The organism is Microvirga sp. RSM25, from assembly GCF_044784385.1.
Lineage (GTDB): Bacteria > Pseudomonadota > Alphaproteobacteria > Rhizobiales > Beijerinckiaceae > Microvirga > Microvirga tunisiensis.
Map to the genome: position 1 here is coordinate 2,850,967 of NZ_CP173039.1, position 57,299 is coordinate 2,908,265.

The window sequence follows — 57,299 nt, forward strand, 5'->3', positions numbered from 1 at the left end:
CATGGTGGTTGCCGCACCGGAACCCGGTGCGGCAACGATATCAACCCTATAGGGAGCCGCAATGCCATTCCTCTCCAGCCTCACGCGTCGGCACGTGCTCGGCGTTGCCTTGAGTGCTTCGGCCTGCCTGGTATCCGGAGCCGTGCTCTCCCAGCAGGCCACCTATCCCTCCCGGCCGGTGCGTCTCATCGTGCCGTTCACGCCAGGCGGCACCACCGACATCTTTGCCCGCCTTGTCGGCGAGAAGCTGTCGCAATCCCTCGGGCAGCAATTCGTCATCGAGAACCGCGGCGGAGCGGGCGGCAATATCGGGACCGATGCGGTCGCCAAGGCCGATCCGGATGGCTACACCCTCGTGATGGGCACCGTGGGCACCCATGCCATCAATCCGAGCCTCTATACCAAGATGCCGTATGATGCGCTCACCGATTTCGCCCCGGTCGCCTACGTGGCCGGAGTGCCGAACCTGATGGTGGTGAGTCCCAAAAAAGTGAAGGCCACCACGGTTCAGGAGTTCATCGCCGAGGCGAAGGCGACGCCCGGCAAGATGACGATGGCGTCCTCCGGCAACGGCACCTCCATCCACCTGTCAGGCGAGCTCTTCAAGCAGATGACCGGCATCGAGATGCCCCACGTTCCCTACCGTGGCAGCGGACCGGCGGTAAACGATCTGATCGGCGGCCAGGTGGACGTGATGTTCGACAACCTGCCCTCCTCCATCGAGCAGGTCCGCAGCGGCAATCTGCGCGCGCTCGCGGTCACGTCATCCAAGCGCTCACCCGCCATCCCGGATAAGCCGACCCTCGCCGAGGCAGGCCTGCCCGGCTTCGAGGCATCGAGCTGGTTTGCCCTGTTCGCCCCGAAGGGCACGCCGCCTGAAATCACCTCCAAGCTGAACCAGGAAGTCCGCAAGGCCCTGGAGACGCCGGAACTGCAGAAGCGTTTTGCAGACCTTGGTGGTGAGATCCAATCGATGCGCCCGGACGAACTCATGGCTTATGTGAAGTCCGAGTATGAGAAATGGGCGAAGGTCGTGAAAGCCTCGGGCGCCAAAGTCGATTAATCCTGACCAGGAGGGGCGCCCTGAAACCGCCCCTCACATTTCGCTTAATACTCCAACTCGAACCCAAGCCCGACGGAACTGCCGCCTTCGGCATTGATCTCGCCCTGGGCCTTGAGCCGCCGTGTCAGATCGACATCGACCGTCACGCCGCTCTCCTCGGGCAGAGCGCCGGCTTTCACGCCAACCCGCACATTGTCGCTGATATAGCGCGAGACGCCCACGCCAGGCCCGCCGCCAGCCCCGACGGTGATGTCGAGGCTGTCGACACCGAGCGAACGGCGCAGTTGCTCGAACGCGTCGTTGCCGGACCCGCCGGAGAGCTGCGCCACGGCCTGCGCGAGCTGCAGGGCCTGCCCCGCGGACAGCCCGCCCGACGGCCTCTGGAACAGGATGCGGGAGAGGACCTCGTCCTGAGGCAGGTACGGTTCGGAGCTGAACGTGAATTCCGGGCTGGAGGCCGGACCCGTGACACCGATGCGGGCAGTGACGTCTCCCGCCTGCGTCTCCGCCAGGAAGTCGAGGGATGGCGTGAGATCGCCGGTGAAGTCCAGTCGTCCACGCACGAACTCGAGCCTCTGGCCCAGAAGATCGAAGCGGCCGCGCCGGAGTTCGAAGGCGCCGATGGCGATGGGGTCCTGGCTCGTGCCCTGGAGCCGCAGATCGCCGCCGAGTTCCGCGTTGATGCCGCGCCCGCGCACGAAGATGCGGTTCTGCGCCGTCAGCGTCAGATCGAGTTCGGCGCGGAAAGGTGTGCCTCTCGCAGAAGCGGATTGCCGCCGCTGCGCGAGAGCGAGCCGCGCGGCAGCGGTCGGCGTCGGCCGCACATGCCTGGTTCCCGGGAGCGGTCTCAAGGTGGTGGGCAGCCGGTCAGGCACGGAAACGTTCATCGAGATGATGTTGATGCGGCCCGCAGCCCGCGGCCTGCTCAGAAGCGGGCCCGAGACGGTCAGATCCAGGTCGGCGCTGGCCTCGACGGTCTCGTTGGAGACGAGCTGTGCGCGGTTGCCCGTGATGCGGATCTCGCCGGGCAGCCCCGCCGCAGGATCGATCGTCACCTGGCCTCGGGCGGCCAGTGAGCCACCGCTCGGTGTCTGCGCCGTCAAGTTCTCGATGGAAAGCACCTGCCCGCGCGCCACGAAGCGCCCGGCAATGCCGTTCAGCTGGACGCCCTGGAGCGAGTCGACGAAGCTGCCGTTGGCAAGGGTCACGGAACCCTCGATGCGCGGGTTCGAGAATGTTCCGGCAATTGACACATCGAGATTGGCAGCACCTGTCAGACGTTGACCAGATGCGGACAGGAAGGAATTGGCGACGGCAAGATCGGTGCGCCCCGCCACCCTGAGCGCCAGTTCCTCGGCCGGATCGAGGGGAACACTTCCCGAAACCTGCACAGTTCCGCCACGCCCGATGGCAATCCTCGCATCGATGCTGGCCCGCTGATCGGCAAGACGCCCCTGCGCCTCGATGTTGAGCGCCGGCAGGCCGGCCCGACGGGTCTCTGCCGTGGCAAGGCTTGATACGTTGACGCGGTAGTTTCCGGTAGGAGCTTCCATTGTTCCGCCAATGGAAGCATTTCCGTTGACCGTGCCGGCCAGACCGAGATTGGGCACCACGATGTCGGCGACCTGAAGCGGCAGGCTGCGCACGTCGACGGAGAGATCGAGTCTGTCGGAAACCGTGCCGGAAATCGCGATACGGCCCTGATCCGCCGCGATCACAAGATCGGACAGGGTGACGGCACCGTTCTGAAGGATGATGGCTGCGGGTTGGGCCAGAGCCAGACGCCTGCCGCCGCGGCGTGCGGTGAAGCTCGCAAGCTCGATCCGTGTTGCATCGCCAGGGACGAGGCGTCCCTGTGCGTCGAGGTTGAACCCCTGCCCGACGGCAGACGCCGTAAAGCGCGAGGCATCCGGCGTTCCATCGGCCACGAACCGCACGGTTCTGTAGGTCTGGCCACCAGCCGTTAGCGCCTCGGCAGAGACGTTACCGTCGATCATGGGACGGCGATAAAGATCCTGAACGGTGAGTTTCGCATCGAAATTCCTCACCGACGCATCCGCCACGGCAAAGCGTGCGCCTCGTGCCGTAATCGTGGCATTCTGACCGCCACCACTCGCATCGAGCGAAACAACCGCATCAAGCGCGCCATCGAGCTTCGTCAGCACGAGCGGAGAGAGATCGTCGAAGTTGCTGCCGGACAGGGAGATCTCGCCCTGGGCCAGATTGTCGGCACCCAGACGGAGATTTCCATTCAATCCGACGGATCCGATATCGATGTCGAGCCGGTCCAGGAGCCACCCGCCCTCTGGAGGCTTTGCGAGATGAAGGGAGCCCGTTGCGGGCTTCCCGTCCACCTGCCCATCGAGCATCAAAGCGGCATCGAGCGCACCCGTGACGTCCTTGGCGTCGAGACTGATCGCAAGGCGCGGGATGGATCGATTGAGGGCTCGCACGTCGGTGAGCGTTGCAACACCCCGCACGTCCGGCCGTTCGAGCGAACCTGCAAGACGAGCCATGACACTCGCCCGGCCGGCGGTCACTCGCTGATCCACTTGCCTCAACTCGTCGATGGTGATGTCGAGGCCCAGATCAGCCGCGGATTGCGTGGCACGCCCATCGACACGGGCAGCGAGATGTGCCCCATCAACCTGGAAATTCTCAAAAGCGAAACCATTGGGGATGCGGCGCATCGTGCCCGTAGCTGTGACCGAGCGCCCCAGGAGACCGTCGACGCCCGGCGTTCCCGTCGAAAGTTCCCGCAACCGGGCGTCGACGACAGCCGCCATGTCGTACCGACGAGGATTGCCTGACAATCGCGCCGTCAGAGTTGCAGAACCCTGCAGCGGCCGGCCCGCGACGCCTGAGAAGGATGCCAGCGCCGGGATGTTGGCATCGAGCGCGCCATCGAGAATGGTGCTTCCCACCCGTCCCGTGAAGCCTGCCCGCGCCGTGGAGGTCTCGATGCGCGCCGTCTCCACGTTCGCGACACCATCCAGATCGAAGGAACCACGCGCCGTGACCGAAAGGGTCGTTCCAATCGCCCGGGCGAGCGCCCGGTCCGCAGGCCGGATCCCTCCAGCACCTGCATCGACGGCAAAGGAGAATTGGTTGGGAGGCGATGCGCCGTCCACCGGATTCATGGTCACACGGGCCGTCAGCGTGTCCAGGGTGCCCTGCGGGAGCCTGACCTCGGCGGCATCGAGCAAGCCGTTGATGCGCGGCGCCGTCAACGGACCCTGCACGGTTCCGTCGAAATTGAGCCGGGCGATCTCCGCCTCCCCTGCGCGCGTTTTCGCACCATCGGTCGGCAAGGCGCGGGCGTTGAGCGTCAGATCGAGAACCTGGCCGGAGCTGACGGTTCCGGTCATATCGAAGCGTGCGACATTCGATGTGATGCGCACCGGCTGGAAGCGCAGGCTGCTGTCATCGCCGACGGTCACATGGCCGACGAGCTGAGTGGTCCCGCTGAAGACTGGCGCGGCCGGTGCCGGCAGCAATCCCTCGACACGCGCGGCGAGATCCAGATTCACATCATAACCGGCCGTGGCGCGCTTGACGGTCGCCGTCCCCGAAGCACCAATCGTCGGTCCGGCAGTGAAATCGAGCCGCGCTGCGAAGTCATTCATGGGTCCCTGGCCAGCGAGCTTCAGATCGACGGGCGGAAGTCCGGGCAGATTCATCAGCCGAGCGGCAATGCCGCCCGCAGGTTCCTGATGGGTGAGGTCGAGGGCGAGACGGTTCGACTGTGGAACGTAGGTGAGGTCGATCGAAAGCCGCCCGGGCGCATCCAGGCGCTGCGCCTGGAAGTTCAGATCGAGCCCTTCGGACGGATCGCCAAGCTGGGCCGAACCTGCCGCCGAGAGCTGTGCCTGCGTGCCGAGCACCGGCGCACCAAGGGTGAGTTCCTGCAGGGCGAAGCGATCCACGATGACCCGCACCGGCAGTTCGGGCAGGATTGGCTCATCGGAGACAGGCGCATCCTCCTCGGCGGGCAACGGCCTGCGCAGAACCTGAAGGCGGTCGATGGTGAGTTCGTCGACCTGAAGGCGCCCGCGCAGCAGCGCCGTGCGGCTCCAGACGAGGCGGGCTCGATCGAGATTGAGCCACACGCCATCCCGGTCGGCAATGCGGATGTCCCGGATGACGGCATTTGAGGAGAGCGCACCCTCGATGCTGCCGATGGTTACGCGCGTAGTCGGCGTCGACAGGAGGCGCGAAATCAGATTGGCCAGAACGCCTTGGTCACTCTGTGCCTGGCTCGGGCGTCCGGCCATCAGCCAGACGGCTGCAACCGTCAGGGCGATGATGATCGAGATAAGGGCGAGGGAGCGGATTGGCTTGATCATCAGAAGGCCTGCCCGATTCCGACATAAATGGCGTAGGACGGATCGCCGGGTCCCGGATTGACCGGGATCGCGACATCCAAGCGAATGGGGCCGATGGACGTGTAATAGCGTAGGCCGAGACCTGCCGCGACGCGGATGTCCTCGTCGAAATCCGGGAAGCTCGATTCAAAGGCGGTGCCGGCATCGACGAAGGGCACGATACCGATGGTATTGGTGATCTTGATGCGCGCCTCGAGCGACGCTTCGAGCAGGCTCCGGCCCCCGATCGGCTCACCGAGGAAGGTCGGACCAAGCGTCCGGTAGCGGTAGCCGCGCACCGAACCGCCGCCGCCGGCGTAGAAACGCCGATTGGCCGGGATTTCATCCAGTTCTGCGCCGACGATCGACCCCAAGCCGATGCGGCCGGCGAGGATGTAGCGGGCCTCCTCGTCGAGAGAGTAGTACGCGGAGGCCGTTCCCCTCGCGACGGTCATCGGCACGGATGAACCAAGGAATTCCGGGTAAGGGGCCACAGAGGCGATCACCCGCATGCCCTGCGTAGGATTGAGGAGATTGTCGGTCGAGTCGTAGCTGAGGGAGACCGGCAGGCCGACGAGGGTGTAGTCGATCTGACCGAGGACGTCCGTTGCCTGCCCTTTCTCGTACTCGATGCCGCCCTGAATCGAGAACTTGTCGCTGAAGCGGTGGCGGATGCCGGTGGTCGCGTTGACGAGGCGGCTCGTATAGCCTTCCGTCCTGTCGCGTTCGGCGAGGCCGTCGATCAGCCAATCGTTGCGTGTCCCCCAGAGAGCAGGCTTGAGGAAGCTCGCGCGGAACCGACCTCCGAGGTTGTCCCACGTGAAATCCTGATTCCGGTCGGGCTGACCGCCATCCTCGGTGAGATAAAAGATGCTGCCCTCAAACCTCAGCCGCTCGGCGCCGCCGAACAGGTTCCGATGCGCCCAGTATGCCCGCACCGCCGGTCCGTCAGTCGTGGAATATTGGACCGAGGCTCCGACGACCCGCTGCGGGCGTTCTGTCAGCTCCACGAAAAGAGGCAGGTTTCCGTAGGCATCCAGGGCCTCACCTTCGCGGATGCGCACGGATGACAAAGCCTCGATCTGGGAGATCGACTTGCGCATGGAGGCAAGTTCCGCTGGCGAATAGGGATCGCCCGGCTCCGTGTAGATGAAGGAACGCACCACGGCCGGATCGACATTCTCCGCCCCCTGGATCGAAATGGCTCCGATTCCCGCCCGCGGCCCGGGATCGACGGCAAGGCTCACGTCCATCACTTGAGCCGGATGGATCACCACAGGGTCCTGCCGCCGGATCTTGGCGAAGGGGCGCGATTGGGACCGGAAATAATCGACGATCCGCGCTTCGGCGGCAACGATATCGGCGGAACGGGCCGGGTCTCCCGGCTTGATCTGCACGACCCGGGGCGGAAGCTCGCCCGGTGGGAAGGGACGTCCCGTCCTCGCATCCAGAACTGCCACATCCCTCAACGCAAATTGCGGACCTGGATCCGCGATGATCTGAACGGGAACGAGCGCGCGTGCGAGATAGCCCGAGGCTGCCCGGGTAGCAGCATCCGTGCGGGGCGCCTGCAACACCATCGGAACGCCGGCGACGTTGATGGTGATACGAGCATTGTAGTACCCGGCACCCCAGAGCGCATCGATCAAACGAGGCAGGTCAGCCTGTGCCCGACTGATGAGAGCCGCGGCATCGGGCGGCGGATCGGATTGCAGGCTTTGAAGGGTCGACGCGTCCTTCAGGGTTTGCTTCAGGTCGCTGTTGTCCGTGCCCACCACGATTTCGAGGGAATAAGGCAGGGCCTGCGGGCTTGGGGGCGGTGGCGCATCGCTACTCCCACGGAGCCAACCGAAGAGATCGAGAGCGACGGCAGGCGCGATCGGCAATCCACTGAACAGAACGCCAACTAGAACGGGGAATACGATCCGTCGTTTGTTACTCAGCCACCGCAATTGAGGCACGCTCTCCCCGATCAAAACGGACCAATATTCCTTGGCCTCACAGCCGATCTCGCCCAGTCGATGCGCCCGGATCCAGACCAGCTCAGTCTATCGAGAGGCACCTAATCACAGTTTCCCCAACGGCAAAACCCTGACCATTCGATTTTGGGTTGATAGTTGATGAAAGATCACAGGTGGCAGCGAGGAAAATATACATCCAATAGAAGACATCGAAGATCCAAGATAACGGGGACTTCTCAAGCACCACTGCCAGCAAGCCAATAACATTCTATCCTTCTCTGAAATCCCATCGATTGCCAGTTGCTCGAATCTGCCAAATGTGGCGGAAATGAGAACTTGTTATCTCCCCCAAAAGAACGATGTTAATCTATGCCCCTCCGGCGCCCGATAGCCAAGGCTCATTGACCAACCGTTCCGCCGGGTGTAATTTTCGATCCAGCTGTTGGCTTATTTCAAAGTGCTCCGATGTAGAGCGGCCAATATCAAGCCAATAGTGCTTACAAATTTGTTTTGGTTGAATCCTCATGTAGAGTTTCCCGACCAAAAACAATGTAATGGCGTGCAAGAGTTATTGCCTTCTGCTTCATGTCCAAGGCCTCTCATGGCAAGGATTGGGTGAGGAATGGCTGTAGCGTTCATACTCGTTCTGGTGGCCGTTGGCTCGGTCGTATTCCACCTTGTCAGTCCTTGGTGGTGGACACCAATTGCTTCGAACTGGCACTACATCGACAACACGATCATCATCACCTTCTGGATCACTGGAGCGGTCTTCGTCGCCGTCGTGCTCTTCATGGCCTATTGCGTCTATCGGTTCCGCCATCAAGCCGGCCGACAGGCACACTACGAGCCTGAGAACAAGAGGCTCGAATGGTGGCTGACCGTAGTCACAGGCATCGGCGTTGCCGCCATGCTGACGCCCGGACTGTTCGTCTGGCGACAGTTCATCACGGTTCCGGAAGATGCGACCGACATCGAAGTTTTTGGGCAGCAATGGCAATGGAGCTTCCGCTTGCCCGGAGCGGATGGCCAACTCGCCACCTCGGACGCGCACCTGATCAGTCCGGACAACCCACTCGGCATCAACCGGGAGGATCCGAAATCGCAGGACGATGTCGTTATTGAAGGCGGCGAATTGCACCTGCCGATCGGCAAGCCGGTCAAAGCACTCCTGCGCTCGGTCGACGTCCTCCACAATTTCTATGTGCCGGAGTTGCGGGCCAAGATGGATCTGGTGCCGGGCCAGGTTTCCTACATCTGGTTCACGCCGACACGAACGGGAACGTTCGATGTTCTCTGCGCAGAACTCTGCGGCGTCGGTCATCCGCAGATGCGCGGAAAGCTCGTGGTTCAGGAACAAAGTGATTATCAGGCATGGCTGCAGGATCAGGCAGCGCTAAGCTTCGCGCGCCTCACGCCTGCCGCCAACTGAGGAGGCGTTCGCGCCTCATTAGACGGAGAGAAAACGGAATCTACCGAGGAGAGCCTCCTGATGGTCGATGTGCCACTTGGTCCGGCTGGAGCCGTTGCACCGGCCGATGTCGAAGATGTCGAACTCTATCATCCTCATAGCTGGGTAACGAAGTACGTCTTCAGCCAGGATGCGAAAGTCATCGCGATTCAATATTCGTTCGTGGCTCTCTCAGTCGGACTGGTCGCTCTCGTGCTGTCCTGGCTGATGCGGTTGCAGCTCGGCTTTCCGGGCGTCTTCGCCTTCATCGATGCCAATGCCTATTACCAGTTCATCACCATGCACGGCATGATGATGGTGGTCTATGTGCTCACCGCCTTGTTCCTGGGAGGCTTCGGCAACTACCTCATTCCCCTGATGGTCGGCGCGCGCGACATGGTGTTTCCCTATGTCAACATGCTAAGCTTCTGGATCTATTTTCTCGCCGTTCTGGTTCTGGTGGCGAGCTTTTTCGCACCGGGAGGGCCCACGGGTGCCGGATGGACGCTCTATCCACCGCAGGCCATTCTGTCAGGCACGCCCGGGGGACAGGAGTGGGGCATCATTATGATGCTCGCCTCCCTAATGATCTTCATCATCGGCTTCACCATGGGCGGCTTGAACTACGTGGTGACGGTGCTGCAGGCGCGCGCGCGCGGCATGACGCTGATGCGTATGCCTCTCACCGTATGGGGCATCTTCACGGCGAGCTTCATGGCTTTGCTGGCCTTCCCTGCCCTCTTCGTCGGCGCCGTGATGATGCTCTTCGACAGAATTTTCGGAACCAGCTTCTTCATGCCGGCCATCGTCGAGATGGGCCAGCCGCTGGAACGCAACGGCGGTTCTCCCCTCCTCTTCCAGCATCTGTTCTGGTTCTTCGGGCATCCGGAAGTCTACATCGTGGCGCTGCCCGCCTTCGGCATGGTCTCGGACCTGATCAGCACCCATGCGCGACGCAATATCTTTGGCTACCGCATGATGGTCTGGGCCCTGCTTGCCATCGGCGCCCTGAGTTTCGTTGTCTGGGCCCACCACATGTATGTGAGCGGCATGAATCCCTATTTCGGGTTCTTCTTCGCCACGACCACGCTGATCATCGCCATTCCGACGGCGATCAAGGTCTATAACTGGATCCTGACGCTCTGGCGCGGCAACATCCACCTTACCGTTCCCATGCTGTTCGCCCTCGCCTTCATCGTGACCTTCGTGAACGGGGGACTCACGGGCCTATTCCTCGGCAACGTGGTGGTGGACGTGCCCCTCTCGGACACCATGTTCGTGGTCGCCCATTTCCACATGGTCATGGGCGTAGCCCCAATCCTCGTGATCTTCGGAGCGATCTATCACTGGTATCCGAAGGTGACCGGGCGCATGCTGAACGACACGCTCGGCAAGCTCCATTTCTGGGTTACGTTCCTCGGAGCCTACGCGATCTTCTTTCCCATGCATTATCTGGGGCTGATGGGCATCCCGCGGCGGTATCATGACATCGCCGACATGTCCTTCGTTCCGCCGTCGGCCCATACGCTCAATGCCTTCATCACCATCGTGGCCTTGATCGTCGGCGCGACGCAACTGGTCTTCGTCTTCAATCTGTTCTGGAGCCTGCGCCACGGCAGGCCGTCCGGCGGCAATCCTTGGCAGGCGACCACGCTGGAATGGCAGACACCGGAAACGCCGCCCCCGCACGGCAACTGGGGCAAGGATCTGCCGGTCGTCTATCGCTGGGCCTACGATTACAGCGTTCCGGGAGCCGATCAGGATTTCCTGCCGCAGAACCAGCCCGGAATCACGCGCATAGTGCCAGGATCCTCCCATGGGTAGCATCCTCCTGTTCCTGAGTGTGCTGGCCATCATCGGCGCCTGGTGGCTCTCGCGACAGGGGCTGGCGTCCAAGCCCTGGCTGGAACAGGGAACGACAGGCGTCTTGCCGGAAGCAAATGCCACCCCTCCATCCAAGATCGGGCTTGGCATCTTTCTTGCCGTCGTCGGCTCCTTGTTTGCGCTTTTCTTCAGCGCCTACGCGATGCGCATGCAATTGCCCGACTGGCGCACATTGCCCATACCGGCAATCCTCTGGCTCAACACCGCGATGCTCGTCCTGAGCAGCCTTGCTCTGCATGGCGCAAACAGGGCAGTCGGGCGGGGAGAGATGCCTGAACTGAGAATGGGCCTTCTTGCGGCAGGCATTTCGGCCCTGGCCTTTCTCTCAGGTCAACTTTTGGCTTGGCGGCAGTTGACCGGCGAAGGCTACCTGCTGGCTGCCAATCCAGCCAACGCCTTCTTCTATGTCCTGACCGGCGTGCACGGCCTTCATCTCCTCGGCGGTTTGGTGGCGCTGGGCAGGACTACCGAGAAGGCGTGGTGCGAGACGACCACGGAGCCTCTGTGGCTGTCCGTGGAGCTCTGCGCCACATACTGGCATTTCCTGCTGCTCATCTGGCTCGTCTTCCTCAGCGTGCTAACGGGCTGGGCGGGTCAATTCGTGGACATCTGTCGGCAACTGCTGACATAGGAGGAGTTCTGCGCATGGCGGAACAGGCTCTGACGGATTTAAGAACGACCTATACCGAGGCCTCGGGCCTGCGCAGCGTCGCTTCCGACTTCTCCTCGGATCGGCAGGCCTTCAGGAATGTGTCCTGGGGCAAGGCCATGATGTGGATCTTCCTCCTCAGCGACACCTTCGTCTTCAGCTGCTTCCTGATCTCCTACATGACGGCGCGCATGTCCACGACCGTGCCGTGGCCCAATCCGAGCGAGGTCTTTGCCCTCACCATCGGAGGTGTCACGCTTCCCCTGATCCTGATCGCGATCATGACCTTCGTCCTGATCAGCAGCAGCGGAACCATGGCGATGGCCGTGAATTTCGGCTACCGCCGTAATCGCAAGAAAACGGCCATCCTGATGCTGCTGACGGCGCTTCTCGGCGCCACCTTCGTCGGCATGCAGGCCTTCGAATGGACCAAGCTGATCCACGAAGGCGTCCGCCCCTGGGCCAATCCATGGGGCGCGGCTCAGTTCGGTTCATCCTTCTTCATGATCACCGGCTTCCACGGCACCCATGTGAGCTTCGGCGTGCTGTTCCTTCTCATTACCGCGCGAAAGGTCTGGCGAGGCGATTATGATCACGAGAGGCGGGGCTTTTTCACCAGCCGGAAGGGACGGTACGAGGCTGTCGAGATCATGGGTCTCTACTGGCACTTCGTCGATCTGGTCTGGGTTTTCATCTTCGCCTTCTTCTACCTTTGGTAAGAGAGCAGCCATGGCACAGGCATCAGCACATGCACAGGGACAGCAGCACCCGATCAAGCTTTACCTGGTCGTCTGGGCCTGGCTGTTCGTCTTGAGCACCTGCTCGTATTTCGTCGATTACTTCCAGGTTCAGGGTCTTCTCAGATATTCCCTCATCATCCTGTTCATGCTGATGAAGGCGGGTCTCATCGTTGCCATCTTCATGCATATGGCGTGGGAGCGCCTTTCGCTGGTCTATGCCATTCTGGTGCCGATGAGCGCCGTTCTGGTGTTCGTGGCGATCATGGTGCTCGAGGCGGATTACACGCTCCTGTCCAGGGTCGTATTCTTCGGATCTGGCTCCTGAACAGCATGAAGGCGGCCCGATGGACGGGCCGCCTCCAGATTCTCTCCGGAATTTCGGTTACCTCACAGGATGTGCCTCGTCAGGGTGCGGAGGCTCCACGACCCGGCGATAGAGATGCCAAGTTGCGTGCCCAAGCACCGGCATCACGATGGCAAGACCGACGAAGAGCGGAATAGATCCGACAAGAAGCGCTGCCGCTACGATGAGGCCCCAGAGCGCCATGGTGAGCGGGTTCATCGCTACTGCCTTCACCGAGGTATAAACGGCAACGGCCGCGCCGACGTCCCGATCGAGGAGAAGCGGGAACGAAATCACGCTGATGCTCAGGACGGCCACGGCGAAGATGAAGCCGAGGATGTTGCCCAGAACGATCAATCGCATGCCCTCCGACGTCGTGAGAACCTGATTGATGAGCTCCGAATACGATGTGGGCACCGCATAGCCGAAAATTGATTGGTAGAGTAAACGAGCCGTCGTCAGCCAGACCAAAAAGATAGCCAGCAGCAGAACGCCGAGCGCGACGATCGAGGGGATCGAGGGAGATTTCAGAACGTTGAATGCATCCTGCCACGATGTCGACATGCCAAGCTCCCGCCTGCGACTGATCTCATAAAGACCGATGCCTGCGAACGGACCGATCAGCGCGAAACCCGAGGCCAGTGGATAGAGGAGCGGTAGTGCGTTGTTGCTGAAGGTGAGCGCGGCAAGGCAAACGCCGACGACAGGATAGATCAAACCAAGGAAAACCAGGTGTGACGGCATAGCCCAAAAATCATCGAACCCCTTTGCCAGGGCTTCTTTCAAATCAGCGGGCGTAATCTTTCTGACAACCGGATGTGCCGGAGCCTCGCTTGCGCCGGCAACAACATGAAAATTGGCCATAATCGCTCCTCCAGGGCTGAACCTTGGCAGTTGAGATCACGGCGGTGCGTGCGTCATCCAGCGGGTCACGCGTAGCCGCAACCTATGCCTTGAGTATACGCCGGAACGATCTCGCTGTCGCCCCGGATTAGAGCAGGATGCATTCCTGAGACTACCCGGGGACAACAAGCCTACGAAAGGTGCTCAGCGTGCGAATGCTGCCAAGATCCGCGCCCACGAGCGAATACCATGATGGAAGCTTGACAGATCGTATTTCTCATTGGGCGAATGCACGCGATTGTCGAAGCGCGCGAAGCCCACCATGAGCGCATCCATGTTGAGCAGGCGTTTGAAATCTCCGACTATCGGAATGGAACCACCCGTTCCCGCCAGCGCCGCTTCACGACCCCACTCCTGCGTGAGGGCGTCGAGAGTCGGCTTGAGCCAAGGCCCATCCAACGGCAGGCTGAGCGCTGGGCTGCCACCGTGCTCCTTGAACGTCACGGTGCAATCCGCCGGAATGCGGGCCCGCACATGGGACCGGAAGGCCTCTCGAACCTTGGCCGGATCCTGCCCTGTCACAAGGCGGAAAGAAACCTTGGCGGAAGCCTTTGACGGGATGACCGTCTTGAAGCCTTCGCCCGTATAGCCGCCAACAATCCCGTTGATTTCGCAGGTCGGCCGGGCCCAGATCTGCTCCAGCACGCTGCGCCCCTTCTCGCCTGCCGGAATGCTTAGGCCGACCTGCCCGAGAAAGCCGGCCTCGTCGAACGGCAGACGGCTCCATTGCTCCTTTACGGCGGTGGGGAGTTCCTGCACCCCATCGTAGAAACCCGCCAAGGTGATGCGCCCTTCGGCATCGCGCAGCGCCGCGAGGATCTCGGTCAGAACGTGGATCGGGTTGCGCGCCGCGGAACCGAACATGCCGGAATGAAGATCCCTGCTCGCGCAGGTGATTTCGACTTCCTCCCCCACCAGACCACGCAGCATGGTGGTCACGGCTGGCGTGTCGTTGTCCCACATGTCGGTATCGCAGACGAGGGCGACGTCCGCCACCAATTCATCCCGATAGGCTTCCAGGAAAGGCTTGAGACTCGGGCTACCGGATTCCTCTTCACCCTCGAGCAGAATTGACACGCGAATCGGCAACTCGCCGGACACAGCCCGCCAAGCCCGGCAGGCTTCGATGAAAGTCATCAAGGCACCCTTGTCGTCCGACGCGCCCCGCGCGACGATCCAGGTATCGCCGTTGGGTGCCTCTACGAGGGTCGGCTCGAACGGTGGCGTGCTCCACAGCTCGATGGGATCGACAGGCTGCACATCGTAATGGCCGTAGAACAGAACGTGCGGCCCCTTGGCAGGCTGCACCTGATGGCCGACGACCATGGGATGGCCCTCGGTCATGCGGGCTGAAGCATCGAAGCCCAGCTCACGCAGTTCGTCCGCGAGCCATTCCGCCGCCCGACGGCACTCTTCCTTATAGGCCGGGTCTGTCGAGATGCTGGGGATGCGGATGAATTCGAAGAGGCGCTCAAGGCTCTTGTCCAGATCGGCATCGATACGGTCGAGAACGGCAGGAAGATGGTCTGTCACGGAAAGTTCCTCTTTGCTCGCCGCGAAGGAATGGCGATAGAACGGATTTTCAAGGCAGGGCCGTGCCGTTTTACCGCCTCCCTCGCGCAGGCAAAAGGAGAATCATCACGTCCGAGGAAAGCGCATCCTTCCTCTCGAGCGTTTGCCAGAATTCCGCCAGGATGGTGAGATGGGTCGTCAGGGCGAGATAGGTATGAGCGTTATGGATCGGATTGACGAGATCGGGCGCTGGCTGATCGATCGAGCGCCGCATGGAAATGTGAAGGATCTGTTTGCAGGCTTCTGCCGGGAGGCCGTCCGGGCGGGCTGGCCCGTCTGGCGCGCATCCCTCGGCTTGGAAGTGCTGCATCCGGAGGTCAGTGGCTGGCAGCACATCTGGATAAACGAGAGCCTCTCCGTGCGGGAAGCCGATCGCGCCACGGCAGCATCGTCGCCATCGTATCTCAACAGCCCGACCCGCATCGTAGATGAAACGGACAGGCCGTTCCGCCGCAGACTTGACGTGCCCTGCCCCGAGATGCCGCTGCTCGAGGAGCTGAGACTATCCGGCGCGACGGACTACGTCATGTATCCGTTGCCCTTCCTGGATCAGACCCGCACCGCAGCCATCTCCTTTGCCACGAGAAATGCGCAAGGATTCGATGAAACCACGATCGACGGCCTCGCACGCGCCGCGAAGATGCTGAGTCCCTATTTGGAGCGTCATGTCCTGCGACGGATCGCCATCGATCTGCTCGACACCTATGTGGGCCCGCGGACGGGTCAGCGTATCATCGAGGGCCGTGTGGATCGCGGTGCGGTGGAACTCATCGAGGCGGCGATCTGGTTCACGGATCTTCGCGGATTTACCCGATTGTCGGAACATTCACCGATTCCGGACGTGCTGGCCGATCTGAATTCCTGGTTCGGGATCATCGGGGAGGTCGTCGAGGCGCATGGCGGCGAGGTGCTCAAGTTCATCGGCGACTCCGTATTGGCGATCTTTCCAACTTCTCCTGAGCAGAACAGCAGGTTCGCATGCCAGAGCGCCCTCGCAGCCGCCCAGGAGTTTTGTCTGAGAACGAATGCCGGAAACGAACTCCGCAGATCCCTTGGTCGTGCACCCTTGATGCACGGCCTCTCCCTGCATTTTGGGGAGGTTGCCTATGGCAATGTGGGCGCTCCTCACCGACTCGACTTTACGGTCATCGGCCCAGCTGTAAACCGTGCAAGCAGGCTCCTGGATCTCGCAAAGCAGCTTGATCGACAGGTGATTGTATCGCGGGTCTTTGCCCAGGAGCTCGATCAGCCCTTTGTCGATCTCGGTCGCCATCACTTGCGCGGTATCGATCGTCCTCAGCAGGTTTTCTCTCTGCTCGAATAGGATTTTTCTGTACGTGCCACATTCATCCTTTGCAACAATGCGGGACCAAACAAGGAGGGCTTTCCATTGGCGGATTGGAATGCGGGACAATACCTGACGTTCGAGGATGAGCGCACCCGACCATCCATCGACCTGCTCAGCCGTGTGCCTCTGGAAGAAGCAACGAACTGCGTCGACATCGGATGCGGTCCCGGAAACAGCACGGAGCTGATCGCCCAACGCTATCCGACAGCCCGGGTCCTCGGGCTCGACAATTCGCTCGACATGCTTGCCAAGGCACGAGCACGTTTGCCGGATCTGGACTTCGGTGAGACTGATATCGCGAGCTGGCAGACGGAGGAGCGTTTCGATCTGATCTTCGCCAATGCCGTCCTGCAATGGCTTCCCGGGCATCCCGATCTTCTCAAGCGCCTTGTCTCCTTCTTGAATGACGGAGGATGTCTTGCCGTTCAGATGCCGAACAATCTGAACGAACACTCCCATCGACTCATGGGACAGGTTGCACAAGAGGGACCCTGGGCGGAAAAGCTGTCTTCCGCCGCTAAGGCGAGAGAGACGATCGGATCCTTTGAGGATTATTATGCCTGGCTGCTACAGGCCGGATGCTCGGTCGATATCTGGCAAACGATCTATGTTCATCCGCTCGATGGGGCCGAGGCTATCGTCGAGTGGTTCAAGAGCACTGGCCTGAAGCCCTATCTCGATCGTCTCTCGACTGAGGAGCGTTCCGAGTATCTACGTCGATACCAAGCCGCAATCGCGGAAGCATATCCTGTTCAACAAGACGGAAAGGTTCTACTGCGCTTTCCACGCCTTTTCTTCATCGCACAGCGTAAATAGATCGAGGGTCGATGGGAAAGCACGAGGTCTCTCGGGCATCCATGTTTGGTCCGCCGAAAGGTCGGCCTTGGTTCTTCTAGCACTTCGACGGGCTTCATAGTATAACCCTTCAAAATCTTTATGCCCTTCGACAGGACGGCCGGTCCTTTGGCGGCGGAGTTACATCATGGCATGGGATCGGACGGACCGCCCGGCAATCGACCTTGCGGCCATCGGGTACATTCTGCCTGTCCTTCTTGCTTGCTTTCCTTTTCCTGGAGAGGCGGAGGCGCAGAATGTCGGGTGCGAGCTGCAGGCTGCGGCGGTTCCACAAAGGCAGGTTCTGCGCTGTCGTGACGGACTGACCATCGAGGCCGAGGCAGGAGCCGACTACAATCTCGTCGATCGGAATGGGGATAGCCAGCCCGACGCAGTCAGCCTGCGGAACCGCGCCATTTTCATCGATGCACCGGCACGATCCGGCAGGCAAGGCTTCGAGATCCTGACCCCTCAGGCCATCGCAGCCGTGCGCGGCACGCAATGGGCCGTCGATGTCGCTGGAGGCAAGACAGCTGTTTTCGTGGCAACTGGGCGTGTAGCGGTCAGGCGGGTGAGCGGCGGAACCGCCAGCGTCAATCTCGGTCCAGGAGAGGGCGTCGATGTGGAACCGGGGACGGTGCCTCTGGTCGTCAGACGGTGGCCCGCCGCTCGTGCGTCTGCTCTCCTGGCGCGCTTCGGACGATAACGTCAATATGGATCGGCGCTACGCCTTTACCCTGATCGCGGCAGCATTGGCCGGTCTCTGGGGAGCCGGACTCGCGCTGTCGTATCGGGAAGGCCGCGCAGCCTTCCTCGACCGCGTGGAAGCACCCCTGGCCGATTTGCGCTTTCTGATCCAGGGACCACGTCCAGCGCCGGATGCGACCACGATCGTCGCCATCGACGATGAGACGGTGCACGAAACAGGATCCTATCCTCTGTCCAGGGCAACGATGGCCCGTCTTGTTTCAGCACTCGGACACATGAGGCCTAAGGCGATCGCGCTCGATATCCTGTTCATCGATCCGGGCCCGGCGGAAGGCGATCGTGCGCTCACAGAAGCCCTTCGTGGAGCGCCGAGCGTTCTCGCCGCTGCGGGCCTGTTCCGACGCACGACGCAACATGCGCTCGCATCGACCGACGACAACCCTGAGGGCCTTCCTGTCGCCCAAAGCCTGCTTCTGCCGCTTGAATCACTGACTGGTGCCGGAGCTCTTGGAGTCGTCAACATTGCGACGGATGCGTCGGGCGTTCCGCGCCATGTTCCTCTTCTGCTGCGGTCAGACGGCCGGATTATACCGTCTTTTCCGCTGCGGGCCGCCTCCATTGCGATGAACCGCGACCCTGTTCTTCACTCGGACGGCATCGATATAGGCGGCATATCGACCAGCACCGAGAGAGGATACGCCCTACCGCTTCGCTTTTATGGCCCCGGCGGCACCGTTCGCACGATCAGCGCGGGTCAGATCCTGAACGGCAATGTCGAGGAAGATGCGGTTCGCGACAAGGTCATCGTAGTCGGCGCGACGGTGGCAGGCGGTGGCGACACATTTCCGAGCCCCTTTGATCCTGTACTGCCGGGTGTCGAGGTTTTGGCGACCGCCATCGCTCATCTGATGGAAGGCGATGGCCTCGTGCGTGACCGGCATGTTCGTCTCATCGATGCCACCGTGGCTGTCATTCTGCCGGTTCTTTTCGTGCTGCTTCTCTCCTGGCATCGCAGCATCTGGGGCTTGGCACTTATTGCCGGCATCGCCACCCTATGGATCGGCGTCACTGTCGTGGCATTCACGCAGGGTATCTGGCTCAGCGCGGCTCTGCCGCTTTGGGCGGCAACGCCACCCGTCGTTCTCTTTGGAGCAGCGCGGCTCTGGCTCGATCGCAGCCGGGCAGATCGGCTGAGCGCGCAGAGCCGAACCCTGCAGAGCTTTCAGCCTCCCAGCCTGACCGAGCGGCTGACGAAGGATCCGGACTTTCTCATCAAACCGGTACGCCAGCAGGCCGCGCTGATCTTCATCGACCTGTCGGGGTTCACGGGCCTGACCGAAGTCCTTCCCCTCGATAACACCCGCGAGGTTCTTCGAAGCTTCCACACCCTCGTCGATCAGGAAACCGTGCGGAACCATGGAATTGTCGCCAGCTTCATGGGAGATGGCGCGATGATCCTGTTCGGCCTTCCAGATCCCTCTCCTCAGGATGCCGGGCATGCCCTGGCCGCCTGCGTTGCTCTCACCGTGCGCATGGAGAGTTGGCTAGCGACTCTGCCGCAGCCGATCGCATCGCGCATCGGCTTCAAGATCGGCGCCCATTACGGAAGGATCATCGCATCGCGGCTCGGAGGCGACAGCCACCAGCACATCACCGCGACCGGCGATACGGTCAATGTGGCGAGTCGGTTGATGGAAGTGGCGGCGGCCCACCATGTCAGCGTCGCTTTGAGCGATGCCCTCTACCATGCGGCGGGCCCGGCACGCTCGGTCCTAGAATCTGGAGTTATGGATGGGCCACTTGCCACTTCGATCCGCGGTCGAGCGGGTTCGCTGCAAGTCTGGTTCTGGAGGAGACAATCCACAAAGGCCTGAGGAGAAGGCCCCTGATGATATCCACCAGAGGCCTTCCCCATGCCGAAATGCGATCAGGCCGCTTCAGAGTTCGTCGGGTGCAGGCATGCCCGTGCCGAACCAGTTCTTCTGCATCAGGGTCTGCGCTTCCTCGACCGATTTCTGATCGCCACGCGCCTTTGCAGCGAGAAGCAATCCTGCAGCAGCCCACCCATTGTTCGGAGAGCGCTGGAGCGCAGCACGAAACGCTTCCTCGGCCTCTGCGGGTTTTCCCTGGGCCATCAGCGCCGCCCCGAGTGACTGATGCACCGGATAGTACCAGTATGGCGGCTCCATATAGGGCAATCGATCCTGGATGGTGGCGGCCTCCGCGAACAACGTGGCAGCCTTCGCCTGATCTCCCGCAGCCTGTGCGATCCGCGCCTCGATCTCGCGGGCTGCAATGGTCAGCACGTCCGGTCCAGGCACCCCGGCATCGGGCAAGGCCGTTATCTCCGGCCTCTTCGCTAAGGCCTCGATGGCGGTCGCCTCGGCGCGAGCTTCATCGGCGCGCCCGAGACGGGCGAGAGCAACCCCGCGCGCGTAATGCCAGGCGGCTTCGACAAAGGGGAAATCTCCCTGCGGCTGCGGGAGAGCCAGCACGTCCTCGGGCTTCGAGAAAAGAGCATGAGCGTTGTAGGGTGCAGCAGCGATGGGCTGCGTCCAGGGCACCTCACGCTTGGCCCGATCCGAGATGATGCCGGACAGCTTCTGCGCCGCATCCACAGCGGTGCGCCCATCGCCTCCCGTTAAGGCCGAGACCATGACGAAATGGATGTTGTGGGCGTAGTAAGCTTCGGAATAGAGAAGACTTGCACCTCCCCGATTCAGGAATGCCTCATCGGCGGCGGCTGCCCGCACATTGGCATCGAGGCTCTCGCGCCAGCGTCCGAGGCGATACCAGATATGGCTTGGCATATGCACCAGATGCCCTGCCCCCGGGATCAGCTTTTCCAGTCGCTCGGCATGCGGCGCAGCCCGCTCCGGATGATCGGATGCTTCGACGACGTGGATGTAGAGGTGGATGGCGCCCGGATGATTGGGGTTCGCCTCCAGAGGCCCGAGTTGCCGCGTTCCAAGAACGCCTTCGATCAGTGCAACGATCCTCTCCGTCTTTCCTTTCGGTGTCTTTCCGCCATCCGCCCAATAATCCCAGGGCGTAAGATTCATGAGCGCATCGGCTGTAAGCAACGCAATATGGGAGTTCTGCGGGAAGCGGGCCTGCACAGCCTCCATGGCATCCGCATAAGCCTGATCCAGGGCTTTGCGATCGGCATTGGGATCGGGTGAGTGCCGCTTCGAGAGGGCTTCCACCAACGCGACCTGCAGGTCGCCACTGTCCGCAGCGAGGCCTCGCGCCTTCTCGAGCACGACAAGGGCGCGCGCATTCGCGTCGGCATCCATCGGGTAGTTGATATGCGGGCCCAGAACCCAGGCTTCGCCCCACAAGCACATGGCACAGTTCGGATCGAGTTCCTGGGCAACCCGGAAAGCACGCGCCGCCTCCGCGTGGTTGAAGCCCCAACCCAGCCGGTAACCCTGATCGAAGTAGGCTTGAGCCTGCCCGTTCTGATCTTTGGTCACGGCCCAGGAGAGTTGACCGAGATTATCGTAAAGGGGCGGCTTTTCCTCCGAGCGTGGAGCAGCGGCGCCTCGCGGCAGGTCTCGGCTATATGCGCCGAGTTCTGTGCGCTTCGGCTGAACCTCCTGCGGCTGCGATTGAAGTTGCGCGACTGTCATATGATGCCCTGCACCGTGCTGGCTCGGATTCTGCAGGGCATGCAGCATCCGTACCCGCGGACTGTCATGACTTCCAAGCGGGCAGGCATCGACGGAACTTGCCGCAAGAATTGCCAAGACGGCAGTTGCCGAGAGAAGCACGGATCTTGCCGAGAGACGGCAGCGCTGAGCGATGAAGGTCGTCATGAGCACAGATTCCCAGGTTGGCGGAAGGCCGAGCGCCCGCAGGCGCTATCGTCCGATGCCGAACGACGAACGCAGCAGACTCAGCTTGATTGTGCCTGGAAGTTTGCTTGCTCAGGAGAGGCGATCATGACAACGTGAGGAGGCAAAACTGCCAAGGAGACGCACCGATGCTCCACGTGGTCGTTCTGTTCCTGAATGGCGGATGCGCCTCGACGGCCCTTCTCCCGATGGAGATCTTCCGCAATGCCGGCGTCCTATGGAATCTTCTGAAAGGTAAGGCACCGGAACCACGGTTTCGTGTCACCACGGCATCGCTCGGAGGCGGCCCGGCCGTCACGGATCAGCTGGTCTCGCTCCTCCCTTCCTGCGCCGTCGAGGCTGTGGAGCAACCCGATATTGTCTTCGTCCCCGCAGGCGGATTGCCGTTCGATACAATGATGCAGACGGGCTATGTGATCGATGCCGTCATCGATCAGAATGCCGCCATCATCCCTTGGCTGCGGAACTGGGCCAATACGGGAACAAAGATCGCAGGTGTCTGTTCGGGTGTTGCCATGCTGGCCGAGGCAGGATTGCTCGACGGGAAGCGCGCGACGACGCATTGGGGATTGGCTGAAATCTATCGCAAGCGCTTTCCGGATGTGGACTGGCAACCGGATTATCTTATCACGGATGCCGGAGACATTGCCTGCAGCGGCGGCATCAACTCAGCCGCGGATTTGAGCCTTTATCTGGTCGAGAGGTTTGCAGGTCGCGAAATCGCCTTGGAATGCGCCAAGGCCCTGCTGATCGAAATGCCCCGCACATGGCAGGTCGCGTTCGCGGATGTCATGCTGCGCGAGGACCATAACGATGAAAACATTCAGCGCGCTCAGGACTGGGTTCATCGACATTTCCAACGACCCATCGGTGTGGAAGCCATAGCAGCGAGAGTCGGGATGAGTCCTCGCAACTTTATCCGCCGTTTCAAGGACGCGACCGGGCACACTCCCTTGAGCTACATCCATACTATTCGCGTGACCATGGCGAAGAGATTGTTGGAAGACGGACAGCAGAGCATCCAGGAAGTGAGCCAAGCCGTCGGCTATGAGGACGTGATTTTTTTTCGGGACTTGTTCAAACGCCATACGGGGGTGTGTCCCACGGAGTACCGAACCCGCTTCGGAACACCACCCATCACAAATCCTGTCGATCGGCGTGGCTCTCGCATTGAGGTTCCCGCCAGAACCTCCTGGTGAGAAGCGACAAGCCGCGCCATCGGTTCACCACGGGATCGAAATCGCTCGATCAGGCGCTCTGCTCTTCCGTCGAGCGTTCAATCCGGATTGAACGCCTTCTCTCGCGCCGTAAACGCTTCATCAGAGCGATAGAAGCCACCATCGTGCGTTCAAGTTCAGACAGAATACTGTCCGTGTCCAACGCGAGTGTTAGGTTCTTTCGTTCCATTTTCATCAGCACCCTATTTCGCTTTTCCAATATTAGAACCGGGTTGTTCTTCAAGCTAAGCGTCGCAGTGCGGCTGCAATGTGGCAGGCTAACGATGAGAACTGCTCGATGACCATGCGAAAAAGAGTTAGTGGCTGACGAACGATCTAACGATGCAATTGACGTAGGGACTCAGAATCTGGAGACACTTCCCTGTTTCCGTTCTACATCGTCCGCTCGCCTGCAAATGGTCGGAGCACGACTGATCATCTTTTCAAGCGCGGACGAACGCAGATGCTTCGCGGCCATAGCGAGGATCAATAGGAGGCTGTGTTCCGCGCAGCGCATTGCCGATATGGGCGACATGCTGATCGAGTGGTTGAATACTTTGTCACGGCCTCGTGCGCGGGCGAAGCACTCCCGCGCAACGGGATCGGTCGTCAAGATCCGTTTAGCGCCCTACGTGCCGATGCCACTCGGCACAATACTGCTGAAAGCTGCCCGGAAGCTGATGGGAGGACGCTTCTCGCCCTTCCTGAAGTGAGCCTGGAGCTGAGAATCCAATCGCGAGGAGAGCCGCACCAACGCTCGTTCCTGTCGAACTGGAAATTGCAATGACTGAGCGTCCAATTGCCTTCGAGAGAGCCTCGGCGTAGAGGGCATTGCGCGCAAACGGCCCCTCCACGATGATGGGACCTGCCGCACGGGTCAGATCTAGACAAGCCTTCGTCATCAGAGCTGCATAGAGCGAGGCCGCGACATAGGTCTCATCCGCGTTCAGACTGTTTGAGGCATTGACGACGCGATGTTCGGCATCGGGAAACGGGCCGCATCCCGGTACGACGCTCGGCGTCATGAAAATACGCTCCTCCACGACACGGTTGATGGCTTCCGGCGTCGCCGTCCCCTGCCCTCTTGTCAGCAGTTCGAATTCACGCCCCCCCATGAAGCGTGCGGAAGGCACGGCACGGCCAAGGGCGTCAACGTTGGCGAGAGTGTCACGCTTCGAGTCGAGATGACCAAGGTCTCCGCCGACTGCGAAGGTCACGACCCATGTGCCCGTCGAGACCACGGCGAACGGCGCCTCGTGCCGACCGAGATGCGGCAGAAGCGAAGCGTTCGAGTCGTGAATGCCGCAATAGACGGGTACGGGCCGAGCAAGCCCGATCTTCGCAGACATCTCCTCCGTCACATAGCCCAGACGATCGGAGGGTTTCCTGACGGGGGCCAGCTTCTCGGCAATCCCAAGTGTTTTGACGAGCGACGAGAAGCCTCCCTGCTGTGGTCTCCAGAGGTCGGTATGACAGCCAAGAGAGGTCACCTCCGTGGCCGCAATGCCGGTCAGCCTCCAGCCCCAATATTGCGGGTAGGTGACGATGGCCTGCACATTCGCGAATGCTTCCGGAAAGACGGCTTTCTGGTAGTGAAGCTGAGCTCCGAGATTGAGGCCGCCAGGCAGGCGCGGTGAGAACGTCTCCGAAAAGGCCGGTCTGATTTCGTCATAGGCAGCCTCGACATCGGCCGGGTAGCGGAACTCGTAATCGAGGATCGGCAGCGCCAGGCCTTCGGCGCTCAATAGCGCCCCGCTCGCGCCATGCGCGGTGATCGAAACGGCATCGAACTCGAATTCCGAATTGAGCTCCTTCAGGGACTGCAGGAAGAAGGCGAAAATCCCATCCACGTCGAAGTGCGGGTAGGATCCGTCGGTCAGGACCCGGTTGGGGCGAGTGCGGGCCGCGACCTCACGCCTCTCCCCGGCATCGACGATGACGGCTTTCACATTGGTCTTGCCGACGTCGAGTACTGCGACTTTCATCGGATCATGCCATATGGAAGACAGTGACAAGCGGCTTGTCGACAGGCGATTGGTCGGGATTGGTCGCCATGATATCGGCCATATGGGCCCACCAGCGTTTCATGACCGGATGGCTCGGCAGATCCGCCATGCGATGATCCGTCCGCCGCCACAGAACGCCGAAGAGAATCCCGGTTTCCCGGTCGAGATGGATCGAATAATCCGCGACGCCCGCTTCCTTCAGAAGCTCGACGAGTTCCGGCCAGATCTCATCATGCCGGCGGCGATACTCATCCTCCATGCCCGGGTTGAGCTGCATCTTGAAGGCATACTTTTCTTTTGCGCTCATGCTGCTGCCTTTGAACGGATGCGGCGGATGAGAATCGGCAGCGCGATCACCAGGATCAGCAGCAGGCCGATGAAGATCGACATGACGATGCCGGGCACGTTGAGAAGTCCAAGCCCGAATGTGACGAGCCCCATCACGATCGCGGCCAGCACCACGCCCGGAATGGTTCCTGAACCACCCAGAATGCTGACGCCGCCGAGCACCGCCATGGTGACCACCTCGAGTTCCCAGCCGGCTGCAATGGTGTGACGGGTCGAGCCCAATCGCGAGGTGAGGCAAACGGCTGCAAACCCGCTCATGAGGCCTGTCATCAGGAAGAGGACGAACTTGGTGCGCTGAACCGGAATGCCGGAGAACTGGGCTGCGAAAGCGTTGTTGCCGATGGCATAGATCCGTCGTCCGAACGCGGTCCGGTGGAGCAGGACGCCGAAGGCAAAGGCAAGAATGACGAAGGCGACCATTTCGAAGGTGACGACTTCGAAACCGGGGAGCGCGGGCCACCAGGAAAAGTCCGACATGTACCCTTGCCCGAACCAGGCGAAGCTCGCCGGGTAGCCACCATAGGCCTGATCGCCGAGGACGATCTGAGCGATTCCTCGAAACAGGCTCATCGTGCCGATGGTCACGACAATCGACGGAAGACCGACGCGCGCCACGAGAAAACCGTTGAAGGCTCCGCAGAGCAGTCCGACCGCAAGCCCGATTGCGACGAGAGCCGGGGTCTGAAAGCCGACCTGTGCGGCCGCCCCCATGGCCGTCGAAGCCAATGCGATGATGGCAGCCACCGACAGATCGATCTCGCCCGAGATGATCAGCAATGTCATCGCGAAGGCGATCATGGCCTTCTCTGTGAAGTTGTACGTAGCATCCGACAGGTTCCACGGATCAAGGAAGTGCGGAGATGCCAGCGAATTTGCGATGAAGATCGCGATGGCGACCGCGGCAAGCAGGGTCTCCCAGCTGCCGAGGATCCGCCCGACCGGCGTTGAGAGCTTGTCAGGAATATGCCGCGTCGGCTGTTTCTCGAGAGCGAGCGTGCTCATGCGGCTGCTCCTTCGGCCGGTGCTTCAGCCAGGTTCGGTCCGCGTTTCTCGGCGTCCCGAAGAATGAGGCGACCTTTCCGCTTCTCTTGCCGCGCATTGAAGAGAACGGCGATGATGATCACGAAGCCGGAAATGGCCATCTGCCAGAACGGGGAGATATTGATCACAGGCAATGCATTCTTGATCACACCGAGGAACAGAGCACCGAGAATTGCCCCCCGACGGAGCCGATGCCCCCGAGCGTCGAGATTCCACCGATCACGCAGGCCGCGACCGTATCGAGTTCGAACCCGGCCGCAATATCTACATAGGCGACCGCATAGCGAGACACCCAGAGATAGCCGCAGAGACCAGCCAGAGAGCCTGACAGCACGAAGGCAAAGAAACGCGTGCGCCCGACATCGATTCCCGCATAGAGCGCGGCCGTTGGATTGCCGCCGGCTGCGTAGAGGGCGCGCCCGAACACCGTGCGCGTGAAGACGAGACTGATGATCGCGATCACAAGGACAGCGGCCCAACCGAGCAAGGGCAGCCCGAGCACGGCAACGCGTGGTGTATTGAGGAAGGCCGGTGTCATTTGGGTCTGGTTGACCCAGGCTCCGCCGGAGAGCACGAAGGCCATGCCACGATAGATCGTGAGGGTGCCAAGCGTCGCCACGATGGATGGAATGCCGATTTTCCAGACCATGAAGCCGTTGATCGCGCCCAGGAACGCTCCGATGCTCATGGCCATCACGATGAGAAGAGGAAGCGGAATCTGCGGATAGGCCGCGTTCGTCATGGCGATAGCCATGCCGGTGAACGATAGGTTGGCGGCCACGGACAGATCGATGGACTTGGTGAGGATCACCGCCATCTGACCGAGCGCCAGGATCATCAGGATGGATGTATCGTTGAAGATGTTGGCAAGGCTCTCCGGCGACGAAAAGCCTGGCGCCCGATAGGAAAAGATCGCGATCAAGACGACGATGATCGCCACCAGCAGGAGTTCACGATACTTCAGGATTCGGCTCATCGTAGCTTCCAGGTTCCCTGTCCTGACATGTCACACATTGCCCGTCGCTGCCCGTACGAGCACCTCGGCATCGAGACCGTCTCGTTCCCATAGGCCGGCCATCCGGCCCTCGCGCATGACCAGCACGCGATCGGACATACCGAGGATCTCAGGCAGTTCGGACGAGATCATGATCACGCTCAATCCCTCACCCGCGAGTTCGCTCATGAAGGCGTGCACCGCGGCCTTCGAACCGATGTCGATGCCCTTCGTCGGCTCATCCAGGATAATGACCTTCGGCTTGGTCGCGAGCCACTTCCCGATGACGACCTTCTGCTGGTTTCCACCGGACAAGGTGCCGACGGGAACCGAGAGCGCCGCGGCACGGAGGTCCAGCCGCTCGGCATACCGCCGTGCCAAAGCGAACTCCTCCGCCTGACGCAGGAAGCCCGCCCTGGTCGTCCTGTCGAGCGTCGCCATGGAGATGTTCTGGAAGATCGGCATCTGCAGAACGGCACCGTGGCGACCACGTTCCTCGGGAACATAGACGATGCCGGACGCAATGGCATCCGCCGGAGAGCGGATGTCGATCCGGCGCCCCCTCCAGTTCAAGGATCCCCGCGCTTGGACGGGTGACGCCGAACAGGGCCTGACAGACCTCCGAACGCCCTGCCCCGACCAATCCGTAGAGACCCAGGATTTCTCCGCGGCGCAGATCGAAGGAGATGTCGTTGAATTCTGTCGGATGGGAGTATCCCGAGACCTTCAGAACGGCGTTTCCGATTGCCACATCCACTTTCGGAAAAACATGCTCGACGGAGCGACCGACCATCATGCGCACGATCTCGTCCTGCCCGGTCTGTGACAGCAGCCCGGAACCGATGGAGCGGCCATCGCGGAACACCACGAACCTTTCAGCGATCTGATAAACTTCCTCGAACTTGTGGCTGATGAAGAGGATCGCCTTGCCCTGGCGCTTCAGCCTTTCGATGATCTGGAAGAGGTCTTCCACCTCTTTGTAGGACAGTGCAGCGGTCGGCTCGTCCATGATGACCACGCGGGCTTCGACCGACAGCGCGCGCGCGATGGCGACAAGATGGCGATGAGCGATGGAGAGGTCCTTCAGGCGGGTGTAAGGACTGATCGGCGCATCGATGGAGGTCAGCAGCGCTGCGGCGCGCGCATTCATCGCGCCCCAATTGACGAGCCCCAGCCGATTGCGTGGCGCATGCCCGAGAAAGATGTTCTCGGCGACCGATAGCTCGTCGAAGAGCACCGTCTCCTGATGAATCGCCGTAATGCCGCTGCGGATCGCCGCCTCGGCATTCGCGAAATGCACCGGAACGCCATCGACGACGATCTCACCGCCATCCGGCTGATAGATCCCGGTCAGGATCTTGACGAGCGTCGATTTACCCGCGCCATTCTCGCCGATCAGCGCCGTCACCGTTCCCGGATGGAGCGTGACGTCGACATGATCAAGGGCTTTGACCCCTGGAAACGACTTGGAGATTCCGCGCATCTCCAAAAGCGAAGGCGGGATCTCGGGAACCGCTTGAACTACGGACATGGGAAACCCTGGCAATTGCTGATGAGAGCAATAAGGGCGCGGCTATCCGCGCCCTCGTTCTGAGTGGCTTCGCGATCTCAGAAGATCTTGGCGAACTCGTCGACGTTGCTCTTGTTATAGACGAAGGGGTCGGCCATGGCGGCTTCGCCGTTGTCGCCGATCTTGATCTTACCCATGCGGCCGACGTTGATCTCGGAACCGGGCTTGCCCTCGGTCTCCTTCTTGACTAGGCGATAGGCGATCTGCGTCGCGGTATAGCCGAGATCGATCGGATTCCAGATGGCGAATTCCTTCGTCGCGCCGGAATGGACGGCACCGGCCATCTCGGAGGGAAGCCCAAGTCCCGTCACATAGACCTGCCCGATCTTGCCGGCATCCTTCACCACCTGCGAGGCCGCGAGCACGCCGACCGTCGTCGGAGCAACGATCACCTTCACATTCGGATGAGACTTCAACAGGCCCTGAGCTTCGCGATAGCTCTTGTCGGCCAGATCGTCGCCGTAGACGGTCGTGACGAGGTTCAGTCCGGGATATTTCGGGAGCTGCTTCTTCATCTCGGCGATCCAGGTGTTCTGGTTGGTCGAGGTAGAAGTCGCCGACAGGATCGCGAAATCGCCTTTGCCGTCCGGCAGGTGGGATGCCGCGAGCTTCAGGCACATGTTGCCGATCAACTCGTTGGACGACGGATTGAGGTGAACGATCCGTCCGTCCTTGCCGACGGCGGAATCCCAGGAGATGACCTTGATGCCGCGCTGCGCTGCCCTTTTCAGCGCCGGGACGACCGCATCGGGGTCATTCGCCGAGATCGCGATCGCATCGACGCGTTGCGCGATGAGCGCATTGATGACCTCGATCTGCCCTTCGGCCGTCGTGCTGGTCGGTCCGGTATAGATCACCTCGACGCCGCCCAGCTCCTTCGCCGCCTCTTGCGCGCCTTTGTTGGCGGCCTCGAAGAATCCGTTGCCGAGAGATTTTGCGACAAGGCCGATCTTCACATTCTGCGCGCTTGCGGATCCGGCGAAGAGCGCCAGACCCAATGCTGTGCCGAGGGCGAGCTTTGCAAATGTTTTCATGTTCTTCCTCCCTTTTCAAAACGCCTCTCGCCGGCTCTCAGGCCGCCGATGAGGATTCCACGGACTGATCGCCCGCCGTCGTTCCGGCGATGATCAGTTTGATCCCTGCATTCTCGATCATGGTTCTGGCCGAATCCGGGATGGCGTCATCGGTAATCAGCGTGGAGACACGGTCGAGAGGGCAGAGAATGAGGCTGGAGCGGCGCTGAAACTTGGTGGAATCCACCATCAGAACCAGCTCGTCAGCCTGATTGATCAGCTTCTGCTCGGCCTGGATGATCAGGGCGTCCTGCTCCATGACGCCGAGCGCGCCGACGCCCTGGGCGCCCATGAACATGCGGCGAGCGTAGAAATTGCGCGTTACGTCGTTCTCGAACGGCGAGAGGATGATGCTCTGGTCGCGATAGATCGATCCGCCCGGCAGCATCACTTGGTTCTTGGAATGCTTTACGAGATGCTCGGCGATGGCGAACGAATTCGTGAAGACCTGCAGACGGCGGGCGATCAGATAATGCACCATCTGAAATGTCGTGGTGCCACCATTGATGATGATGGCGTCCCCCTCCGTGCACAGCGCCACCGCCTCCCGGGCAATCGCCCGTTTCTTGGCGATGTTCTCGCCTTCGGACACGCGAAACGGCTTGGCCGCAAGGCTGCCGATCTGAGCCGGATGAAGCGCCTCCGCCCCACCGCGAACGCGGCGCAGGCGCCCTTGAACGTGCAGGGCCGCGATGTCGCGGCGGATCGTGGCCTCCGAGGCGGAGGTCAGTTCCACAAGATCCTGGACTGTCGCGACCGGCTTCTCCTGGACGGCGCTCAGGATGATCCGGTGCCTTTCACGTTCGTGCATGGTTCCTCAACAAGGCGGCTCAAGAAAGATTAGGAGGATCGAGTACCTTTCAGGTTCACGCAAGTTCCGGCTTAGACTGGTCACCAAACCAATCACAGTCAATCAATATCCGCGTACAACCTTCGTATAATGATCATTATTGATCAAATTTGATCGTTTCTGGTTGACAATGCGGGGGGCTGCCGCCACCTTTCCGCTCAAATCCGAGGCATCACACGGCCTCACGAGCCGTCAGGAGGAAATTGTGGACACCGCGACCCAAGCCGTCAAACTCCTCGAAAATCACTGGGACGACGCAAAGGCAGCCACCCTCGACGAGCCTGGCCTGCTGCTCTACCGCTCCAACCTTCTCGGCGCCGACAAGCGGATCACCAATTACGGCGGCGGCAATACATCGGCGAAAGTGACCGAGACCGATCCGCTGACGGGGGAAAAGGTCGAGGTGCTCTGGGTCAAGGGCTCGGGTGGGGACGTCGGCACGATCAAGCTCGACGGCTTCGCAACGCTCTATATGGACAAGCTGCGGTCGCTGAAGACCATCTACAAAGGCGTCGAGGACGAAGACCGCATGGTGGGCTTCCTGCCCCATGCCACCTTCAACCTCAACACCCGGGCCGCCTCGATCGACACGCCTCTCCACGGCTTCCTCCCCTACAAGCATGTCGATCACATGCATCCCGATGCGATCATCGCGATTGCGGCGTCCAGGAACTCCCGTGAACTGACGCGGGAGATTTACGGGGATGAGATCGGATGGCTGCCGTGGCGCCGCCCCGGCTTTCAGCTGGGCCTCGATCTCGAAGCTTTCGCCAAGGCCAATCCCGGCGCCAAGGGCGCGGTGCTCGAAAGCCATGGCCTGTTTACCTGGGCCGACGATGCCAAGGAATGCTACGAGCTGACCCTGCGGGTCATCAATCGGGCCATCACGTGGTTTGCCGAGAAGACGGCGGGCAAGTCGGCTTTCGGCGGCGCGGTGACGTCCAGCCTTTCGCGGGACGAGCGCCGCAAGATCGCAGCGCGCCTGATGCCGGAGATTCGCGGCAAGATCGGCCAGGCGGAGCGCAAGCTCGGTCATTTTGACGATCAGGAAGCGGTGCTTGAATTCGTCAATTCGGCCAACCTGAGCCCCCTCGCCCAGCTCGGCACCAGCTGCCCCGATCACTTTCTGCGCACGAAGATCCGTCCGCTCGTCCTCGACTTCGACCCAAAGTCGCCCGACGTCGATGCAGTTCTCGCTGGTCTCGATGCCGCACTGGAGGCGTACCGCGCCGACTATACGCGGTATTACGAGCAGTCGAAGCATCCGAACAGCCCGAAGATGCGCGATCCCAATCCGGTGATCTTCCTCATCCCCGGTGTCGGCATGCTGTCATTCGCCCGCGACAAGGCGACGGCGCGCATCGCCAGCGAATTCTACGTCAATGCCATCAACGTGATGCGCGGCGCCTCCTCGGTGTCCGAATACCAGGGCCTTCCCGAGCAGGAAGCCTTCGACATCGAATACTGGCTGCTCGAGGAAGCCAAGCTCCAGCGCATGCCGAAGCCGAAGAGCCTCGCCGGTCGTGTCGCCTTCATTACCGGTGGCGCCGGCGGCATCGGCCGTGCCACGGCCGAACGGCTGGTGGGCGAAGGCGCCTGCGTTGTGCTCGCGGATATCGATCAGGAATCGCTGACCTCGACAGTGGAGGATTTCTCCAAGCGTTTCGGACAAGATGCGGTGCGCGGCGTGAAGCTCAACGTCACGAGCGAACCTGACGTCCTGTCCTCCTTTGTGGAGGCCAGTGTCGAATTCGGCGGCATCGACATCCTGGTATCCAATGCCGGCATCGCCTCCTCGGCTCCCGTGGAGGACACCGATCTGGCGATGTGGAACCGCAATATCGACATTCTCGCGACAGGCTATTTCCTCGTCTCGCGGGAGGCCTTCCGCCTGTTCCGGCGCCAGAAGCTCGGCGGCAATGTCGTGTTCGTCTCATCGAAGAACGGCCTCGCCTCGTCGCCCAATGCTTCGGCCTATTGCACCGCCAAGGCGGCGGAAATTCATCTCGCCCGCTGCCTGGCGCTGGAGGGAGCCGACGCGAGCATTCGCGTGAACACGGTCAATCCGGACGCTGTTCTGCGCGGCTCCAAGATCTGGACCGGGGAATGGCGTGAGCAGCGCGCCGCCTCGTCGAAGCTCGCCGTCGATGAGCTTGAGGAGCATTATCGCAAGCGCTCGCTGTTGAAGCTCAATGTCTTCCCAGAGGACATTGCCGAGGCGATCTACTTCCTCGCATCCGATTTCTCTGCGAAGTCGACCGGGAACATCATCAATGTGGATGCGGGCAACGCGACATCGTTCACGCGATAAGATCCGCACCAGCGCATCGTGCGGAAAAGTGGCCCCGGCATTCCGCTCCGGGCGATGCGCTGCTTAAGGAATTGAGCATCAGATTGGATCCCAAAAGTGGATTCACTTTTGGGTCCGATGCTCTAGGGAGGACGCCATGACGGAACAAAGGATTGCGGGAGAGATCGTCTCCGCCGACAACGAGAAGCGCATGACCGCTCTGAATGCGGATTACGATGCTCTGGGTGCCAAGCTCGCGCGCGATGGCATCGACATCGACGCGATCACCGGCAAGGTCGCGCAGTTCTTCGTGGCAGTCCCCTCCTGGGGCGTCGGCACGGGCGGCACCCGGTTCGCACGCTTTCCCGGCGTCGGCGAGCCGCGCAACATCTTCGACAAGCTCGACGATTGCGCCGTGATCCATCAACTCACCTGTGCAACACCGACCGTCTCGCTGCATATCCCGTGGGACAAGGTCGACGATCCGAAGCGTCTCAAGACTCACGGCGATGCGCTGGGTCTCGGCTTCGATGCCATGAACTCGAACACCTTCTCCGATGCGCCGGGCCAGGAGAAGAGCTACAAGTTCGGCTCCTTGAGTCATACCGATGCTGCGATACGTGAGCAGGCCATCGAGCACAATATCGAGTGCATCGAGATCGGCGAGGCGATCGGTTCCAAGGCGTTGACGGTGTGGATCGGCGACGGTTCGAACTTTCCGGGGCAGACGAACTTCACCCGGAGCTTCGAGCGCTATCTCGATGCCATGAAGACCATCTACAAGCGGCTGCCGGAGGACTGGCGCATCTTCTCCGAGCACAAGATGTACGAGCCGGCCTTCTATTCGACCGTCGTGCAGGACTGGGGCACCAACTACCTGATCGCCACGGAACTCGGTGAGAAGGCCTATTGTCTCGTCGATCTCGGCCACCATGCGCCGAACGTCAATATCGAGATGATCGTCGCCCGCCTGATCCAGTTCAAGAAACTCGGCGGCTTCCACTTCAACGATTCGAAGTATGGCGACGACGATCTCGATGCGGGCGCCATCGACCCTCATCGCCTCTTCCTCGTCTTCAACGAGCTGGTGGATGCCGAGCACCGTCGGGCCGAGAACTTCCACCCGGCCCATATGATCGACCAGTCGCATAACGTGACCGATCCGATCGAGAGCTTGATCCGCAGCGCCAACGAGATCCGCCGCGCCTATGCCCAGGCGCTTCTCGTGAACCGGAAGGCACTCGAAGGCTATCAGGACGACAACGATGCCCTCATGGCCTCGGAGGTTCTGAAGGCGGCCTATCGAACCGATGTCGAGCCGATTCTGGCAACGGCGCGCCTGCAGGCCGGCGGCGCTGTCGATCCGATTGCGGCATACCGCGCCAGCGGCTATCGCAAAACTGTTGCGAAAGAGCGTCCGGCCGTCGTCGGGGGCAGCGGCGGTATCGTCTGAGGACCTAGGTTACTCCCTTCAACGACTCCGCATTGCCACCGGTTTCTCCCTTGTCTTTTCGGATGATGCTGATCGTTCCGTCGCCCTCGATATAAGCCTTCTTCACTTCGGAGCAGTGCTCGATCCCCTGCTCTCGAAGCTGGCTGTTGAGCTCTTCTGTCGTGATCATCTCCCGACGCATGTTCCGGGGCAGCATTTTTCCATTGTCAATCAGCAGAAGCGGCGGGGGTCGGGTGAAGCGCTGAAACGCCGGAAAGTGGAAGCCGAGCCAATCGATGGCGTAGTTCCAGAAGACGATGGTAAGGACAAGGATCGCTCCCTCGGTGATCGATTTGTATTCGTTCGCCATGGCGTTCTGTGACGCATCGGCGATGAGGACGATCACGAGAAGGTCCGCCACCCCGATCACGCCGGTCTGCCGCTTGAGCAGGAACCTCAGGATCACGAACAGCATGATGTAGGTCATCGTCCCGCGCACGATGATCTCGGGTATCGAATGAACGGGTATGAATATCTCTTGCCAGTTGATCATGGTCGGACCTGGTATTATCGAACGCCTAGGCGCAAGCCGGAAGGATGAAGGCAGGGAGCCCCTGCCAAAGGACGACGAGAAGCGAGAACCCGTTGATCAGCACGCCAGCATGGCTCATGAACCGATCCGCCGTGACGGCGCGATCCCGCATCTGTCCATACGCGCGGAGCGACCAGGCCAACGCGGAAGCGGTGACGATGAGAGCGGTGAGCGTCGCGATCAGGACGAACGCTTGAACGCTTCCGATGCCGAGGATTGTCGCGCCCGCCCATCCGCGGCCGCACAGGGTCGATGTCGCGCCATAAATGAACGTGAATTGGACCGCCCAGGCGATGAGGCCGGCCAGCATCAGAATAACCTGTCCTGTCCGCCCCGCCATGCTAAAGGCCTCCGGTCAGGCGTGGAAAGCCGTGGACGACGATGAGACCGACCAGGCCCTGGCCGACGGTGTAGTACCAGAACAGCATGGTGTTATCGAACGTCGTGCGGCGAACGCTGTCGAGCTTGCCTGCAAGCCAGCGGGCGATCGTGTAGAGCCCCATGATGAGCGTCGTCAGCACGAAAAAGATTTGAAGGGAGACGATGGCGTAGACGGCCGCGCCATAGGCATGGACCGATGGGCTCAGGCCGGATTGCCACTGCGCCCAGAGATCCATCCCCGACCCTCCGGCCACGAGCAGGAGCGCCACGGCGATGACAGCCGGCACGGATCGCGAGCTGCGACGGTCGTCTCCCCTCAGCGTCCGACTGGCCCAGGCGATCAGAGCGGCACTGACGATAAAGAGAGCGGCTGCGGTGAGGGGCCAGATCCATTCCGGAAGCTCGGTGCCGCGAGGTGGCCATGCACCCGGATTCACGAGCCACAGAAAGAGATAGGAGAAGATCAGGCAGGTGAAGACCATGCCCGAAACCACCATGAGAACGATCATCGCCCACCAGGAATGATTCATAGGTCCGGTGACATAGACCGGGACCACGATGCCGCCGCCGATGTCGGCAGGCGGACGAACCGGACCTGGATCGGTCTCCCAGAGCCACCAGATCACGCAGCCGATCGCGAGCACTCCGCAGATCACCGATGTGAAAACGAATTTCACCGTCAGGAGCAGGAAGAAGGCGGCCGTAAACACAGCGGCCAGCACCGGCTGCCATCCGGGACCCGGGATCTGAAGGATGTATTGCGGCCGCGCGTCGAACGGGCTCGTCACCAGCGCCTCGCGTCCTCCCGTTGCCGTTCCAGGCAGATAGTAACGACCGTCCTCCACATCCTTCGATAGATTCGGCTGATCCCATAGGGGCTCATGGCTGACGACCGACGGGATGCTGCGCGTCGCATAGTTGCCGTTCGGCAGCCATTCGAGGGTGCCGGCGTTCCAGACGTTGCCGGCATTCTCTTCGCTTGCGAAGCGGAAGTTCCTTGCGAGGTCGACGAGGAAGATCGCGACTCCGGCGGCGATCATGAAGGCGCCGATGGTGGAGACGAGATTGAGCGCCTCCCATCCCATTCCGACCGGATAGGTGTAGACGCGACGCGGCATGCCGATGAGGCCCGTGATGTGCATCGGCAGGAAGGTGATGTTGACTCCGAGGAACATGAGGCCGAACACCCAGCGCCCGAGCCGCTCGGACAGGGCACGCTTGCTCGCCACCGGCACCCAGTAATAGAAGGCCGCGAAGAGCGGAAACACCATGCCGCCGATCAGCACGTAATGCAGGTGCGCCACGACGAAGTAGCTGTCATGGGCCTGCCAGTCGAAGGGCGCCATCGCCACCATGACGCCGGTAAGACCCCCGAGCGTGAAGATGAACAGGAAGCCGATGACGAAGAGCGAAGGCGTCGTCAGCTTCATGCGCCCCGACGCGATGGTGGCGATCCAGGCGAAGACCTGAATGCCGCTCGGCACCGCCACCGCCGTGCTGGCCGCCGAGAAGAAGCTCAGGGACATCTTCGGCAGTCCCGTGGCGAACATGTGGTGGACCCAAAGACCGAACGAGAGAAAGCCGGTGGCGATCAGCGCCAGCACGATCAGGCGGTAGCCGACGAGCGGCGTCTGCGCCATGGCCGGTACGATCATCGACACCATGCCGGTCGCCGGCAGGAAGATGATGTAGACCTCCGGGTGGCCGAAGAACCAGAACAGGTGCTGCCACAGGAGCGGATCCCCGCCCCTCTCGGCAATGAAGAACGGCCAGTCGAAAGCACGCTCCATCTCGAGCAGAAGCGTGCCGAGGATGATCGCCGGAAAGCCGATGACGATCATGACGGCGAAGACGAGCATGGCCCAGGAATAGACCGGAAGCTTGTCGAGGCTCATGCCGACGGCGCGGGTTTTCATCACGCCGACGATGATCTCGATCGCCCCTGCGATCGCCGAGATCTCGATGAAGCCGATGCCTAGGAGCCACCAATCCGCGTTTTCGGCCGGCGAGTACTTGGTGCTGGTCAGCGGAGGATACATGAACCAGCCGCCATTGGGCGCGAGGCCGAAGAAAATCGTGCAAAAGAACACGAGACCGCCGACGAAATAGGCCCAGAAGGCATAGGCCGAGAGGCGCGGAAACGGCAGGTCGCGCGCCGCCTGCATGTTCGGCAGGAGATAGACGCTCGCCGCTTCCACCGCCGGAACAGCGAAGAGGAACATCATCACCGTGCCGTGCATGGTGAAGAGCTGATTGTAGAGATCGTGACCGACGAGGTCGCTTTCCGGAGCCGCCAGCTGTGCGCGCATGATCAGCGCGAGAATGCCCGCCAGGATGAAGAACAGGAACGCCGTGCCGACATACCACAAGCCCACATAGGTATTGTTGACGGCCGTGATGAAGCTGATGCCGCGCGGCGCTTTCCACGCCTTCTCGAGCGCCTCGAACTCGCCCTCGGGGCGCGGCAGCGGGTTGGGAAGATCCGGCTCCTGCGGCTCGAAGGACCTGGGGCGCTCGGGCACGTTCATTTCAAGCTCTCCAGATAGCCGGCGAGCGCGCGAAGATCCTCACCCGTGAACGAGCCGTAGGACGGCATCCGCACGCCCGGCTTGATGTGCTGCGTGTTGGCGATCCAGCCGGCGAGCGTGCCGACATTGTTGGGGAACTGACCTGCCCCGATCGTGCGGCGGCTGCCCACATGGGTCAGATCGGGCCCGAACGCCCCATGGGCCTCCGTGCCGCGCACCACATGACAGGACCCGCATCCGCCGATCCGGAACAGTTCGCGGCCCCGCGCGAGTTGTGGAACGTCCGGCTCCTGCGCGGGCTTGGCCTGCTCCGATCTCCAGGCCTCGAAGGCGGCAGGCTCCAGCGCCACCATATCGAAAGCCATGCGGGCATGCTGGTCGCCGCAGAACTCGGCACAGACGCCACGATAGATTCCGGGCCGCTCGGCCGTGAAGTTGAGGCGGTTGACGCGCCCCGGGATCATGTCGATCTTGCCGCCGAAATTCGGGATCCAGAAACTGTGGATCACGTCGGCGGCAGTCACCGATACCGCAACGGGCCGCCCGACGGGAACGACGAGTTCGTTGGCCGTGGAGAATTCGGGCTTCTCACCCTCGCCCGGATATTTCACCCGCCACCAATACTGCTCGCCGATCACCTCGACCGGCAGCGCGCCCGGCATCGGCACGTCCGTGTCCCGCATGACGATCAGGCCATAGGGCAGAAGCGCCGAGAGGATCACGATCGGAAAGGCAAGGCCGCCATAGACAATGGTCCTGCGGCTACCGAGCCAGGCCCGCCGCTCGGGCGGAGCGAAGATCGCGTACAGCAGAAGCCCGGTGACGAGGAGAAAGGTTAGAGCGCCTCCCACCGTCATGATCACGGTGAGCCAGTAGATCTGCCGTGCGTCGCCGCCTGCCGGATCGAGCGCCGATTGCACGCCGCCGCAGCCCATGAGGGACAGCACGCACGCAAAGGCCGCCGCGCGCGTCGTTGCCGTGCGCAGCCGCCCCGGAAGGCCATGCCGTGTCGCCTCGAGATCCATCCGCCCTACATGGGTCTTGCGTGCATTGAACGGATAAGCTTGGCCGTGAGACTTGGTTCCCGCAAAACATCCTGCTGCAGGCCTCTCGAAAGTGGATTCAGCCTCGCCGCATGGGCAGCTTTCCTGTCCGGCCGCCCTGCCCTCGCCCATGGAACGGCTCCTCACGGGCCGGACGATCTCTGGCATTCCTGGCAAGCCGACCCTCTCGTCACGATTCCTCTCGTTGCATCGAGCCTGCTGTTCATCCTCGGCACGTGGCGTCTGCGAGGAGATCTCGGGCGGCTTCTGCCGGGCTTCGGCCTGCCGCAGATCCTCTGCTTCGCCGGGGGCATCGCAGTGCTGGCCCTCGCGCTCCTCTCCCCGCTGGAGGGGCTCTCCGAGTCGCTTCTGTCGGCCCACATGGTCCAGCACATCCTCCTGATCGCGGTCGCGCCGCCGCTCCTCGTCCTCGGCAAGCCGGAAGTCGCATGGCTCTGGGCGCTGCCCGAGCGCCTGCGGCGCGGGCTGGCTCGGAACGGACCGATGAGAGCGGTGTTCGCTTTCCTTTCGCCCTGCGCCAGACCGATCCCGGCGGCGATGATCCACATGGCGACCCTGTGGATCTGGCACAGCCCGATGCTCTTCGATGCCGCTGTCGCATCCGACCGGCTTCACTGGCTCGAGCATGTTCTCTTCTTCGGAACCGCGCTCCTGTTCTGGCGCGGTGTCATCAAAGCCCGGTCGGGCCGCGAAGGCGCGGCGGCCGCCCTGATCGCGTGCTTCGTCACGCTGCTGCAGAGCGGGTTGCTGAGCGCCCTTCTCAGCTTCGCACGCGAGGCGTTGTATCACACGCCGGAGACCGCCGACTGGGGGCTGTCTGCCCTGGAGGATCAGCAATTGGCGGGCGCGATCATGTCCCTTCCCATGTGCGGGATCTATCTCGTCGCCGGTCTGGTCATGGCACTCCGGCTCGTGACGCCGCCGGGACGGGAGCGGAGGAAGCCATTGTCGGTTGCCCCGTCGGATCTCCTCAAGCAAAGTTCATGACCAGGCGCGTCCTCATCTCCATAGCGATCCTCGCGGCCCTTACGGCACTCTCCGCATGCGGCGACCCGCAGGAGCAATCCGCCGCGTCGAGAATTGCGGGCGGAGAGCCCGAGCAGGGGCGCGCCTTGATCCAGTCCTATGGCTGCGGCACCTGCCACACGATCAGCGGAGTCAGAGGGGCGCGAGGCAGGGTCGGTCCCGAATTGAATGATTACGCGCAGCAGCATCTTCTCGCGGGCTTCCTGCCGAACACGCCACAGAACCTGATCGTGTGGCTGGTCGATCCCGTCGCGCTGAAGCCCCGAACCGGAATGCCGGCCCAGGGAGTGACGGAGATCGAGGCACGCCATATCGCAAGCTATCTCTATACCCTCGGCGACAGCGACGTCCGGGTCTATCCACCCGATCCGCCGCTCCCGCTCCGCAAGGATGGGGCGACAACGGTCGATCTCCCGGAGCCGGCATTCGTTCCATCGGAGACGCAGCCCCGCACACGCCGCAACGTCCCGAGCCAGACCGCCCCAATGTGACGAGTTAGGGCTCCGCGGCGGCTTCCTCCGCATAGGTGGGACGAAGCTGCATCACGATTGTGAGCGCAACGAACCAGAGGCCCGCAAGGCCGACCAGCAGTCCCAGATCGAACCAGGACGGATCGCCTCGGGGCTGAAGGATCCAGATGACATGCGTTCCATGATGCAGAAGTGCGAGCGCGCTTCCCACGATCATGCCGATACGGCTCACCCCGGAGGGAACCAGCACCACGATCGCAATCAACATCAGTCCGTAGGAGACCGCGAGAAGAACGAGATCACTTGGATCGGAACGTCTCATATACCACTCCGCCCCCTGTGGCAGATTGGCGAGCCAGACGATCAGGAATTGCGCGAACCATGTCCAGATTGTGAGCAGGGCCAGCGTCAACAATGCGCGCTCCAGGCTCTTCATGCGCGTGGGAGAGGCAGGCTCAGGCTTGAGCAATGTTAGAAGGATCGCCATTGCAAGGGCGGCCAGAACCTGGCTGAGGCCGAAAGCAAACCCGAACAGGCTCGACCACCAATGCGGCTCGCGCGACAGAACCCAGTCATAGGCTGCAAAACTCATGACCGGTGTCAAAAGGGCCAGGCCGATGGCGCTCGTACGGCGCACATTCTGGGTACGGATCAGCCAGAATGCCAGCCCGACGCAGACCGCTAGATAAACGGCGCTTCTCAACAGATAGAAAGCGGGGCTCAGAAAGGCCGCCCGCAGCGGCGGCAGGTCCCCCCGCCAAGTGGCCCAGGGAAAAAGCTGTTCCAGGCCGAAGGCAGGAGGAATGCCGAGGAGGAGGAGCAAAGGCAGCGTGAGCGCCGCAGCCTCCACCTCGCCGCGCACGGGGGCCAGCCAATGCTCGCTCATGAGATGGCCGATCATCAGCACCGCGAGACTGCCCATCGCGAGGCCCGACAGGCCGACGAACACGATGTAGAAGACTTCCATCGTATTCATGGACGTGCCGCCCCGCGATCCGGGGCCAAGCCCGCGCCTTTGGCCTGCAGGGCTTTGACATAATGTGCGATGGCCCAGCGCTCCTCAGGAAGCACGCGGTCCGCATACGGGAACATCCGCCCCTTGCCATTGGTAATCACCTGCACGATCTGCTCCGGCGACAGCGAGAGCAGGCGCTCTTCGTGATAGGAGAGCGGCGGCGGAAAGCCACGCGAGACCACCGTCCCGTCGCCGCGTCCGGTGGAGCCATGGCACGGGGAGCAGAAGGCCCGGAACCGTTCTTCGCCCCGAGCCATGACGTCTCGTGTCACCTCCGGTCCAGGAGGTGCAAGAGCCGCCTGCCGTGCGGCCGCTCCCCTGGCGATGGTGCCTGGAGGAACGGGCAGATAGGGCCTCTGGACCGTGCGGGTCGAGGCGATGTCATCCCGCTGCTCCGTACCCGTATCGCAGGCTGCCAGACATGCGGCACCAATGAGCGCAACGGCTAATCGCATGCGGGAACCCCCCGCACGATCTGCGGCGACAACGCTTCCAGGAAGCTGCGGGTGGCCCCGCTCTCGAAAAGCGGATCGTCGCTCAGGATGCAGAAAAAGAAGCGATCCTGCGAGGCCCGCTCGAAGCCGTGCACCGCGAAGACCGGATGGTGAAGCCGCGGCAGTCGCAGGACCAGGAGAAGGCCGATCAGGGTCGCGGCGCCGGCCCACAATATGGCGACGATCAGTGTCGAGGGGATGAAGGCGGGCCAGCTGTCGAGAGGACGACCGCCGACATTCAAGGGATAATCGACGGCATTCATCCAATATTGGGTCCCGTACTGGATGCCGGAGCCGATCAACGCCGCGACGAATGCAATCCAGGGAACGATCGTGGTGCGAATTCCGAGCTCCTCGGCGAGATCCGAGAGTGGAAAGGGGCTGTACGCATCGAGCCTGGTAAAGCCCGCACGCTTCGCTGCCTTGACGGCATCCACCAGGGCTTCCGGCGTCCCGAACTCGGCCATGATGCCATGGAGGCGCTGCGTCATGAGGACTTCTCCCGATGCTCGTCATGGCGGGTCTCGAACATGGAGATGACCGGGAGAAAGCGCGCGAACAGCAGCAGGAGGGCCGCAAACAGGCCGACGGTTCCGAGGAAGAGTCCGGTCTCGGCAAGGGTCGGGCTGTAGGTCCGCCAGATCGACGGCAGATGATCCGTCTGGAGCCCGCCGACGATAATTGAGAAGCGGTCGAACCAGATGCCGACGCCCACGGAGATGCCGACGAAGACCCCGGCGATGGTGCTCCGGCGCGCAGCCTTCAGCCAGAGGAGTTGCGGGATCAGGATGCTGTAGACGATGGCCGTCCAGTAAAGGCCGGCATAGTCGCCGGTCATGCGGGTGAACGTGGCTTCCTGTGCAATCCGATCAGCGAGGAGCGCCGACACGATCTCGTCGAGATAGAGATAGCCCGACACGAGGGCGCTCGCGAGGACGAGCTTGCCCAGAAGATCGATATCTCCTTCGTCGATGTACCGCCCGAGCCGCAAGCCCCATCGGAGCAGTACGGCGACCAGGAGTACGATGGACAATCCCTGTGCCAGACCGGTGGCCACGAAGTGAAGCGGCTGGCGCGTCTCGTGCCAATCGGGCACGAGAGTCACGGCGAATTCGAAGGCCACCGTGCTCTGCATGATGAGGATCAGGGGCAGCACCAGGATGGCGACGAGGCGATAGGCGCGCTGGTGATAGGCCCAATCGCGCACCGAGCCCCGCCAGCCGAGGGCAAAGACGCCGTAGATGCGCTTCACGGCTCTACGTCGGGCCCGGTCGCGCAAGGTTGCGAGATCGGGAATGAGACCGACATACCAGAGCAGGCTCGTGACGATGGCATGGGTGCTGATGGCCCAGAAGTCCCAGGTCAGGGTGCTGCGGAACTGGGGCCAAACCTCGAAGGTCGCGGGGTACGGGAATGTCCAGTAGAACAGCCAGGGACGCCCGAGATGGAAGATCGGGAAGATCCCGGCACAAATGACGGCGAAAAGCGCGACGCCTTCCGCAAAGCGATTGACCGCCGTGCGCAGATCGTGGCGGCGCAACACCAGAATGGCCGCGAAGAGGCTGGCACCGTTGGCGATGCCGATCCACCAGGCATAGTTGATCAGGTCGAAGCCCCAGACGAAGGGGATGTTCACGCCCCAGACACCGACACCGAGGATCGTGACCGAGACGAGCGTATAGCCGAGAAGCAGCACGAGCGCGCCGGAGACCAGGAACGCGATCCACCAGATCCAGCCGAAGCGACGGGTGAGCGGAACCTCCGCGACCGTGCTCGTGACGGCTTGGGCCTCGCTGCTCATGAGCTATCCCTTCTCGCGGGAGGATTCGACACGGGCGAGATAGGTCGTTCGCGGCTTCGTGTTCAGGTTGCCGAGCAGGGCATAATTGCGCGGATCTCGCTTGAGCCGGCTCACGACGCTGCCGGGGTCGTTCACATCGCCGAACACGATGGCCTGGGTCGGGCAGGCCTGCTGGCACGCCGTGACGATCTCGTCGCCACCGAGACGTCTGCCCTCGACGCTTGCATCGGCCCGAGCCGTGCCGATGCGCTGGACGCAATAGGTGCATTTCTCCATGACCCCGCGATCCCGAACGGTCACCTGCGGGTTCATGGCATCGGGAGAGGCGGTGTAATCCGTACCCTGATAGTCGAGGAAGTTGAAGCGGCGCACCTTGTAGGGACAATTGTTCGAGCAGGTTCGCGTGCCGATGCAGCGGTTATAGACCATGTCGTTGAGCCCCTCCGACGAATGCACCGTGGCGTTGACCGGACAGACCACCTCGCACGGCGCCTTCTCGCAATGCATGCAGGGCACGGGCTGGAAATAGGTATCCGGATTGGCGGGATCGCCAGCGTGGTACCGGTCGACCCGGAGCCAATGCATCTCGCGCCCCCTTGCCGCTTCCTCCGGCCCGACGACGGCGATGTTGTTCTCGGCCTGGCAGGCGATGACGCAGGCGTTGCAGCCGATGCAGGCATCGAGATCGATCGCCATGCCCCAGGCATGGCCTTCATAAGACCATTCCGGATAGAGCGAGGGATGCTCCGTTCGCTCCTGAACGGGCCCCTGATCAGGGGCCACGACCCGGACGATGTCGCGGCCCTGCAGTGAATGGTGCTGCTGCGTCGAGATCACCGGGATCCGCTCGCCGGCCTTCCCGATCTCGCCCGTGGCGGTCCAGGGCTGACGCGATGGACGGACCGCATAGGCATCGAACCCGATGCCGTTGCCGATCCTGCCTGCGAGCCGGCGGCCATAGCCCAGGGTCAGCGTCACGGCTCCGGGCGCGTGGCCGGGCAGGATCCAGACCGGAGCGCGCACAACCCGACCCTCGACCGTCAGGTCGACGGCATCGCCGGACGACAGGCCGAACACGGCAGCGGTCTCGGGTGCGATCAGAGCCGCATTGCCCCAGACCTGCTTCGTCAATGGCTTGGGCAGCTCCTGCAGCCAGCCGTTATTGGCATAGGAGCCGTCCCACACGGACGGGTCAGGAGCGAAGACCACATCGATTCCACCCGATGTGGCAGGAGCTGCCGATTCAGCTGTCGCACCGAACCGTTCGGTCAACGCGACCGCCGGGGACGCCGAACCCTCGACCACCCCATCCTCGAGCGAGCGTGCCCAGCGCTGCTCGAACCCGTCACCCCAGGCCTCGCGCCACGTCGCCTGAACGAGCACGCGTCCATCCAGGTTCTGCCCCGCCATCAGGCCGAGGAACTCCTCCGCGCTCAATCCCGGCTTCAACGGCATCGCCACCGGCTGCCGCAGGCCCACCGTGCCGTCATAGGCCCGCAGGTCGCCCCAGCTTTCGAGCGGATGAGCCTCGGGAACATGCCATTGGCAGACGGCTGCGGTCTCATCGCGATGCTGGCCGAGATGCAGCGACAGCGGAACGCGGCGAATGAGCGGGGCCAGATCGATATCCGCAGGCGCGGTATAGACCGGATTGCCGCCGAGAATAACGAGATGGGATACCTCACCGGCCTCGATGGCCCCTGCCAGATCGGCGAGCGTGCGCAGATCCTCCGCCATCGGCCTGACCGGTTCGATGGCACGGATCGTCGTTCCGAATGCGCCGAGCCCGGCATTGATCGCATGCACGAGGGCCTGGACCCCGGCCGGTTGCTCGCGCCCTGCCACCACAAGGCTGCGCGCCCCGGCGCCGCGCAGTTCATCCGCGAGTTTCGCGATAGAGGGATGCGGTGCGGAGATCAGGGCGGGGGCTGCGCCGAGAGCGGCCGCCAGCGCCTGAACGAAGGCTTCGAAGTCCCTCGGCCGGAGTGGAATGCGCTCGTCCGCGCGAGCCCCGGCAAGGCTCGGCCGAGTCTCGACCGCAAAGAGATGCGGCAGCGCGCGATCCCTTATCCGCCGACGGGCCTGGAAATCGGCCGCATAGCGCAGATGCCCCGGCTCCTCGGCGAATAGATCACCGCCGAGCGTGACGATGGCGTCGGCCTGGGTCAGATCGTAGACGAGGTCGAGATCCCGGCCGAACACGGTTCTGGCGGCGGCCCGCCTGTTGTCGTCGTCGATAGGTGAGAACCCATGCCATTGCGCATGTGGAAAGAGTTGCCGTGCCTGTGCCACGAGCCGTTGCAGGGTCGGCGACGAGGTCGGTGGCGTCAGGATGTGAAGCCCCTGCCCCTCGGCGACGACGAGTTCGCTCCGGACAGGGCGAATGAAACTCGTCAGTTCCTCCCAGGTTCTCTCGGATCCGTTCTGCCGAGGTGCGTCGGAACGGTCCGGATCGTAGAGCGACAGGACCTCGGCCTGGGCAAACACGTCTGTCGCGCCGAGACTCGCCGGATGCAGCGGATTTCCGTCGATCTTGATCGGCCGTCCCTCCTGCGTCTTCACGAGAACGCCCCGGCCATAACCGCTCAACGGCAGCGATGTGGCAACGATGAGCGGCACGCCCGGCGTGTAGCCGGGCATGTTGGAGCTTTGCGACATGAGCGGGGCGCTCTTAGCGGCCTCACTGCCGTTGCAGGCAGCAAGACCTCCCAGTGCAAGGGAGGCGCTCATCAGTCTGAGCAGGGTCCGCCGGTCGATGGATGAGGCCTGCACGATGTCCGGGAATTCGGCCTCCACATAGCGGCGCACCTCCGGCGCATCGGCGAGTTCTTCCAGGCTGCGCCAGAGTCTCGACCCGTCCTCTGTCGCGAGGCGGGCTCGCAAGGCGTCGAGATCGAGTGGCGCTTCATCACGCATCGCTTCTACCGGTGGCATGTGTTGCAGCTGGTGAGACGCCGGGACGCCTCCTGGTAGAACGCGCGCACGTCCTCCGGCAGGCCTTTGCCGTGCGGCTCATAACCCATTGCGAACACCGCCTCCCGCGGCCGAAGATGCGGCAACGGATTGCGGTGGCAATCAAGGCACCATCCCATGGACATGGTTTGGGTCTTCACCGTCTTCGGCATCTGGTCCACCCGGCCGTGGCAGGTCTCGCAGGCCACTCCCTCGGTCACGTGAACGGCGTGATGGAAATAGGCGAAATCCGGCAGACGATGAACGGACGCCCACGTGATCGGCTGACCGAGGATGAAGCTCGATCGGACCGGTTCGAGAACACTCGCTCCCACCCACACCTGCGAATGGCACGACATGCAGGTCTGGGCGGAAGGCATGCCCGCGTCCGCCGCGCGTTCGACGGTTGAATGACAGTACCGGCAATCGATACCCAGCGAGCCGCTGTGCAGATCGTGGCGGAAGGGGATTGGCTGTGCCACCGGCTTGCCCACGTTCCAGGTATTGCCGGAGCGTGCCCAGACATAGGCCGTGACACCTCCGGCCACGATCCCCAGGCACGTGAGCACGATGGCCACCCGGAACAGAGTGGTTGCCGCCGGTGTGAAGAGCTGCGCCATCGCCCGTGCCGCGCACCCTTTGCTGAATCAGGCAATCAGCCCGAGAAGAAGCTTCGCTGTTGACACAATCGGTTCAGCGCCGCTTCGTTCCCTCAGGATGGTCGAAGCTCGATGCGGTCGGGACGGGTGAACACCTCGAAGGCATCGCCGCGGGCTATGGCCACCAAAGTAATTCCGCAGCTTTCCGCCACACGCACGGCGAGACCCGTCGGCGCCGAGATGGCAACGAGGATCGGCGCACCCATACGAGCCGTCTTCTGCACCATTTCGACGGACACGCGGCTGGTCAGCAAGACAAGACCGTCGGAACAGGGCTCTGATGCCCTGGCAAGGGCTCCGGCAAGCTTGTCGAGTGCATTGTGACGTCCGACATCCTCCCGAATAGCGACCACGCCTCCATCCGGACGCCAGAAGGCCGCGGCATGGATGGCCCGCACCTCCCGATTCAGGCGCTGAGCCTCCGAGAGATCAGCCATGGCGGCTTTGATGGCGCCGGGCTGCAACCGAAGAGAGCCCGTGACCGACTTGACCGGGCGCGTGGCCTCGGCGAGGGACTCCATGCCACACAAGCCGCAACCGACAGGTCCTGCCAATGCGCGCCTGCGCATCTGGTAGGAGCTACCACATCGATCCGCCAGCCACATCCTGATCTCACACCCAAGATCGTGCTCGACGATGTCCATCGAGTTTAGATCTGCAGAGTCGGAAACGATCCCCTCGGACAGGCTGAAGCCGAGGGCGAAATCTTCCAGATCGGATGGGCTCGCCATCATCACCGCATGCGTGGACCCGTTGTAGGTCAGGGCGACGGGTGTTTCCTCCGGCACCACACGTTCGCCGGCGGCACAGACGTCCTGTGCGACGCTCATGCGCGGCAAGCGGATGACGGGCGATAGGTGCAAGGTCATTCCGCTGCCTCCGGCTGCTGTTGCTGCAGGAGCTCAATGCGGATCGGAATGGATTTCGCAGCGGGCACCTTGCTTTGATCCGCATGATGCCAAACCGGAATCAACGGATTGCACTCCGGATAATAAGCCGCACAGCAGCCCTCGGGAATCTCATAGGGCGTGACGCGCAAGCCGCTGACCTGACGCAGGACGCCATCATCAACGGCGGTTGTCAGCGTCACGAGATCCCCTTCCGCCAGTTTCAGACGAGCGATGTCGCTGCGGTTCATGAAGAGCACCATGCGGGTGCCGCGAACCCCCCTGAACCTGTCGTGATAACCGTAGACTGTCGTGTTGAACTGATCGTTGGAGCGCACCGTCATGAGCTTGAGGACATTAGGATCCTGCTCCGCGATGCCGAGGTCCGCTTCCAGGCTCTTAGGCACCATGAAGTTGGCCTTGCCCGTCTTAGTTTTCCAGCGCCGTTCTCGCGCTGCAATGGGACGGTGAAAGCCCCCCGGCTTCCACATGCGCTCATTGAAGCTGCGGAAATCCTCCGGATAGGTTTCCTCGATCGCATCGCGAACGCGAGCATAATCGGCCACCCACTCATTCCAGGGAACCTTGTCATTCACTGGGAGCGTCGCCTTCGCGATCTCCGCGACGATGCGCGGCTCCGACAGAAGGTCGGGACTTGCGGGCTTAGCCACGCCCTTGGAGCCGTGGATGCACGCTGTGGAATCCTCGACAGCGACGGCCTGAGGTCCGGTTTCCTGCTCGTCGATCTCGATGCGTCCGAGGCACGGGAGAATGTAGGAAATCTCGCCAGGAATGAGATGGTTGCGATTGAGCTTGGTCGAGATCTGCACGGACAGACGCAAGCGTGTCCAGGCCTGCTCCAAAGCCGCCGTCTCCGGCGCAGCTCGCACGAAGTTTCCACCGAGCGCAACGAAAGCCGTTACTTCGCCCTTGATGATGCCTTCGCAGACTTCGACCGTCGTCATGCCCTTCCAGCGCGGCGGCTCGAATCCGTATTGCTCCTTGAGCTTGTCGAGAGGCACCAGCTCGGGCTTTTCCGCGATGCCGACGGTGCGCTGCCCCTGCACGTTGGAATGCCCGCGCACCGGGCAGATGCCGGCGCCCGGCTTGCCGATATTGCCGCGCAGAAGAAGTAGATTGACGAGCATCTGTACGTTCTCGACGCCGGCTTTGTGCTGGGTCAGCCCCATGCCGTAGATGCCGATGACGGCATTCGCCCGAGCATAGACGGTCGCAGCGGCTTCCAGTGTTGCCTGCGGGAGACCGGAGCGGCGCTCCAGTTCGGACCACGACGCTTGCCGGGCAGCTCGGGCGAATTCTTCGAAGCCATAAGTATGCTCGGTGATAAAGGCATGATCTAGAACCGGCTTGCCGCCGACCTCCCGTGCCCGATCGTCGGCTTCGATCAAGGATTTGGCCATCCCCATAAGCGCCGCGATGTCACCACCGATCTTCACCTGATGATATTGCGACGAAATACGCGTTTCCGAGCCCGTCAGCATCTCGGTCGGCGCCTGCGGATTGGTGAAGCGCTCGAGACCGCGCTCCTTCAGAGGATTGAAGGTGATGATGGGGACGCCGCGCTTCGAAGCCTCCTGGAGCGGATGGAGCATTCGTGGACTGTTGGTACCGACATTCTGACCGAAGAACAGGATGCAGTCGGTCTTCTCGAAATCGTCGAGGATCACGGTACCCACGGAAACGCCGATGCTTTGAGGCAAAGCCACCGAGGTGCTCTCGTGGCACATGTTGGAGGAATCGGGGAGGTTGTTGGTGCCGTAGAGCCGGGCGAACAGCGCCCACATATAGGACGTTTCGAGCGACGCACGGCCGGACGCGTAGAGCACCACTTGGCGTGGATCGAAACCTTTCAACTCCTGGCCAATCTCGTGGAACGCGTCCTCCCAGCTGACGGGCACATAGGTATCAGAGGCCGCGTCCCAGCGCATGGGATGTATCAGGCGTCCGGCCTCCTCGAGATCGTGATCGGACCAGGTTCTGAGCTCTGAGAGGGTATGCTCGGCGAAGAACTCGGGCGTCACCCGCTTGGTGGTGAGTTCCCATGCCGTGGCCTTGGCGCCGTTCTCGCAATATTCGAAAAGATGCGGCTCCGCCGGCTTGGCCCAGGCGCAGCTCACACAGGCATAGCCGTCCGGCTTGTTCTGCTTGAGTAGGATCGCGTTGCCGCTGACGAGCCGCCCCTCCCTCGTTAGAATGCTCTCGACGGATTTGAGGGATCCCCACCCTCCTGCAGGTCCAGGATAGGGTTGGATCTTCGGCTCGTCGTTCATGGGGCCAGCCTCCCGCTTGCCGCCGTTCACGCGCGGCGGTCGACATAACCTATGTCAATGATCGGAAAGCCTGACCGTTCCGACGGGTCGGACCGAGGCTATGAAAGTCGCAGGTGGGACATCAGCGACGGCACCTCGCCAAAATCTGCAGTCTGATGCCGAAAAACCTCATCAAATAGGCTAGACAGGGAGCATGCGGTTTGTTACACGCACGGCCTCTTCAGCGGACATCGCGCCGCTGAACTCGCTTCGGCGACGGGTGTGTAGCTCAGTTGGTAGAGCAGCTGACTCTTAATCAGCGGGTCCAAGGTTCGAATCCTTGCACACCCACCAATCTCTTCAAGGACTTAGCTGAAGTCGCCTCCGGGACAGATCGGTTTTAGGTAACGCATTAGGTAACACCTAGGCGTGTTATGGCGTGAGCGGGCTGCGATCCCGACCTGCTGCTCCTCGTCGACTGCTGTAGAGGCCACGGGCTTAAAGTCCATCAGCTTCTCGGACCGCTGTGACAATAGTGACAATAGGTCGTGTTTCAGGCGCTATCGGCAGAGTGGCGCTCGACAAGCGGAGCGGATCGCCCGCGCAGGTGGGCTCTCCAACATCTGCTCCGATAGCTCCGATAAATGCAGTTTTGGGTTGGAGCCCTGCGACGGTTTGGCGGGTGTCTGGGCTCTCGCGTGGCGGCGCACACGATGATCAGCGGCCGCGCCTCTTCTCCTCCGTGCCCTGCGGTCGGCAATCTCCATGGTGCTCATGACGACTTGGCACCGTCGTCTTCCGGCACCCCGAAGGCGTTCACCTTCGTGATCGGGCCGATGACCCGCACGATAGGAAACGGGTTGTCTTTCCGGCCTTCGAGGGCACCCGATGCTTCCAGGGCCGCCATCTGCCGGTCGGCGTCGGCTCTGTCAGCCGCTCGGATGACGGGCCAACAACGAACTTCCTGACTGGCAGCCGATGCCTGCTCCAATCGACGGGTGCGGGTTCTCAGAGTGCGGCTCATCGCAATTTCTCCGCTTCGAGGCTTTCCAGCCGTTCCAGGGTGTCGGTGGTTTCGACGGCCCGGATGTAGCGGTCCACGAGCCGGGACAGGCCTTCCGCCTCAGAAGGCGTGAGGTCGCCGGAGGCAACGGCCTCGACGAGAGCTGCGCTGGCTTTCACAGCGTCGGCGGGCGTCTCCAGGTTCGGTAAGGCGAACGTCACAGGCCGATCCTTCCGAGGCGGTATGATCCGGTCCATCACCAGCCGCATGACCGTCGTGTCGCCCTCCAGCGCCATCTCGATGGCCTTGCGGGTCAGGGCTTCAGCCTCGCCGTCCAGGAGGGCCTCCAGCGCCAAAGTTGCCTTGTTGCGCGATCCACTCGGCCGCCCAGAGTTGCCCAGCTGAAAGGGCTTGCCCCGCGTTCTCGCCGCGTTCTTACGTGGATTGGGAGCGTGCTCTGTCATGAATGCCCCGTTTCCGTCGCCTGAGGCAGCTCTTGTTCAAGGGTCAGTTCCATCGTCACGCTCCTTTCAGCGTCATCAAGCATCTCATCTCGGGCGCAACGGCGGAGCGGGACCGGAGCGGCTATGGGGCGGCGGCTTGCGAGTATACGACCGGAGGGCTGGCCTGGATTCAGGCCGCAATGCCGCAGGGATCAGCTTGCATCCTGCTGGCGCTGCTGGGCTGCGCGAGGGTTGTCGAGGACACTTTAGGAATAAAGTGATCTCAGCGGAGGTACGGCCATTGCCCTGCGGCAGGATTCCCCAACGCCCGCTATGCTCTCCAAGCTTGGCCAGAGCATTGCCCCCAACTGCTCCTAATCCAAGCGGGAGAGGTCGGAGATGGTGCCATTTCTGGCCTCTCCTCTCAACCCCGGTGAAACGCGACGGGGCCGGGTGCGTTGTAGGCATGAAGGCTGTCCCTAGCCCGGCCTTCTGGCTCCCAGAAACCGGCCTCCTCAACCGCAGACCACGTGGGTGAGGAGGCATTGCTTTGGCCCATGCGGTGCCAAGCATTCGCGCTCCGGCTCAGACCTGCTGCGGAGCGATTTTTACTGAATAGAGCGCGCGGCGTTCCATACTGGGCGGTATGCGAAATTTGCGGTCCGCTGTGGCCGCCTATCGGCGATCCCAGTCCGCCGCCAGCTCCTCCAGGTGCTGGGCCGCCTCGAATAGGTGAAACTTGGCTTCAAGGAGTGAGACCTGCTCTGCAAGAGTGCGGATCCTCTCAGCCTGCTGGCGATACTCGGCCACCTTGTCGGGGCGGAACGCATCCATGATTCATGTCTCCGATGATTTCCTTACTTTCCAACGGCCAAAAGGGGGCGTGGTTCGCGATTCCGTAAGCGCGTTACGCACAATTCGCGTTGAATGGTTCGTTATGTCGAGTGAAGAGGATTTGGCTCTCGCCCAGCCCGCAGACCGTGAGCGTGCATCGGTACAACACGGCTAACGCGGCCGCCGCATCGCGGCGCTCCCCTAAGGTCACGTAGGCGTGGAAAGCCTCGTCGACCTCGGCCGCCGGGAGCAGCAGCGTCTCTCCAGGAGCCAGGTGCGCCAATCTGGTTTGCAGGTCCGTCGCTTTCACGATCCCTGGCCCATCGAAATGTGCTTCGTCAAAATCATCGCTTCCGCATGAACCGGTTATGGGAGGCGGCGGCGAGCGCAAACAACAGCGCACAGGCCGTCACAGTGACGATCAAATGGGGGACGAAATGCTCTACCAAGGCTGTGGGAGTGAAATCAGGATGGTCATGGCTGAAATGCCGGAGGGTGGCGAGGAAAATGCCCACCACGAAGCCCACGACGGCGGCCAAGGGGATGCTCCACGGCTGACCTGATGTCAGTCTCATGGTGACGCTGGTTTTCATTGTGGTGGAGGTATCCGAACTCCTGCGTCCGATAGATACCACTGCGATACCACTCCGGTAAATCGCCTAACCTAAGTTACGTTAACGGGCAGTGTATGGCTTTTATTCCCCGCTAGAGGTTAGCCAAGATGTTGTATTGGCAGAGCTTGGGCCGGCCGCTAGATACCAGAATAGGACCTTAACAATAACGATTCGGTCCAAAGTCCCGGTTGAGCAGCCTGACGCTGCCTTGGCCTCAGAGGCTTCCAATGCGCTGCTATTTCCACCTGGTGAACAGTCACGAATCTATCCCGGATGACACCGGCATCGAGGTCTCGGATTTAACGACCGCACAGGACATGGCACTCCAAGCCATCGAGGATATCCGGGTAGAGGCGATTCAGCAGGGCGCATCCTGGCAGGGCTGGCGGCTCGATATCGTGGATCGCTCCGGACGTGTCCTCCTGTCGATTCCCCTCGATCCCACATTCCACTGACGACGGACAGGGCCTCAGGCGCTCTGAGCCGATGGCAGCTCCACCACCTGCGGCGTTGCCATCTGCCGGATCACGGCGATGATGGTGTCGGGCAGGTACGGCTTGGCGAGGAACGCCACCCTGTCCGACAGGTCGTCAGGACCCGGTCGTTCCCGACCTGAAGTGACGACGATCCCGATTCCCGGCCAACGCTCCTGAATACTCCGGGCTAGCCTGAGGCCGTTCATCGACCCTGCTGGCATCTCGATGTCTGTCACCACCACCTGAACGTCGGGACGGGCTTTGAGGACAGTTAGAGCCTCATCGGCATTGACCGCCTCGAAGACCTTGAACCCGGCCTCGTCCAGGAAGTCGGCCATGAACATGCGCACAAGGGTCTCGTCCACGACCACGAGGACCACCATCCGGGGCTCAGCAACAGACATGTGACCAGCGATCTACAGACAACTTCGGAGAAGTCTCAACGGCATAGGCTCAGGCTTGGTTCCGGCCTGCCATGAGCCTCGAAAGATTTTAATAGAATTCGTGAAGGAATAAGGCGACGCCTGTCAACGTTTGACGACTATGCAGCGTCAATTGAACTTTGGATAAGCTCATGCCTCACGATCAACACTCACAAGACATCTCGCCTGAACCTGTGCCGACGAATGTCACCAACACCGGGCCATCATTTCAGCGTGCGACGATCCTTTTTGCAGCGTCCTTCGGATCCTTCATTGGAGCAAGCCTTCTGCTCGCCAGCATCTGACGCGAGGGCAGGCATTGGCAGTCCCTCGGGACGGCGACAGGAGTTGTCACCATGGCTCAAGACGAGATGGACCAAAGAGTTGAGCTGGTCGCGCAGGCCATCCATGAAGCTCAGCCACAAGCCTGCTCGTGGGATGCTGAACCTGCTATCCGCAGAGAGCACTTCCGGGAGTGTGCCCGCAACGCCATCAAGCTGCTGGACGACGACATTGGCGTTCTTCTTCTCGCGCTGAAAGAGGCCACAGCAGAACGGCGGCAGAGAGAGTCTCTGTTCAATCCCGCTCATAAGTCTGCGGCAGGAGTTGCTGGTAGCGCTGACGGATAATCTCGTAGCACTCACACGCCGTGTTCTGGAGGGCAGGACGGTCAATGACCGTAATCGCGCCCCTGCCTTGGCGGATCAGGCCCTTGTCCTGCAGCGTGCGCGTCACCTCGCTCACCGTCGAGCGCTGCACCCCCAGCATCTCGGCCAGGAACTCGTGCGTGAGAGGGAGATCCCCTTTTCCCACTCGGTCCTGAGACATGAGGATCCAGCGACAGCAGCGGGCCTCGACGCTGTGAACGGCGTTGCACGCGACCGTCTGCAGCGTCTGAGCCATCAGCGCCTCCGTGTAGTGCAGGATGAGTTGCCGGATGGCAGGGCGGGCTGCCATCGCCTTATGCATCCGAGTAACTTCAATCCGCGATGCCGTGCCCCCCAGTTGGACGATGTAGCGTCCGAAGGCCTGGGGAGTCACAAAGGCACTCACCAAGCCAAATAAGCCCTCGCAGCCGAACACGGCCATTTCGGCAGACTTGCCGTCCCGCATCACAGTGACGAGGGACACCATGGCATCATGAGGGAAGTAGGTGTACCTAATGGTCTGCCCGGGCTCATAGAGCACCTGACCTCGTTGCAGTTCAAGGAAGGCCAGGTGCGGCTCCAGAGCGGCGAAATCCTCTGTCTCCAGAGCGGCCAGGAGCCGGTTGTTCTGATGTCGTGGCAGTCGCTGGATCTGGGCCATGGCAGCGCCTTCTACCGACGCGGACGCAGCAACCCATCATACAACGCCGGAGAGGTGCCGTATGGTCCCAATGCATCTTCATTCGGGTGGGGCGTCACGCACCGCCTCTCGCTCCAGTCTTCTTGGGGACGAGCACCCGTTGAGAGCGGGCGATGCGGCTGCGAACACCGCACCCGATCATCCCGATGAAGCAAAAGATTTTCCAGATCTGTCGTCTATCCGACTGACGCCAAGGGCAAGGGGTGAGTACGCCGGTTGAACCGGCCCCGTGGTTAGCAGCGGCGGGCCGCACCTTGGAGCGCCCTTGAGACGGGGGCGCTTTCTTTTTATCGGCGGCACCCGCTCGTCGGCTACATCGCAGGCGTGCCAGAGTCGTTGCACGCCCGGTAACAGGTTCATCATGCCATACTCTCCGCATGACCTATTCCCGCGACAGAACCGCCGTCTTTAAGCTTACTGGCCAACCCGTGCGCTGGGGAATGGCCCGCTATCTGCCGTCACCACTTCGGCCGGCATCCCCTCGATTGCCGGTACTCCCTTGATCTCCTGATCGCGTGCCAGCGCCTTCCGATAAGGCCCGGCACGCGCCGTTGACACGCTGCTCCCCCACTATGCACTGTCTTTCTTGAGGGCCAAGCTCCGCGAATGCAGGCGCGACGCCACCGAGCAAGAACCCAGCAAGTGCGATTCCGTATGCCTTGATCATCGGCCTCTCCTCTTAGCCACGTTGAAACACGACCGAGCTAGATGCGTTGTGAGAGCTGTATCGGAGCGCCCAGAGGCGGCGAGATGGAGTCCCAGCCAATCTGATACTCTGCCCCTGATCCAGAGATGACTGTGTCTCAACGCACGCGCCGGGCAGGTATGGCAGTTCCATACTGCGCCTTCGAATTACGCGCACCATGGGGCCAGCAGCATGTCACCGACAGTCTGGTCTTCAGGTGCGGCGACACGGGCGAGGGCCTCCCGGATTACTTCCGCCATCCTGGATTCGATCCCGACGACCTGCTCAAGCCGGTCAGCCATGTCCACGAGTTGCTCAAGGGTCTGGATCTTCTCCCGCTGGAGCACGTCCCAAGCCACGGGAGGCAGATAGAGACCGCTGATGGGCCCTGCGCAAGTATCATAGAACCGAGGCATGGGACGCTCTCAACTGACGCGCGGTCCAGTCGGCCAGTTCCGCACGATGACGCCACTGGCGCGCGATGGCACGAAGCTCCGACCTGAGTTCTGGCGGCTGACACAAATCCCTGGCAAGGCGCTCGATCTCGGCAGCCTTAGCCTGGTAGGCCTGAGCCGACTTCATGTTCCTCTCCCGAGGTGTTGAAGAAGCCAGCGCCGTGTCCGTCCCTTTGAAGACTGCTTCATCGCTGCCTCCTCATGCTGGATGGTGGGACATTAGGAACCGTGATGATGACCTGCTGGCCGGAGCGGGGATCAAGGATGGTGAGGGTCATGGCAGCTTCCTCCGATGAATCCCAGTATCGCGCGAAACCCCTCGTCCTTCTGTGACCTGCACCACACGCGCGGCGCAATCTGGCTCACAGCAGCCCGGCAGCAGGCCAT

48 protein-coding genes, 1 tRNA gene and 2 pseudogenes are annotated in these 57,299 nt (G+C 61.8%); 19 read left to right on the forward strand and 32 right to left on the reverse strand.

Annotated elements, in window-relative coordinates:
- The first annotated feature begins 61 nt into the window (after positions 1–61).
- Positions 62–1,063, forward strand: a complete 1,002-nt coding sequence (locus tag ACD578_RS13545; RefSeq protein WP_404285713.1) for a Bug family tripartite tricarboxylate transporter substrate binding protein — start codon at positions 62–64, stop codon at positions 1,061–1,063.
- Between the two features lie 44 nt (positions 1,064–1,107).
- Here the strand turns inward: ACD578_RS13545 and ACD578_RS13550 are convergent, their stop codons facing one another.
- Entirely contained in the window at positions 1,108–5,409 is a 4,302-nt protein-coding gene (locus ACD578_RS13550) for a translocation/assembly module TamB domain-containing protein (protein WP_404285715.1), read from the reverse strand.
- A complete protein-coding gene (locus ACD578_RS13555; protein WP_404285717.1) occupies positions 5,409–7,388 on the reverse strand; it encodes an autotransporter assembly complex family protein in 1,980 nt (659 codons plus the stop codon). Before ACD578_RS13555 ends, ACD578_RS13550 begins: the two co-directional genes overlap by 1 nt.
- Positions 7,389–8,010: 622 nt before the next feature.
- On the opposite strand from ACD578_RS13555, the gene ACD578_RS13560 reads away from it, so the two are divergent.
- From ACD578_RS13560 to ACD578_RS13580, 5 genes are read left to right on the forward strand one after another with little or no spacing between them, the layout of a single operon-like run.
- Positions 8,011–8,817, forward strand: coding sequence for a cytochrome c oxidase subunit II (locus tag ACD578_RS13560; RefSeq protein ID WP_404285719.1), 807 nt, complete (start codon positions 8,011–8,013; stop codon positions 8,815–8,817).
- 60 nt (positions 8,818–8,877) lie between these two features.
- Positions 8,878–10,659, forward strand: a complete 1,782-nt coding sequence (ctaD, locus tag ACD578_RS13565) for a cytochrome c oxidase subunit I (RefSeq protein WP_404285721.1) — start codon at positions 8,878–8,880, stop codon at positions 10,657–10,659.
- The gene (locus ACD578_RS13570; protein WP_404285723.1) at positions 10,652–11,350 is read left to right on the forward strand and encodes a cytochrome c oxidase subunit 3; all 699 of its coding nucleotides are present in this window, start codon (positions 10,652–10,654) and stop codon (positions 11,348–11,350) included. The genes ctaD and ACD578_RS13570 overlap by 8 nt, the downstream gene beginning before the upstream one ends.
- Before the next feature lie 14 nt (positions 11,351–11,364).
- The gene (locus tag ACD578_RS13575) at positions 11,365–12,087 is read left to right on the forward strand and encodes a heme-copper oxidase subunit III family protein (RefSeq protein ID WP_404285725.1); all 723 of its coding nucleotides are present in this window, start codon (positions 11,365–11,367) and stop codon (positions 12,085–12,087) included.
- A 10-nt stretch (positions 12,088–12,097) separates the two neighbouring features.
- On the forward strand, positions 12,098–12,433 hold the full coding sequence (locus tag ACD578_RS13580; RefSeq protein WP_404285727.1) for a cytochrome C oxidase subunit IV family protein: 336 nt from the start codon (positions 12,098–12,100) through the stop codon (positions 12,431–12,433).
- Positions 12,434–12,490: 57 nt separating this feature from the next.
- On the opposite strand, the gene ACD578_RS13585 is transcribed toward ACD578_RS13580, so the two are convergent.
- Both ACD578_RS13585 and ACD578_RS13590 read right to left on the reverse strand, forming a co-directional pair.
- Positions 12,491–13,315 carry a DUF2189 domain-containing protein gene (locus tag ACD578_RS13585; protein ID WP_404285729.1) on the reverse strand — a complete coding sequence of 275 codons (825 nt, stop codon included), beginning with the start codon at positions 13,313–13,315 and terminating at the stop codon, positions 12,491–12,493.
- Between the two features lie 183 nt (positions 13,316–13,498).
- Complete coding sequence (locus ACD578_RS13590) at positions 13,499–14,887, reverse strand: dipeptidase (protein ID WP_404285731.1); 1,389 nt, start codon at positions 14,885–14,887, stop codon at positions 13,499–13,501.
- Between the two features lie 193 nt (positions 14,888–15,080).
- On the opposite strand from ACD578_RS13590, the gene ACD578_RS13595 reads away from it, so the two are divergent.
- From ACD578_RS13595 to ACD578_RS13610, 4 genes are all read left to right on the forward strand, one after another.
- Positions 15,081–16,250 (forward strand): adenylate/guanylate cyclase domain-containing protein, encoded by a 1,170-nt coding sequence (locus tag ACD578_RS13595; protein WP_404285733.1) that lies wholly within the window; start codon positions 15,081–15,083, stop codon positions 16,248–16,250.
- A 66-nt stretch (positions 16,251–16,316) separates the two neighbouring features.
- Positions 16,317–17,090: a trans-aconitate 2-methyltransferase gene (gene tam / locus ACD578_RS13600; protein ID WP_404285735.1), complete on the forward strand. Its 774-nt coding sequence runs from the start codon at positions 16,317–16,319 to the stop codon at positions 17,088–17,090.
- A gap of 166 nt (positions 17,091–17,256) precedes the next feature.
- Entirely contained in the window at positions 17,257–17,814 is a 558-nt protein-coding gene (locus ACD578_RS13605) for a FecR domain-containing protein (RefSeq protein ID WP_404285737.1), read from the forward strand.
- Positions 17,729–19,690 carry a CHASE2 domain-containing protein gene (locus ACD578_RS13610; protein ID WP_404285739.1) on the forward strand — a complete coding sequence of 654 codons (1,962 nt, stop codon included), beginning with the start codon at positions 17,729–17,731 and terminating at the stop codon, positions 19,688–19,690. The genes ACD578_RS13605 and ACD578_RS13610 overlap by 86 nt, the downstream gene beginning before the upstream one ends.
- A 63-nt stretch (positions 19,691–19,753) precedes the next feature.
- Here the strand turns inward: ACD578_RS13610 and ACD578_RS13615 are convergent, their stop codons facing one another.
- Complete coding sequence (locus ACD578_RS13615; RefSeq protein WP_404285741.1) at positions 19,754–21,634, reverse strand: tetratricopeptide repeat protein; 1,881 nt, start codon at positions 21,632–21,634, stop codon at positions 19,754–19,756.
- Between the two features lie 227 nt (positions 21,635–21,861).
- On the opposite strand from ACD578_RS13615, the gene ACD578_RS13620 reads away from it, so the two are divergent.
- A complete protein-coding gene (locus ACD578_RS13620) occupies positions 21,862–22,872 on the forward strand; it encodes a GlxA family transcriptional regulator (protein WP_404293839.1) in 1,011 nt (336 codons plus the stop codon).
- Between the two features lie 638 nt (positions 22,873–23,510).
- Here the strand turns inward: ACD578_RS13620 and ACD578_RS13625 are convergent.
- From ACD578_RS13625 to ACD578_RS13655, 7 genes and pseudogenes are all read right to left on the reverse strand, one after another.
- A complete protein-coding gene (locus ACD578_RS13625; RefSeq protein ID WP_404285743.1) occupies positions 23,511–24,875 on the reverse strand; it encodes an FGGY-family carbohydrate kinase in 1,365 nt (454 codons plus the stop codon).
- A 4-nt stretch (positions 24,876–24,879) separates the two neighbouring features.
- Positions 24,880–25,203 (reverse strand): L-rhamnose mutarotase, encoded by a 324-nt coding sequence (gene rhaM, locus ACD578_RS13630; protein ID WP_404285745.1) that lies wholly within the window; start codon positions 25,201–25,203, stop codon positions 24,880–24,882.
- Complete coding sequence (locus ACD578_RS13635) at positions 25,200–26,246, reverse strand: ABC transporter permease (RefSeq protein ID WP_404285747.1); 1,047 nt, start codon at positions 26,244–26,246, stop codon at positions 25,200–25,202. Before ACD578_RS13635 ends, rhaM begins: the two co-directional genes overlap by 4 nt.
- A pseudogene (locus tag ACD578_RS13640) lies at positions 26,243–27,261 on the reverse strand (ABC transporter permease). The gene ACD578_RS13635 and the pseudogene ACD578_RS13640 overlap by 4 nt, the downstream one beginning before the upstream one ends.
- Before the next feature lie 30 nt (positions 27,262–27,291).
- A pseudogene (locus ACD578_RS13645) lies at positions 27,292–28,810 on the reverse strand (sugar ABC transporter ATP-binding protein).
- Between the two features lie 77 nt (positions 28,811–28,887).
- Positions 28,888–29,883, reverse strand: a complete 996-nt coding sequence (gene rhaS / locus ACD578_RS13650) for a rhamnose ABC transporter substrate-binding protein (protein WP_404285749.1) — start codon at positions 29,881–29,883, stop codon at positions 28,888–28,890.
- A 37-nt stretch (positions 29,884–29,920) separates the two neighbouring features.
- The gene (locus ACD578_RS13655) at positions 29,921–30,733 is read right to left on the reverse strand and encodes a DeoR/GlpR family DNA-binding transcription regulator (protein WP_404285751.1); all 813 of its coding nucleotides are present in this window, start codon (positions 30,731–30,733) and stop codon (positions 29,921–29,923) included.
- A gap of 244 nt (positions 30,734–30,977) precedes the next feature.
- Between ACD578_RS13655 and ACD578_RS13660 the strand changes: the two genes are divergently transcribed.
- Positions 30,978–33,083: a bifunctional rhamnulose-1-phosphate aldolase/short-chain dehydrogenase gene (locus ACD578_RS13660; protein WP_404285753.1), complete on the forward strand. Its 2,106-nt coding sequence runs from the start codon at positions 30,978–30,980 to the stop codon at positions 33,081–33,083.
- Positions 33,084–33,219: 136 nt separating this feature from the next.
- Complete coding sequence (gene rhaI, locus ACD578_RS13665; RefSeq protein WP_404285755.1) at positions 33,220–34,515, forward strand: L-rhamnose catabolism isomerase; 1,296 nt, start codon at positions 33,220–33,222, stop codon at positions 34,513–34,515.
- A gap of 4 nt (positions 34,516–34,519) precedes the next feature.
- Here rhaI and ACD578_RS13670 read toward each other — a convergent pair whose 3' ends face one another.
- Genes ACD578_RS13670 through coxB form a run of 4 tightly spaced genes read right to left on the reverse strand, consistent with a single transcriptional unit; the run spans position 34,520 to position 39,020 of the window.
- Entirely contained in the window at positions 34,520–35,047 is a 528-nt protein-coding gene (locus ACD578_RS13670; protein ID WP_404285757.1) for a DUF421 domain-containing protein, read from the reverse strand.
- Positions 35,048–35,072: 25 nt separating this feature from the next.
- Positions 35,073–35,426 (reverse strand): hypothetical protein, encoded by a 354-nt coding sequence (locus tag ACD578_RS13675; protein WP_404285759.1) that lies wholly within the window; start codon positions 35,424–35,426, stop codon positions 35,073–35,075.
- Between the two features lies 1 nt (position 35,427).
- Positions 35,428–37,995 carry a cbb3-type cytochrome c oxidase subunit I gene (locus ACD578_RS13680; protein WP_404285761.1) on the reverse strand — a complete coding sequence of 856 codons (2,568 nt, stop codon included), beginning with the start codon at positions 37,993–37,995 and terminating at the stop codon, positions 35,428–35,430.
- A complete protein-coding gene (gene coxB / locus ACD578_RS13685; RefSeq protein WP_404285763.1) occupies positions 37,992–39,020 on the reverse strand; it encodes a cytochrome c oxidase subunit II in 1,029 nt (342 codons plus the stop codon). The genes ACD578_RS13680 and coxB overlap by 4 nt, the downstream gene beginning before the upstream one ends.
- A 45-nt stretch (positions 39,021–39,065) precedes the next feature.
- On the opposite strand from coxB, the gene ACD578_RS13690 reads away from it, so the two are divergent.
- Both ACD578_RS13690 and ACD578_RS13695 read left to right on the forward strand, forming a co-directional pair.
- The gene (locus tag ACD578_RS13690; protein WP_404285765.1) at positions 39,066–40,046 is read left to right on the forward strand and encodes a cytochrome c oxidase assembly protein; all 981 of its coding nucleotides are present in this window, start codon (positions 39,066–39,068) and stop codon (positions 40,044–40,046) included.
- On the forward strand, positions 40,043–40,576 hold the full coding sequence (locus tag ACD578_RS13695; protein ID WP_404285767.1) for a c-type cytochrome: 534 nt from the start codon (positions 40,043–40,045) through the stop codon (positions 40,574–40,576). Before ACD578_RS13690 ends, ACD578_RS13695 begins: the two co-directional genes overlap by 4 nt.
- Positions 40,577–40,580: 4 nt before the next feature.
- On the opposite strand, the gene ACD578_RS13700 is transcribed toward ACD578_RS13695, so the two are convergent.
- The 8 genes from ACD578_RS13700 to ACD578_RS13735 all read right to left on the reverse strand — a co-directional run bounded on the left by ACD578_RS13700 (position 40,581) and on the right by ACD578_RS13735 (position 50,654).
- Complete coding sequence (locus tag ACD578_RS13700) at positions 40,581–41,531, reverse strand: hypothetical protein (protein ID WP_404285769.1); 951 nt, start codon at positions 41,529–41,531, stop codon at positions 40,581–40,583.
- Positions 41,528–42,025, reverse strand: coding sequence for a c-type cytochrome (locus ACD578_RS13705; protein WP_404285771.1), 498 nt, complete (start codon positions 42,023–42,025; stop codon positions 41,528–41,530). The genes ACD578_RS13700 and ACD578_RS13705 overlap by 4 nt, the downstream gene beginning before the upstream one ends.
- Positions 42,016–42,555 carry a DUF3341 domain-containing protein gene (locus ACD578_RS13710; RefSeq protein WP_404285773.1) on the reverse strand — a complete coding sequence of 180 codons (540 nt, stop codon included), beginning with the start codon at positions 42,553–42,555 and terminating at the stop codon, positions 42,016–42,018. The genes ACD578_RS13705 and ACD578_RS13710 overlap by 10 nt, the downstream gene beginning before the upstream one ends.
- Positions 42,552–43,865 carry an NrfD/PsrC family molybdoenzyme membrane anchor subunit gene (gene nrfD / locus ACD578_RS13715; protein ID WP_404285775.1) on the reverse strand — a complete coding sequence of 438 codons (1,314 nt, stop codon included), beginning with the start codon at positions 43,863–43,865 and terminating at the stop codon, positions 42,552–42,554. The genes ACD578_RS13710 and nrfD overlap by 4 nt, the downstream gene beginning before the upstream one ends.
- A 3-nt stretch (positions 43,866–43,868) precedes the next feature.
- Positions 43,869–46,781, reverse strand: coding sequence for a TAT-variant-translocated molybdopterin oxidoreductase (locus ACD578_RS13720; protein ID WP_404285777.1), 2,913 nt, complete (start codon positions 46,779–46,781; stop codon positions 43,869–43,871).
- 5 nt (positions 46,782–46,786) lie between these two features.
- Positions 46,787–47,437: a cytochrome c3 family protein gene (locus tag ACD578_RS13725; protein ID WP_404285779.1), complete on the reverse strand. Its 651-nt coding sequence runs from the start codon at positions 47,435–47,437 to the stop codon at positions 46,787–46,789.
- Positions 47,438–47,529: 92 nt separating this feature from the next.
- Complete coding sequence (gene fdhD, locus ACD578_RS13730) at positions 47,530–48,345, reverse strand: formate dehydrogenase accessory sulfurtransferase FdhD (protein ID WP_404285781.1); 816 nt, start codon at positions 48,343–48,345, stop codon at positions 47,530–47,532.
- The gene (locus tag ACD578_RS13735) at positions 48,342–50,654 is read right to left on the reverse strand and encodes an FdhF/YdeP family oxidoreductase (protein WP_404285783.1); all 2,313 of its coding nucleotides are present in this window, start codon (positions 50,652–50,654) and stop codon (positions 48,342–48,344) included. Before ACD578_RS13735 ends, fdhD begins: the two co-directional genes overlap by 4 nt.
- 257 nt (positions 50,655–50,911) lie before the next feature.
- Here ACD578_RS13735 and ACD578_RS13740 point away from each other — a divergent pair.
- Positions 50,912–50,987: transfer RNA gene (locus ACD578_RS13740), tRNA-Lys, on the forward strand.
- 418 nt (positions 50,988–51,405) lie between these two features.
- Here the strand turns inward: ACD578_RS13740 and ACD578_RS13745 are convergent.
- The gene (locus ACD578_RS13745) at positions 51,406–51,657 is read right to left on the reverse strand and encodes a hypothetical protein (protein ID WP_404285785.1); all 252 of its coding nucleotides are present in this window, start codon (positions 51,655–51,657) and stop codon (positions 51,406–51,408) included.
- Positions 51,654–52,100, reverse strand: coding sequence for a hypothetical protein (locus tag ACD578_RS13750; RefSeq protein ID WP_404285787.1), 447 nt, complete (start codon positions 52,098–52,100; stop codon positions 51,654–51,656). The genes ACD578_RS13745 and ACD578_RS13750 overlap by 4 nt, the downstream gene beginning before the upstream one ends.
- A 2-nt stretch (positions 52,101–52,102) precedes the next feature.
- Here ACD578_RS13750 and ACD578_RS13755 point away from each other — a divergent pair, with 2 nt between their 5' ends.
- Complete coding sequence (locus ACD578_RS13755) at positions 52,103–52,360, forward strand: hypothetical protein (protein WP_404285789.1); 258 nt, start codon at positions 52,103–52,105, stop codon at positions 52,358–52,360.
- Positions 52,361–52,754: 394 nt separating this feature from the next.
- On the opposite strand, the gene ACD578_RS13760 is transcribed toward ACD578_RS13755, so the two are convergent.
- Both ACD578_RS13760 and ACD578_RS13765 read right to left on the reverse strand, forming a co-directional pair.
- Positions 52,755–52,913 carry a hypothetical protein gene (locus ACD578_RS13760; protein ID WP_404285791.1) on the reverse strand — a complete coding sequence of 53 codons (159 nt, stop codon included), beginning with the start codon at positions 52,911–52,913 and terminating at the stop codon, positions 52,755–52,757.
- Positions 52,914–53,257: 344 nt separating this feature from the next.
- Complete coding sequence (locus ACD578_RS13765; protein WP_404285793.1) at positions 53,258–53,452, reverse strand: hypothetical protein; 195 nt, start codon at positions 53,450–53,452, stop codon at positions 53,258–53,260.
- 302 nt (positions 53,453–53,754) lie between these two features.
- Here ACD578_RS13765 and ACD578_RS13770 point away from each other — a divergent pair, with 302 nt between their 5' ends.
- Complete coding sequence (locus ACD578_RS13770) at positions 53,755–53,982, forward strand: DUF6894 family protein (protein ID WP_404285795.1); 228 nt, start codon at positions 53,755–53,757, stop codon at positions 53,980–53,982.
- Positions 53,983–53,996: 14 nt separating this feature from the next.
- On the opposite strand, the gene ACD578_RS13775 is transcribed toward ACD578_RS13770, so the two are convergent.
- On the reverse strand, positions 53,997–54,407 hold the full coding sequence (locus ACD578_RS13775; protein WP_404285797.1) for a response regulator: 411 nt from the start codon (positions 54,405–54,407) through the stop codon (positions 53,997–53,999).
- Positions 54,408–54,781: 374 nt separating this feature from the next.
- On the opposite strand from ACD578_RS13775, the gene ACD578_RS13780 reads away from it, so the two are divergent.
- On the forward strand, positions 54,782–55,054 hold the full coding sequence (locus tag ACD578_RS13780) for a hypothetical protein (protein WP_404285799.1): 273 nt from the start codon (positions 54,782–54,784) through the stop codon (positions 55,052–55,054).
- On the opposite strand, the gene ACD578_RS13785 is transcribed toward ACD578_RS13780, so the two are convergent.
- The 3 genes from ACD578_RS13785 to ACD578_RS13795 all read right to left on the reverse strand — a co-directional run bounded on the left by ACD578_RS13785 (position 55,002) and on the right by ACD578_RS13795 (position 57,039).
- Positions 55,002–55,733 carry a Crp/Fnr family transcriptional regulator gene (locus ACD578_RS13785; RefSeq protein ID WP_404285801.1) on the reverse strand — a complete coding sequence of 244 codons (732 nt, stop codon included), beginning with the start codon at positions 55,731–55,733 and terminating at the stop codon, positions 55,002–55,004. The genes ACD578_RS13780 and ACD578_RS13785 overlap by 53 nt on opposite strands.
- Before the next feature lie 891 nt (positions 55,734–56,624).
- Positions 56,625–56,873, reverse strand: coding sequence for a hypothetical protein (locus ACD578_RS13790; RefSeq protein ID WP_404285803.1), 249 nt, complete (start codon positions 56,871–56,873; stop codon positions 56,625–56,627).
- Entirely contained in the window at positions 56,857–57,039 is a 183-nt protein-coding gene (locus ACD578_RS13795; protein WP_404285805.1) for a hypothetical protein, read from the reverse strand. The genes ACD578_RS13790 and ACD578_RS13795 overlap by 17 nt, the downstream gene beginning before the upstream one ends.
- Positions 57,040–57,299 lie beyond the last annotated feature (260 nt).

What these genes read in the sequence shown, in the direction of transcription:
- ACD578_RS13545 (WP_404285713.1), top strand. Translation starts at nt 62, where the DNA reads ATGCCATTCCTCTCCAGCCTCACGCGTCGGCACGTGCTCGGCGTTGCC.
- ACD578_RS13550 (WP_404285715.1), bottom strand. Translation starts at nt 5,409, where the DNA reads ATGATCAAGCCAATCCGCTCCCTCGCCCTTATCTCGATCATCATCGCC.
- ACD578_RS13560 (WP_404285719.1), top strand. Translation starts at nt 8,011, where the DNA reads ATGGCTGTAGCGTTCATACTCGTTCTGGTGGCCGTTGGCTCGGTCGTA.
- ctaD (WP_404285721.1), top strand. Translation starts at nt 8,878, where the DNA reads ATGGTCGATGTGCCACTTGGTCCGGCTGGAGCCGTTGCACCGGCCGAT.
- ACD578_RS13570 (WP_404285723.1), top strand. Translation starts at nt 10,652, where the DNA reads ATGGGTAGCATCCTCCTGTTCCTGAGTGTGCTGGCCATCATCGGCGCC.
- ACD578_RS13575 (WP_404285725.1), top strand. Translation starts at nt 11,365, where the DNA reads ATGGCGGAACAGGCTCTGACGGATTTAAGAACGACCTATACCGAGGCC.
- ACD578_RS13580 (WP_404285727.1), top strand. Translation starts at nt 12,098, where the DNA reads ATGGCACAGGCATCAGCACATGCACAGGGACAGCAGCACCCGATCAAG.
- ACD578_RS13585 (WP_404285729.1), bottom strand. Translation starts at nt 13,315, where the DNA reads ATGGCCAATTTTCATGTTGTTGCCGGCGCAAGCGAGGCTCCGGCACAT.
- ACD578_RS13595 (WP_404285733.1), top strand. Translation starts at nt 15,081, where the DNA reads ATGAGCGTTATGGATCGGATTGACGAGATCGGGCGCTGGCTGATCGAT.
- ACD578_RS13605 (WP_404285737.1), top strand. Translation starts at nt 17,257, where the DNA reads ATGGCATGGGATCGGACGGACCGCCCGGCAATCGACCTTGCGGCCATC.
- ACD578_RS13610 (WP_404285739.1), top strand. Translation starts at nt 17,729, where the DNA reads ATGTGGAACCGGGGACGGTGCCTCTGGTCGTCAGACGGTGGCCCGCCG.
- ACD578_RS13615 (WP_404285741.1), bottom strand. Translation starts at nt 21,634, where the DNA reads ATGACGACCTTCATCGCTCAGCGCTGCCGTCTCTCGGCAAGATCCGTG.
- ACD578_RS13620 (WP_404293839.1), top strand. Translation starts at nt 21,862, where the DNA reads ATGGAGATCTTCCGCAATGCCGGCGTCCTATGGAATCTTCTGAAAGGT.
- ACD578_RS13625 (WP_404285743.1), bottom strand. Translation starts at nt 24,875, where the DNA reads ATGAAAGTCGCAGTACTCGACGTCGGCAAGACCAATGTGAAAGCCGTC.
- rhaM (WP_404285745.1), bottom strand. Translation starts at nt 25,203, where the DNA reads ATGAGCGCAAAAGAAAAGTATGCCTTCAAGATGCAGCTCAACCCGGGC.
- ACD578_RS13635 (WP_404285747.1), bottom strand. Translation starts at nt 26,246, where the DNA reads ATGAGCACGCTCGCTCTCGAGAAACAGCCGACGCGGCATATTCCTGAC.
- rhaS (WP_404285749.1), bottom strand. Translation starts at nt 29,883, where the DNA reads ATGAAAACATTTGCAAAGCTCGCCCTCGGCACAGCATTGGGTCTGGCG.
- ACD578_RS13655 (WP_404285751.1), bottom strand. Translation starts at nt 30,733, where the DNA reads ATGCACGAACGTGAAAGGCACCGGATCATCCTGAGCGCCGTCCAGGAG.
- rhaI (WP_404285755.1), top strand. Translation starts at nt 33,220, where the DNA reads ATGACGGAACAAAGGATTGCGGGAGAGATCGTCTCCGCCGACAACGAG.
- ACD578_RS13670 (WP_404285757.1), bottom strand. Translation starts at nt 35,047, where the DNA reads ATGATCAACTGGCAAGAGATATTCATACCCGTTCATTCGATACCCGAG.
- ACD578_RS13675 (WP_404285759.1), bottom strand. Translation starts at nt 35,426, where the DNA reads ATGGCGGGGCGGACAGGACAGGTTATTCTGATGCTGGCCGGCCTCATC.
- ACD578_RS13680 (WP_404285761.1), bottom strand. Translation starts at nt 37,995, where the DNA reads ATGAACGTGCCCGAGCGCCCCAGGTCCTTCGAGCCGCAGGAGCCGGAT.
- coxB (WP_404285763.1), bottom strand. Translation starts at nt 39,020, where the DNA reads ATGGATCTCGAGGCGACACGGCATGGCCTTCCGGGGCGGCTGCGCACG.
- ACD578_RS13695 (WP_404285767.1), top strand. Translation starts at nt 40,043, where the DNA reads ATGACCAGGCGCGTCCTCATCTCCATAGCGATCCTCGCGGCCCTTACG.
- ACD578_RS13700 (WP_404285769.1), bottom strand. Translation starts at nt 41,531, where the DNA reads ATGAATACGATGGAAGTCTTCTACATCGTGTTCGTCGGCCTGTCGGGC.
- ACD578_RS13705 (WP_404285771.1), bottom strand. Translation starts at nt 42,025, where the DNA reads ATGCGATTAGCCGTTGCGCTCATTGGTGCCGCATGTCTGGCAGCCTGC.
- ACD578_RS13710 (WP_404285773.1), bottom strand. Translation starts at nt 42,555, where the DNA reads ATGACGCAGCGCCTCCATGGCATCATGGCCGAGTTCGGGACGCCGGAA.
- nrfD (WP_404285775.1), bottom strand. Translation starts at nt 43,865, where the DNA reads ATGAGCAGCGAGGCCCAAGCCGTCACGAGCACGGTCGCGGAGGTTCCG.
- ACD578_RS13720 (WP_404285777.1), bottom strand. Translation starts at nt 46,781, where the DNA reads ATGCGTGATGAAGCGCCACTCGATCTCGACGCCTTGCGAGCCCGCCTC.
- ACD578_RS13725 (WP_404285779.1), bottom strand. Translation starts at nt 47,437, where the DNA reads ATGGCGCAGCTCTTCACACCGGCGGCAACCACTCTGTTCCGGGTGGCC.
- fdhD (WP_404285781.1), bottom strand. Translation starts at nt 48,345, where the DNA reads ATGACCTTGCACCTATCGCCCGTCATCCGCTTGCCGCGCATGAGCGTC.
- ACD578_RS13735 (WP_404285783.1), bottom strand. Translation starts at nt 50,654, where the DNA reads ATGAACGACGAGCCGAAGATCCAACCCTATCCTGGACCTGCAGGAGGG.
- ACD578_RS13745 (WP_404285785.1), bottom strand. Translation starts at nt 51,657, where the DNA reads ATGAGCCGCACTCTGAGAACCCGCACCCGTCGATTGGAGCAGGCATCG.
- ACD578_RS13750 (WP_404285787.1), bottom strand. Translation starts at nt 52,100, where the DNA reads ATGACAGAGCACGCTCCCAATCCACGTAAGAACGCGGCGAGAACGCGG.
- ACD578_RS13755 (WP_404285789.1), top strand. Translation starts at nt 52,103, where the DNA reads ATGCCCCGTTTCCGTCGCCTGAGGCAGCTCTTGTTCAAGGGTCAGTTC.
- ACD578_RS13760 (WP_404285791.1), bottom strand. Translation starts at nt 52,913, where the DNA reads ATGGATGCGTTCCGCCCCGACAAGGTGGCCGAGTATCGCCAGCAGGCT.
- ACD578_RS13770 (WP_404285795.1), top strand. Translation starts at nt 53,755, where the DNA reads ATGCGCTGCTATTTCCACCTGGTGAACAGTCACGAATCTATCCCGGAT.
- ACD578_RS13775 (WP_404285797.1), bottom strand. Translation starts at nt 54,407, where the DNA reads ATGTCTGTTGCTGAGCCCCGGATGGTGGTCCTCGTGGTCGTGGACGAG.
- ACD578_RS13780 (WP_404285799.1), top strand. Translation starts at nt 54,782, where the DNA reads ATGGCTCAAGACGAGATGGACCAAAGAGTTGAGCTGGTCGCGCAGGCC.
- ACD578_RS13785 (WP_404285801.1), bottom strand. Translation starts at nt 55,733, where the DNA reads ATGGCCCAGATCCAGCGACTGCCACGACATCAGAACAACCGGCTCCTG.
- ACD578_RS13790 (WP_404285803.1), bottom strand. Translation starts at nt 56,873, where the DNA reads ATGCCTCGGTTCTATGATACTTGCGCAGGGCCCATCAGCGGTCTCTAT.
- ACD578_RS13795 (WP_404285805.1), bottom strand. Translation starts at nt 57,039, where the DNA reads ATGAAGTCGGCTCAGGCCTACCAGGCTAAGGCTGCCGAGATCGAGCGC.